Genomic DNA, 56850 nt, shown 5'->3' with positions numbered 1-56850 from the left:
GCGACCCGCCGCCGGGCGACCGGGCGGGCGCGGCAGCCCGCGACGACGCAGGGAATGCCGGCACCACTCCGACCGGCCGGGCCGGCAGGACGCGTGGCGGCGACCCCGCGTCGGTCAGCCGAGCCGGCGCAGCGGGATTCGGCGAGCCGGGCAGCGGCGCAACCGGGCCGGTCAGCCGGGCCGGCGGCGCGGGCAGCGACCGGCCGGGAAGCGCGGCCACCACCCCGACCGGGCGGGCCGGCGGCGCGGGAGGTGGCGGGGCGACCACCGCCGGCAGGCCGGGCGGCACGGCGGGCCCCAACCCACCGGGCGGGCGCGGCCCCGGCGGCCCGGGCGGACGCGGGCCCGGCGGACGCGGCCCACGCCGACCCGGTGGCCCCGGAGGCCCGGGCGGACCGGGTGGCCCCGGCGGTCCCGGAGGGCCGGGCGGCCCCGGTGGCTTCGGCGAGCGCGAGCGGCCCGACGACCCGCGACGCCCGCGCGTGATGCCGCTGGAGGACGACGTTCCGCGGACGCCGCGCAGCCGCCTCCTCGGCGCGGAGACCAGCCGCACCACCACCCAGACCGTGCTCTTCGCACTCGGCGGCCTCCTCCTGGCCGGGGCGGCGATCGTGCTCACGGTGGCGTTCACGAGCCTGCCTCCGTTCGGGCGGATGGCGCTGCTGACCCTCGTCACCGTCGCCGTGCTCGCACTGCCGGTCGCCCTCGCGCGACGCGGGCTGGTGGCCACCGCCGAGACGCTCGCCGCCGTCGCGCTGCTGCTCGTGCTGCTCGACGGGTACGTCGCCTGGTCGGAGAACCTCTTCGGCGGGGCGTTCATCCCGACGCCGGTGTACTTCGCCGTGGTGTGCCTGGTGACGGCCGCCGTCGCGGTGGGCTACGAGCTGGGCACGCATCTGCTCGCCCCGCGGTACACCACGCTGATCGTGCTCCAGCCGGTGATCCCGCTGCTGGCGTACCGCTGGATCGAGGGCCCGACCGGGTGGGCCATCGCGCTGACCGGCGTCGCCGCCATGGACCTCGCGCTCGCCGTCGCGCTCAACCGGGGCCGTTCCCTCTTCGGCGCCGTCGTGCTGCCGGGCGAACTGAGCGGGGCCCGGTTCCTGCGCGACGCCGCATGGGTGCTGTTCGCGGTGGCCTACGCGCTGGCCGGGGCGTTCGGGGTGGCGGCGCTGATCCGGGCGGAGAACGCCGGCGACGTGACCCGCGCCGCGACCGCCGTCGTGCTGACCGCCGCGCTCGGCATCGCCGGTGCCGTCCAGTCGCGGCGCACACCGGTCGCCGACGTCAGCGCCGGCCTGGCCGTCCTGGCGGTCGTGATCTCGGCGGCGCGCGTGGCCGCGGTGACCGTTCCCGGGTACACGCTGGTCTTCGCCGCCGGTGCGCTCGCGCTGGTCGCGATCGTGGTGCCGTTCCTGCCGGACCACGCGCGCCGCGGGCCGGCCTGGGCGGGCACCGCCGCCGCGGCCGTGACGGCGGTCTTCCTGCTCAACACCGCCGCGCCGGCCGCCGGGGCCCCGATCCGCGCCGCGGCTCCCTACTGGAAGACCAGCCTCGACACGTACACCCAGCGGGTGGCCGAGATGGCCGAGGGCGCCACCTGGCAGATCCCGGCCGCCGCGCTGCTGCTCACCTGCGCGGCCGCGCTGCTGTTCCCGTGGCAGTACCGGATCGAGGCGGTCGTCGGTGGCGCGGCGGTCACGGCGTTGACGGCACCCGCCGCGCTGCACCTCAACTGGATGCTCACGCCGGCCGTGGCGATGGTCGTGGCGATCGCGGCCGGGGCGGCGGCGCTGCACGTGGGCACCACGCGAACGGCGCAGCGGCAGGCTCATGACGTTCCCCCGGAAATAAGCATCGACCCGCTGGAGAGCGCGCAGATCCGGATCGACCCGACGCGAACGTCCACATCGGACAGAATCGCCCCGGTCGACGGGCCGGGACTCGGGTCGGCCGCACGCACGGCGGCGGTCTGCCTCGGCGCGGCGCTGCTGCTCGGCGTCTGGGCCGTCGCCGCCGGACTGACCCGCCCGGCCGCGACGACGCTCGCCCTGGCCGCCATCGCGGTCGCCGGCTTCGCACTCGCCTACGGCCCGCGGGCCGCGCGCACCGATCCGCGCGCCGAGATGGTCTCCCGCTGGGCGGCCGACGCCGCGGCCGGCGGGGCGGCGTTCGCGTTCCCGGGAGCGGTGGCGGCGTTCGTGGCCGCGACGGTGTACGGGCGCGACGAGGACTTCGGGGCCACGGCAGTGCTCGTGGCGACGTTCCTGGCGCTGGCCGCCGTGCTGGCGTACACGGCCCTGGTGCAGGTGGCCCGGCGGCGCAGCAGCCCGCCGATCCTCGCCGGCGCGACCGCGGCCGCTGTGCTCGTCGCCGTCGCCGCGCTGATCGTCGACGGCGCGCAGACGCTCGACATCGCCGTCGCGCTGCTGCTGCTCGGCAGCGCCATCCTGCTGTGGCTCGCGCCCACGATGGACGAGTGGTTCATCTTCGGGCAGCGGCTCGAGGGCCCCGACGTCGCCGCCGCCGCGGTCACCGTCGCCGGCATCGGCGCCCTGGCCCGCGCGGCCGCGCTCGCCCTGCCCGGCGCCGAACTCTTCGTCCTGGCCGCCCTCGTCCTGGCCACCGCCCTCGCCGCCCGGTCGCTGCCGGCCGGCTGGCGGCGCGGGCCGGTCGCCGGTGGCGCCGCCGTCGGCGCGATCTGCGCGGCCCTCGGCGGGTGGGCGGCCCTCGGCGCGGCGATCGGCGTCGTGCGCGCGGCCACGCCGATCTGGAACGCGCCGCTCGCCGCCGAGTGGGAACGCACCGCCTACGAGTACACGACGTGGGGCTGGCAGGCACCGGTCGCGCTGCTGGTGCTCGCCGCCGCGGCCGCGATCGGCATGCCGCGGCCGTTCGGGGACGACGCCGCCGCGGTGCTGCTCGGGCTCGCCGTCGTCGCGGCGCCGGTCAACTTCGGGCTCGACTGGTCGGCGGTGCTCGTCGTCGGGCTCTTCACCGTGATGTTCCTCGGCGGTGCGGCCGTCATCGCGACCGAGCCACGGACCGGGTTCGTCCGGGTCGGGGTCGCCGCGGCCGTCGGCGTCTACACCGTCATCGCCAGTCTGGTGAACTCCGGCGCCACGGCCGGCACGCTCATCGGACTCGTCACCGTCGGCGTGATGGTCGCGATGGCCGGCTGGCTGGTGGACCGTTCGCGCGCGGCGGCGCAGGACGAGGAGCACATCGACACCGGAGAACGCCTCCACCTGCCCCTCGTCGGCGGCGCCGCCGTCGGGGGTGCGGTCGCCGCGCTCTCCGGCGCCTGCGCGGCGTTCTCCGCGACGATCACGGCCCGCAACGACGTTCCCGTGACGGCCGCGCTCGCCGGTGCCGCGCTCGGGCTCGCCCTGGCCGGGGTGCTGTGCCGCCGGGCCGCGCCCATGTACCTGCCGTACATCTCCGCGGGTGTGGCCGGCTCGGCGACGTTCGCGGCGCTGACCTCGTTCGCCACCGACCTGCCCGCGGCCGTCTACGCGGCGGCGGCCGCGCTCTTCGGCGTTCTCGCGGAACTCGTCCGGGTCCGCAACGAGCCGGTCGTGGCCGGCTGGGCCCCGGCGACCGGCTGGCGCCCCGACCGGGTGCCCGGCCCGCCCGCACGGATCTGGCGGCCCACCCGCGTGCGCGGCGGATTCGCCAACGGGGTCGCCGCGACCAGCGGAATCGCGGCGGTGCTCGCGCTCGTCGTGCTCGCACCGGCGATCGCGGCCGCGCTGCTCGGCCCGTACCGGTGGATGAATCCCGACCGGGTCTGGACCGGCGACCCGACGACGTCAGCCGACATCGGCTGGTTCGAGGGCTGGGTCGGCGCGCCGACGGACGTGATCGCGGCCGCCGCGCTGACCCTCGCCGCGGCGCTGGCCGTCGTCGGCGTCGACGCCAGCCGGGAACGGATCGCCAACCGCGCCGTCGCCATCGTCACGCCCGGCTTCGCGATCACGCTGCTGATCGCGCCGTACGCGCTCGACGCGCCGTGGCCGGTCGCGAACACGGCCGCGCTCGCCGTGGCGGTGATCTCCGGCCTCGGGCTGGCCCTGACCCCACCGCCCTCGCCGGCCTCCGACGAGGGGCACCAGCTGAACATCGCCCGGCGGGTGATCTTCGTAATCGGGCTGGCCGCCGCCGGTGCCGGGTTCGCGGGCAGCCTCGCCACCCCGGGCACCACCGTCAGCACGCTCGCCGGCACCGTCTTCTTCGGGCTGATCGGCGCGATCAAGGGGCGCACCGCCACGTCACGGCTGTTCGCGTGGCAGTTCGTCGCCGGTTCGGCGATCGGGCTGGCCGTCGCGTCGGGGCTGGCGGCCGGGCTGCCCGGGCGGCAGACGTCGTTCCTGGTGCTGGTGGCCGCGACCGTGCTGATCGCGGCGGCCGCACTTCTTCCGCGGATCCGCCGCGGCGATCGGGAGCGCGAGGCGAGTCTCGCCAACGAACAGCAGCTCCTGGAGGTCGGCGGCTACCTCGGCCTGATCATGGCCGTCGGGCTGACCGTCGGCGCGCCGCAGTACACCGCGTCGGTGTGCCTGGCGATCGGCACGATCCTGGGCGTGATGGCGATCCGCCCCAACCGCGGCGAGAACTACCGCAGCACCCTGATCATCCTGGCGGCCGTGGCCGAGGTGGTGGCCATCTGGCTGCTGCTGCGCGGCGGCGAGGTCGGGGTGCCCGAGGCGTACACGCTGCCGTTCGCCGGATTGGCGCTGGTCATCGGGCTGGTGGAGATCCGTCGCCGGCCCGAACTGGGCAGTTGGCTCGCCTACGGGCCGGCGCTGGTGGCGGCGTTCGCCCCGACGCTGGTGATCGTACTGACGTCGGACGCCGACCCCGCGCGTCGCGTTCTCCTGATCGTGGCGGCCGTGCTGACCGTGGCGCTCGGCGCGATCCGCCAGCACAAGGCACCCGTCACGATCGGCGCCGTCGTCACCGCCGTGGCCGCCGCCCACGAACTCGTCCTCGTCGGCCGGCTGCTGCCCTGGTGGGTGCTGCTGGCGCTGTTCGCCGCGACGGGCGCGCTCCTGGTGGGCATCGCCGCCCGGTACGAACAGAGCGGCGTGATGCGTTTCCGGGGGGCCTACGGAAGGTTCCGCTAGAGCGTCTGCTGGAGCTTCTGATCCTTCTCGGCGACCAACGTCTTCAGGTCCTCCTGGAACGCCACCATCCGCTCCTGCAGCCCGGCGTCGGTGGCGGCGAGGATCCGCACGGCGAGCAGGCCCGCGTTGCGCGCACCGCCGACGGAGACCGTCGCGACCGGCACCCCGGCCGGCATCTGCACGATCGACAGCAGCGAGTCCATGCCGTCCAGGTATTTCAGCGGAACGGGCACCCCGATCACCGGCAGCGGGGTGGCCGACGCGACCATGCCCGGCAGGTGTGCGGCGCCACCGGCACCGGCGATGATCACCTTGAGCCGGCGGGCGGCGGCGCTCGCGGCGTACTCAAGCATCAGCTGCGGCGTGCGGTGCGCGGAGATCACCCGCACCTCATGCGCGACGCCGAACTCGCCCAGCGCCTCGGCGGCGGCCCGCATCGTCGGCCAGTCCGAGTCGCTACCCATGATCACGCCGACGTCGGTCATGATGCGTTTCCCTTCGGTGCTGATGCGCGACGGCCCCCGGATCTGCGCATGACGGTCACGCTTCGCGGCCCTCTGACAGCCAGCGGGCCGCGCGGGCCGCGCGGGCCCGGGTCTTCTCCAGGTCGTCACCGAGCGCGGTCACATGGCCGATCTTGCGCCCCGGCCGGACCTGCTTGCCGTACAGGTGCACCTTCACGCCCGGTTCGGCGGCGAACAGGTGGTGCAGGCGTTCGTCGATCGAGATGCCGCCGGGCTCTCCGCCGAGCACGTTGGCCATCACCACCACCGGGGCGGTGAGCGCGGTGTCGCCGAGCGGGTAGTCCAGGACGGCGCGCAGATGCTGCTCGAACTGCGACGTGCGCGATCCCTCGATGGTCCAGTGGCCGCTGTTGTGCGGGCGCATCGCCAGTTCGTTGACGAGCAGGCCGTCCGGCGTCTCGAACAGCTCCACCGCCAGCAGGCCCACCACGCCCAGCTCCGTCGCGAGGCGGATCGCGAGCTCCTGCGCGGCGGTCGCCCGTTCCTCCGAAAGGTGGGGCGCGGGCGCGAGGACCTCGACGCAGATCCCGTCCCGCTGCACCGTCTCGACCACCGGATACGCCGCCACCTGCCCGAACGGCGAGCGCGCCACGACGGCCGCCAGCTCGCGGACCAGGGTGACGCGCTCCTCCACGATCAGCTCGGTGTCGGGCAGGGGGTCGTCCGGGCCGACCATCCAGACCCCGCGGCCGTCGTATCCGCCGGTCACGGCCTTGACCACGACGGTCTTTCCCCGGGCGAACGCCTTCACGCCCGCGCCCCGCTCCACCGGAGCCCAGCGCGGGCACGGCACGCCCAGCTCGGTCAGCCGCTCCCGCATGGCCCGCTTGTTCTGCGCGAACAGCAGCGCGTCGGCCCCGGGCAGCACCGTGTGCCCGGCGTCGGCCAGCGCACGGATGTGCTCCCCCGGCACGTGTTCGTGGTCGAACGTCACCACGTCACACCCCGCCGCGAACTCCCGCAGCGCCGCCAGGTCCAGATGGGACCCGAGGCTGACGCCCGGCGCCACGAGAGCGGCGGAGTCGTCGGAACGTTCGGACAGCACGCGCAACGACTGTCCGAGCGCGATCGCCGCCTGATGCGTCATCCGGGCGAGCTGGCCGCCGCCCACCATGCCCACGACGGGCAACCCAGTACTCGCGTCCATAGCCCGGCCAGCGTAAGGCCTGGCATTTTTCTACAGTTCGGGGCCCTGCTTGCGCAGCTTGTCGACGGCCCCCATGGCGTCGCGCAACTCGCCGAGCCAGGTTTCGGCGTGCTGCCCGACCAGGTGCACGCACCACGCGAGCGCCTCGGAACGGGACTTCGCCACACCCGAGTCGACGAGCGTGTCGAGGATGAGGCGTTCCTCCTGGCGCAGCCGCGTCATCACCGGCGCCGAGTGCGTGGTGAACAGCTGCGTCGTGCCGCCGGCCGTCGCGCCCCAGGCGACCTTGCGCTGGTAGCGGTGTTCGAGCTGGCGGGCGATCTGGATCCGCTGCTCCCGGGTGGTCTCCCGGAACGCCGCGATCCGGCCCTGCTCGGCGGCGGCCCGGTCGGCGTCGCTCGCGTCGTCGGCGAGCTTCGGCACGCTCAGCTCACCCGTGATGATGATCTCGTCCCGGTCGATGCGCACGTCGGCCTGTCCGGTGTACCAGTCGGCCGGCAGCGCGCCCCGGATGAACGCCGGCGCGTCGCTGGTGTCCGGCACCTCCCCGCCGAAGCGGCCACGTCCCCGGCCGAACCCCGGGCCGCCGCCCCAACCCTCGCCGCGTCCCCGCGCGAATCCGTGCATCCGCATGACGCCCCTCTCGCGTTGCAATGATTACTTGATTACACCGTAGCGATGGTTGCAGGCATTGCCTACGCATGAGGCGTTCGCCCTGAGCGGAGCGCGCGTAGCATCGCGGTCACCATGGGCTCGGCAAAACGGGTACTCGCCGCGTCGGCCGTCGCCGGACAGCTGCTCGTGACCGTCGCGTGGATCATCGGCGGCGCCACCGAGGGCCGCGGCTACTCCCCCGTCGACCACAACCTCAGCGACCTCGCCGCCCGCACCGCCGCCCACCCCTGGCCGATGCTGATCACCCAAGGGCTGGCCGGCGCGACGGCGACGGCGTTCGCGCTACTGGTGCTGCGCCCCGCGCTGGGCGGACCGGCCCCCTGGCTGGTGGCGGCGAGCGCGCCGGCCCTGGACAACGTCAGCGACGCGTTCTTCCGGCTCGAGTGCCGGGTGGCGGACCCCGGCTGCACGAACGGCGCCGCCACGGCCTCGGCCTCCGGCGTGATCCACTACGCGGTCGGCGCGATCACGTTCGGGCTCACCATGGTGGCGGCGTTCGTGCTGGCGCGGCGGTACGGCGCCGTGGCGTTCGGGTTCGGGTGTGTGCTGGTGGTGGCGTTCGTGATCTACGCGGCGCTGACCGGCGAACCGGGGATGGGCCTGGCCCAGCGGGTCTTCGTCCTGCTCACCTCGGCCGGCCTGGTGCTGCTGGCGCTGCCGTTCACACGTCGGACGACGTAGCTACTCCGCGGCGCGCAACCGCCGCATCGGTTCGCCGGGCGTCGTGCGCACCACTTCCAGCAGCCGTTCCGTCGACACCGGCGGACAGAAGTGGAACCCCTGCCCCGCCGGGCAGGACAGCTTCTCCAGCACCCGCCGCTGCTCCGCCGTCTCGACCCCCTCGGCCGACACCTGGATCCCGAGTTCCCGGCCGAGTTCGACGGTGGTGCGCACGATCGCCAGCGCCTCCGGCGAGTCGACCATCCGGTTCACGAACGTCCGGTCGATCTTCAACACGTCGACCGGCACCCGGGTCAGGAACGTCAGCGCGGAGAACCCGGTCCCGAAGTCGTCCACGGCGATCTGGATCCCCTGGTCGCGCAGCGCGCGCAGCACGTCGTCGACGACGGCGTCCTCGCTCAGCACCACCGTCTCGGTGATCTCCAGGATGAGCCGGTAGGCGGGCAGGCCGTGCCGGGCGAGCATGCGCGCGATGTCGGCCGGCAGGTCGCGGTCGTGGAGGCTGCGCGGCGACAGGTTGACGCCCACGGCGAGCGGGGTCCCCTGCGCGGCGAGTTGCCCGCACACGTCCAGCGCCCGGTCGATGGTGTGCCGGGTGAACTGACCCAGGAGTTCGCTCTGCTCGACCACGCGCACGAAGTCGACGGGCTTGAGCGTCCCGCGCCGCGGATGGTTCCATCGGACAAACGCTTCGACACCGGTCGGACGGCCGCCCTTGAGCCTGACGAGCGGCTGCAGCAGCAGGTCGAACTGCCCCTCGCCGGCGAGCGCCTCGCGGAGTTCGGCCAGGAGGGCGAGCCGGTCGGTGCTGGCGTCGTCGCGGTCGGGGTCGTACCAGTCGACGCTGGAACCGCCGCGTTTTGCCTGGTACATCGCGATGTCGGCGCGGCGCAGCAGCTCGGTCATGTCGACGGCGCCGGCGGTCGCGGCGACGACGCCGATCGAGGCCTCGACGGAAAGCTGCACGCCGGCGACCGCGGTGGGCTGCGCGAGCTGGCCGGCGAGGTGCCGGGCGTGGGCCAGGGCGGCCGGGAGCGTGGCACCGGCGCCCGTCAGGAGAAGTGCGAACTCGTCGCCGCCGAGCCGGGCGATCAGTTCGTCCTGGACCCGGGCGGCGCTGAGGCGTTCGCCGACGGCCCGCAGGACGTCGTCGCCGGCGGCGTGCCCCAGGGTGGTGTTGACCTCTTTGAAGTGGTTGATGTCGAGCAGCAGCAACGCGACGGGCGCGGCGGCATCGAGCCCACCCAGCGCGGCCGCGCCCCGGGTAAGAAGAGCGGCCCGGTTGGCCAGCCCGGTCACGCCGTCGTACTCGGCGTCGAAGGTGCGGCGCTCGGAGAGTGCCCGCAGTTCGGCATGGGTGGCCGCGTCGTGCAGGACGGCCGCGAGGGCGTCGCCGTAGGCGGCCAGCATGAGCGCGCTGCGCTCGCCGACCTGGGTGCCTTCGTAGAGCCGCAGTTCGCCGACGGGCGCGCCGCCGACCAGGAGGGGTCGGATCGCGGCCGCCGCGCGGGCCGGCGTCACCGTCCCGTTGCGGCCGACCACCCCGTCCTTGTCGATGTCGAACGTCCTGAGCCCGCCCGGCAGCCCGTCGATGGCGATCTCGGCCCGTTCGGCGGCGAAGAGGGACTGCGCCCCGCGGAGCCCCGCGGCGGCGGCCTGCTCCTCGTCGAGGTGGTTGAGCTCGCGCGTGGTCTGCGCGAAGACCTGCCAGGTGCGGCGTTCGTCGTCGGTGCGCAGCCGGTACGAGTGGGTCAGGTGGAGCAGCCACAGCACCGGCGGCAGGGCCAGGAGCCAGTTGGCGTCGACGCTGAGGATGGCCAGCGCGGCGACGCCGATGACGACGTTGCCGACGGCGATGGGCGCCTTGCTCCACGCCAGTTCCCAGATGAGGGGTCGGAAACGCTGCACCCCGCGGGCCGAGAGCTGCGCGGCGACGAGGGTCAGCGAACAGCAGCAGTAGAGCAGTGCGGAGACGGTGAGAACGGCCGCCACCCGGGGCGTGAGCGCCGGGTGGCTGCGCAGCCCGAGGGAGACGGCGACGGTGGCGCCCACGCCGGCGGCGACGGTGAGTGCGGCGGTGTTGCTGAGCGCCTGGTAGACGGTGGTGCGCACGCGGAACGTCCCGATCGTGCGCAGCGCGGGGACGTACTTGTGCCCGGCGAACTGCGCGAGCCGCGCGGTCAGCACCCCGACCAGCACGACGAGGGGCAACAGTCCGGTCGGCAGGAAGAACAGTGCGATGACGACGGCCGCCTCGCCCCAGGCGAACCCGACCTCGCCGCGTCCGGTGCGGATGCGCACCTGGAGGATCTGCGCACAGAAGGTGATCAACATCACCGCGGCGACGGCGGCGAGGCTCGGGTGCACGTCGGGTGCGGGCGTGCCCGGCAGAACGCCGTCCAGGCGGCCGCCGGCGTGCAGCAGTCCGATCGCGACGACGCCGAGGGCGAGGACCCGCAGGCCGATCCGCCGGACCAGCGCCCCGGGCCCGCTCGCCCTGGTCGCACCGACGTTGGAGCCGTTGACGGGGACGGCGGTCATCCGGCACCAGGCAGCTGCACCGGCCCGCGTCCCTGCATGTTCACGCGCGCCACCACCTCACGTCGCGCGAAAGTCGTCCCCATCGAAGCCCCGTCCCTCGGGCGAGGCTAGAACATCGATGGATCGAGCGACAGAGGCCGAACCGAGAATCACGGCTCCGGTTCGCATTCAGACGGCCGGGCGGCCCGACATAACGGCACTATCGGTACGAGCCGCCCCGATGGCGTCAGGCAGATTCGGCAGTTTCAGACTGCCCCGCCGGACGATCATCGGTGCGACCGTCCGGATCAGGGAAGCTCTCCGGCAGACGCTTCAGCCGGGCGTTCATATTGCGGATGAGCAATACGGTGGCGATCGCCAGCAGCACGATGATCAACAGGCCGAGCGGCCCGGCGAGACTCCCGGACCGGGTGTCCCCGAAGTTGTTCTCAGCGAGCACCGTGAAAGCTTCCACGCCGTCCACCGTACGCCCGCTCAGGCGGAGACGCGCTCGCGCACCCCGGTGAACAGGTCGTCCTCCGGCGTCGTGGTGTCGACGATCGAGCGCACCAGCTCGTAGTCCTCGGTCGGCCAGACCTTGCGCTGCACCTCCAACGGGACCTGGAACCACGTCCCGTCCGGATCGATCTGGGTGGCGTGCGCGCGCAGGGCGTCGTCCCGGGTCTCGAACCAGGCGCCGCACTCGACCCGTGCGGTGACCCGGTGGGAGTTGTCGTGCTCCGGGTCCCACTTCTCGATCCACTCGCTGTACGGCGACTCCAGCCCCAGCCGCACCAGCTCCTCGTGCAGCGCGAGAACCCGCATCCGGGAGAAGCCCATGTGGTAGTAGAGCTTGAGCGGCTGCCAGACCGGCCCCGCCGCGGGGTAGCGGTCCGGATCGCCGGCCGCGTCGAACGCCGCCATGCTGATCTTGTGCGTCATCACGTGGTCGGGATGCGGGTACCCGCCGTTTTCGTCGTAGGTGAGCACGACGTGCGGCCGGAACTCCCGCATCGACTTCACCAGCCGCTCCGCGGCCACGTCGACGTCCTGGAGCGCGAAGCAGCCCTCCGGCAGCGGCGGCAGCGGGTCGCCCTCCGGATAGCCGGAGTCGACGAAGCCCAGCCACTCCTGGCGGACCCCGAGGATCTCCCGCGCCCGGTCCATCTCGGCGCGGCGGATCGTGGTGATGTTCTCCCAGATCTCCGGCCGGTCGAGCTTGGGGTTGAGCACGCTGCCCCGCTCCCCGCCGGTACAGGTCACCACCAGGACGTCCACGCCCTCCGAGACATACTTGGCCATCGTGGCCGCGCCCTTGCTCGACTCGTCGTCCGGGTGCGCGTGCACCGCCATCAACCGCAGCTGCTCAGCCACCGGTGGATCCCCCTCTGGAATTCCCTACTGCTCCACCTGATCCCCAACGCACGGGACCGGCCTATTGTTGCCGTCGGCACCGACAAGTTTCGAAAAGTGGTCAGAACCCATGACGCAGGTAACCCAGCCCACGTTCCCGCCGGGGCGCTACGGGCGGCGGCGGGAGCCGCGACGACCGCGCACCTGGCTGATGGTGCTGATGGCGGCGCTGACGGCCGTCGTGATGGGCGCCGTCGGGGTGCGGCTCTACGACGTCTTCGGCAACGAGGAGTTCACGCCGCTGCTGCTGTCCGAGCGCGAGCGGACCGACGACCACGTCACCATCCGGTTCGAGGTGCGCAGCCGGGACGGTTCCCGCCCGGCGATCTGTGTGGTCCGGGCCCGCGCCAAGGACGGGCTGGTCGTGGGCGTCGCCGACGTTCAGGTTCCGCCGGGGGAACGGGTGAAAGTCGACTACACGCTGTCGACATCGCAGCGCGCCTTCGTGGTGGACATCCCGAGCTGCCGCCGCGCTTGACGGCTGTCGGTGACGACGCGACTGCGGTTGGCTTTGGTACGGTGATTGGTCACGGCCTTTGCCCCAACGGCCGTCAGTCGTGCTCGCGGAGGAGATTTCACGTTGTCGAATGACACCTGGCTGTCCCAGGACGCATACGACCGTTTGCAGGCGGAGTTGGACCAGCACATCGCCAACCGCCCCGCTCTCGCCGCTGAGATCAACGCCCGGCGTGAGGAGGGCGACCTCAAGGAGAACGGCGGCTACCACGCCGCCCGCGAGGAGCAGGGCAAGGTGGAGGGGCGCATCCGCTACCTCAAGGAGCTGCTGCGCACCGCGAAGGTCGGCGAGGCGCCGAAGTCCGACAAGGTCGGCCCGGGCACGGTCGTCACGATCATGTTCGACGACGACGAGGACGACACGGACACGTTCCTGCTCGGGTCGCGCGAGATCTCGGCGACGACCGACCTCACCGTGTACAGCCCCGAGTCGGCGCTCGGCCAGGCGATCACTGGCACCAAGGCCGGCGACACCGTCACCTACACCACCCCGACCGGGGCCGAGATGAAGGTGACGGTCGTCAAGTTCGAGGCGTACGCCGGCTGAAAGGGTTCCCCGCTCAGCCCGTCGTCACCGTGTAACCCGCTTCCCGCAGCACGCCCACCAGCAGGTCGGCGTGCTGCGGGCCTTTGGTCTCGACCTTCAGCATCACCTCGACCTCGCCCAGGCGCAGCCGCGCGTCCTGGCGCTGGTGGGCGACGTCGACGACGTTCGCGCCGTACTCGGCGATCTGGCCGAGGAGCGTGGCGAGCTGGCCCGGCCGGTCCGCGCACCGCACCGTGAACTTCTGGTAGCGGCCGGCCACCACCAGCCCGTGTTCGATCACGCGCATGAGCAGCATCGGGTCGATGTTGCCGCCGGAGAGCACCGCCACCGCCGGGGCCGCGTCCGGGATCGCGCCCGCCAGCAGGGCCGCGACGCCCACCGAACCCGCCGGCTCGACCAGCAGCTTTCCCCGTTCCAACAGGAGCAGTAGCGCTCTTGAGATGTCCTCCTCGGTGACCGTCACGACCTGGTCGACCAGCTTGGACACGTGGGCGAACGTCAGGTCGCCCGGCGTGCCCACCGCGATCCCGTCGGCGATCGTGGCGAACCTGGGCAGCCGCACCGGACGCCCGGCGGCCAGCGACGGCGGGTACGCGGCCGCGTTGCCGGCCTGCACACCGATCACCCGCACCTCCGGCCGCAACGCCTTCACCACCACGGCGACGCCGGAGACCAGTCCCCCACCGCCGACCCCGGCGACGATCGTCCGCACGTCCGGCAGCTGCTCGAGGATCTCCAGCCCGACCGTGCCCTGCCCGGCGATCACGTCGGGATGGTCGAACGGGTGGATGAACACCGCACCCGTGCGCTCCGCGTGCTCACGGGCCGCCACCAGCGCCTCGTCCACGGTCGCGCCGACCAGCCGCACCGTCGCGCCGTACCCGCGGGTGGCCGCCACCTTCGGCAGCGCCGCACCGACCGGCATGAACACCGTCGCGTTGGTGTCCAGCAGACCGGCGGCCAGGGCGACGCCCTGCGCGTGATTGCCGGCGCTGGCGGCCACGACGCCGCGGGCGCGGTCGGCGGCCGGCAGCCGCGCGATCCGCACGTAGGCGCCGCGGACCTTGTAGGAGCCGGCCCGCTGCAGGTTCTCGCACTTCAGGTGGACCGGGCCGCCGACCTGCTGGGCCACCGGGCGGGAGGGCTCCAGCGGGGTCAGGCGCACCACGTCGCCGAGCAGCTCCCGCGCGGCCCGAACGTCATCGAGCCCGACCAGCCCGGTCATGCTTTCGCCGCTGCGCGTGGCCAGCCCGGTGCGTGCCGCCGCCAGGGCGCCGCCCGCTCCAACTGCGCGGCGACGGCGAGCAGCAGTTCCTCCGCACCGGGGGCACCCACCAGCTGCACCGACCCCGGCAGCCCGTCCGGCCGAACGCCCGCCGGAACGGCCATCGCGGGCAGGCCGGCGATGTTCCACGGCGCCTGGTACGGGGCGTAGTTGGCGGAGGCCATCATGTTGGCCGCCCACGAACGCCGCGACCAGTCCCGCGCGACCGGCGGCGGCCCGGCCAGCGACGGCGTGATCAGCACGTCGTAGCCGCCGTCGGTGAGCCAGTTGACGCTGCGTTCGCGCCAGTCCTGGCGGTCGCTCTCGCGCACCATGCCGCGCCGCCAGGCGTGCTCGCCGAGCGCGATGTGCCGGCGGGTGCGCGGCTGCAGCGCCCCGATGTCCAGCCCCGCGGCAAGAGCCTCGCGGTACACGCCGGCGAACCAGGTCGCCAGGCCGCGCGTCGCCAGCGGCACGGGGTAGACCGGATCGGCCTTCTTCGCGCTGTGCCCGAGCGCCACGAGGATCCGCACGGTGGCCGCAAGCGCCTCCCGCGCACCGGCGTCGGCGCGGGTGCCCGCCACCGGCGAACGCAGCGACACGGCGATCCGCAGCCGTCCCGGCTCGGGCAGCGGTGCGGGGGTGCGCCCGGCCAGCACCGCGAAGCCGAGCGCGGCGTCGGCGACGGTCGTGGCGAGGATGCCGTTCTCCACCAGCCCGAACCAGTCGGTGGCGCCCAGCTTGGCCGGCACGACGCCGCTGCCCGGCTTGATGCCGACCAGCCCGCAGCAGGCGGCCGGGATGCGCACCGAGCCCAGCCCGTCGTTGCCCTGTGCGATCGGCACGAGGCCGGCGGCCACGGCGGCGGCGGCCCCACCCGACGAACCGCCCGGCGTGCGGTCGGTCCGCCACGGGTTCCGCGTGATCACCTCCTCGTCGTCGGTGACCGCCCAGACCCCCATCTCGGGCATCCGCGACGTGCCGACGACGACGGCTCCGGCACCCCGCAGCCGGCGCACCACCTCGTGGTCGGCCTCGGCGACCGGACCCCGCGCGGCGAGCGAACCGTTCCAGGTCGGCAGCCCGGCCAGCGGCGTGTTCTCCTTGACCGCGATCGGCACCCCGGCCAGCGGCAGGTTGCGCAGCTGCGGAAGCTCGTCGACGGTCTCCGCCTCGGCGGCCGCCGCGGCCGCCCGCACCTCGCGGAACGCGCCGATGATCCGGTCGTAGGAACGGATCTGGTCGAGGTGGTCGGCGGCCACCTTCACCGCCGAGGTGTCGCCGCGGCGGACGGCGTTGGCGATCTCGCCCGCCGTGCGCCCCACCCAGGCCGAGTTGAGCATTGTGTGCGTCCCCTCTAGCCCAGCGCGCGCTCGAGGTCGGCCAGCAGGTCGTCGACCGTCTCGATGCCGACCGAGAGCCTGATCAGGTCGGCGGTGACCTCCAGCGGCGAGTTGGCCACGCTGGCGTGCGTCATCCGGCCCGGGTGCTCGATCAGGGACTCGATCCCGCCCAGGCTCTCCGCCAGGATGAACAGCTCGGCGCGGTTGCAGATCGCCTCGGCCTCCGCGGGGCCGCCGGCCGCCGTGAAGCTGACCATGCCGCCGAAGCGGCGCATCTGCTTCGCCGCCACCTCGTGCCCCGGGTGCGTGTCCAGGCCCGGGTAGTAGACCCTCCCGACCTTGGGGTGGTGGCTGAGGTAGTCGGCCACCCGCTCCGCGTTGTCGCAGTGCCTGTCCATGCGAACGCCCAGAGTCTTGATGCCGCGCGAGGTCAGCCAGGCGTCGAAGGGTCCGTTGATCGACCCCATGGCGTTCTGGTGGAACCGCAGGTCGGCCTCGATCGCGTCGTCGGAGAGCACCAGCGCGCCGCCCACCACGTCGGAGTGCCCACCGAGGTACTTGGTCGTGGAGTGCACGACCACGTCGGCCCCGAGCGCCAGCGGCTGCTGCAGGTACGGCGACGCGAACGTGTTGTCGACCACCAGCAGCGCCTCATGGTCGCGGGCGACCTGCGCGATCGACGCGATGTCGGTGATGCCGAGCAGCGGATTGGTCGGCGTCTCCACCCAGATCATCCGGGTCGACGGCCGGACCGCGGCCCGAACCGCGTCCGTGTGGGTCGTGTGCACCGGCGTGAACTCCACGCCCCACCGCGCCGCGACCCGTGCGAACAGCCGGTAGGTCCCGCCGTAGGCGTCGTCCGGGATGATCACGTGGTCGCCCGGCTTCAGCGCGGCGCGCAGCAGCGTGTCCTCGGCCGCCAGCCCGCTCGCGAACGCCAGCCCGTGCCGCCCGCCCTCCAGCGCCGCCAACTGCGTCTGCAGCGCGTCGCGCGTCGGGTTGGCCGAACGCGAGTACTCGTAGCCCAGACGCGGCGAACCCACGGCGTCCTGCGCATAGGTGCTGGTCTGGTAGATCGGTGGGATCACCGCACCGGTGCGCGGATCCGGATCCTGTCCGGCGTGGATCGCGATCGTGTCGAAGCCGTGGCTGCTCATCCCCTGAAGGCTAGCCGTGGTTAGGGTGACACGGATGGCGGCCTGTCTGTTCTGTTCGATCGTCTCGGGTGACGCCGAGGGCTTCCACGTCGCGTCGACCGACGAGGCGATGGCGTTCCTCGACATCCGGCCCGTGTTCAAGGGACACGTGCTGGTGGTGCCGCGCGAGCACCACGTGGTGCTGGGTGATCTTCCGTCGGCCCTGCTGGCGCCCTACTTCGGCTTCGTGCGGCGGCTGGCCGTGGCGGTCGAGGCCGGGCTCGGTGCCGGCGGCACGTTCGTGGCCATGAACAACAAGGTGTCGCAGTCGGTGGCGCACCTGCACACCCACGTGGTCCCCCGGACGAAGGGCGACGGGCTGCGCGGGTTCTTCTGGCCGCGTACGAAATACGACTCGGACGAGGAGGCGCGCGACTTCGCCGCCAAGATCGCTACCGCCTTGTAAGGGCGGGCATGTATGCCGCTGACGCATTGTTGAGCGAGGTACACAGCCCATAAGGAGTGCCCGTGTTTCTGCGGTACAAGAAGCTCGACCTGCCCACCGCCGACCAGGCCCTTGACGGGCGCGACACCGAGATCGCCGTTCCGGACCGGCACCCCGTCCTCGGCACGCCGCTGCGTGGCCCCTGGGCGGAGCACCTGGAGACCGCCGTGTTCGGGATGGGCTGCTTCTGGGGTGCCGAACGCCTCTTCTGGCGGCTCGACGGCGTGTACTCCACCGCCGCCGGCTACGCGGGCGGGTACACGAAGAACCCGACGTACGAGGAGGTCTGCTCCGGCCACACGGGGCACGCCGAGGTCGTGCTGGTGGTGTTCGACCCGGCGAAGGTGAGCTACGACCAGCTGCTGAAGGTGTTCTGGGAGAACCACGACCCGACGCAGGGCATGCGCCAGGGCAACGACGTGGGCACCCAGTACCGTTCGACGATCTACACGACCACGGATGAGCAGAAGGCCCGGGCGTTGGAGTCGCGGGAGCTGTTCAACCAGGTGACGAACTCCGCCGGCCTCGGCGACATCACGACGGAGATCGCCGAGGCGGGGCCGTTCTACTACGCCGAGGAGCACCACCAGCAGTACCTGCACCACAACCCCGGCGGCTACTGCAACCACGGCCCGAACGGCATGAGCTGCCCCATCGGCGTCGCCAAGCTCGACTGACCGACCTGCCCGCCCCGCTGGCGACCGGCTGAGTCAGCGGGGCAGGGCGGGGCCGCCCCAGGCGGAACCGGCCAGGGTGGCGTGCACCGCCCCCTCGGCCACCGCCAGGTCCGGCTGCTCCACCACGACCGGCGCCACCCCGAACGTCCGATGCACCGCCTGCCCCACGACCGGCATCCGGCAGGCCCCGCCGACCAGGAAGATGGCCGCCAGGTGCCGGGGCGTGAGCGCCGCCGCTCCCAACACCGCGGCGCTGCTCTGCAGCGTGCGTTCGACGATGGGTGCGGCGGCCTGCTCCAGTTCGCTGCGGTGCAGCGGCAGGTCCTGCTCGACGACGGGCACGTGCAGGGGCGCCGTCGGGGCGCGGGAGAGCATCTCCTTTGCGGCCCGCACGTCCTGCCAGAACGTCCACCGCGCGCGCCGGTCGGCGGCGTTGTCGGCGCCCATGAGGCGCAGCCAGGGTTCGGAGGCGTGCAGGCGGGCGCCGATGCTGTCGACGATGGCGGCGTCGACGTCCAGCCCGCCGACGTCGGCGCGGCAGTCGAACGCCAGCACCTCGAAGCCGGCGCGCCCGAGGCGCAGGAGCGTGGCGTCGAACGTGCCGCCGCCGAAGTCGTAGACCAGCACCGTGGCGCCGGGCAGGAGCCGGGCGCGCACGCCGTAGACGAGATAGGCGGCGGCTGCCACCGGTTCCGGGATAAGGGTCGGAACGGGCAGCGCGGCCCGGCGCAGGGCCGACTGGAGCGCCGCCCGGCGGGGGCCGTCCCAGAACGCCGGATGCGTGACGACCACGCGGTCCGGCGGCCGGGCCAGGATGCGGCGGGCCTCGTCGGCGACGCGGGTCAGCACGGCGCCCATCAGCTCGTCGACGGCGACGTCGCGCTCGCCGAGCCGGATGCCGCTGGCGCCGACCCACTGCTTGAGGTGCGGTTCGACGGCGGCGGGGCGGGTGCGGCCGCTGTGGATGGCGTCGCTGCCGACCAGAACGGTGCCGTCGGCGCCCACCGCGACAGTGGAGCTGAGCAGGGGCGATCCGTCGAAGAGCAGCGGGCGTACCCGGCCGTCCGCGAAGTGCAGTACGGCCACCGTGGTGGCCGTACCGAAGTCGACGGCCAGCATCGTCGCACCGGTGCTCACGATCGCAGTGTATGAACAGCGCGCCGGGCACCTTGCCGGGACATGTATAGGGCGGGCGAGAGAAGCGCGATCGCGATCTTTGCGGGGGAACCGGTCATCGCACTCTCTCGCCCGCCCTGGGGTCCCGTCCGGCCCTCTTGCGAGGGGCGCCTGGCCGGAGGCGCCGGGTCGGCGGAGGCATGCCGGGCCCAGTTCCGGACGGGATTACGGTGGTCGGCGGTGTTGGCGGGCACCGCCTGCCACCACGGGAATGTCTCGGTGTTCGGTGTTCCTAACGGGTCAATACGCGCCCTGGTTGCCACTCGAACGGTGCGTTCCGGCACGGTGCCGGCCGGCCCGCGGGGCGGGCACGGTGCGCAGGTCGTGGCGGGCCGTCCAGGACTCGTTCCAGGGGCGGCGGGATGCCGCCGCGGCGCGTTCGGCACAGCGGCGGGGCACGCACGGCCAGGACCGTCCGCACTCCACGCACAGCCCGGTGGCGTCCGGTGCGGTGTGTCGCGACAGCAGTTCCTGTGCGTCACGCCAAAGCATCGGATCGATCACATCCGCCGGTTCGGAGCGCTGGTCGACACTGGCCATGATCCCTCCTCCGCTCGACCTGCAACTTGCTGCGAGACCAAGGTATGCGCTCCGCCACCCCCCACCACCGGACTAACTGTGCGACCGCGATTGTGCCCTTTAGGCGGCCCACGGAGGCGTGCCGATGGGGGTACCGTCCGCCGTCATGGCGGTGAATCCGGCGGTGATCGCCACCACCAGTTCGGCCGGCTCGGAGCCGGGGTTCGCGACGGCGATGGGGTCGCCGGCGCGGATGATCGCGACGTCACCGGCCCCGAGCTCCGGCTGGTCGGGGCCGAAGCGCACCCGCCCGGAGAGCACGGTGAAGACCTCGTCCCGGTCGACGGTGTGGTGTGTGTCGGTGATGTGGCCGGCGTCGACCGTGAGCCGCCACACGCAGAGCTGGTCGGAGCCGCGCGACGGGGCGGCGCCGCCGGCGAAGTTCACTCCCGGGAGCGCGAACCGAGGTGCCTCGGCCGCGCGAATCACTGTTGTCATGGCAACAAGCTAAACATGGTTTCGTAAAAAGTAAATGGAGTTTCCTATGGCTCTGGTGTCCGACGTGCATCTCGCTCGCCTGCTGCTGCGCGCCATCCGCGCGGTTCAGGCGACCTACATCGACCGCTTACAGCAGCGCGGCCATCCGGGCGTGCGGACCGGACACATCCCGGTCTTCGCCGGGCTCGACCCCGGCGGCACGCGCATCACGGACCTCGCCGCCCGCGCCGGCATCACCCGCCAGATGATGGGGCGCCTGGTCCGTGAGCTGGTCGACCTCGGCTATCTCAGCGCCGAGTCCGACCCCAAGGACCAGCGGGCCGTGATCGTCTCCATGACCGACCGTGGGCGGGCGTTCGGGCACGAGGCAGGACAGATCATGGGGGAACTGGAGGACGAGTACGGAGATCTCCTCGAGGACCCCGGCCTGCGGACCCTGAAACACGGCCTCGCCACGATCATCGACCGCGCCGCGGCGCCCTCCGCGGCTTCGCCCTCGGCATAACCCACATCGGCATCGACCGCCGCCGGGGCGGTGTTGACCCCGGCATGGAACCCGACGTCACCGCGGGAGCAGCGCCGGCCGAGGACACAGTGCCTGCCGAAGACAGCGTGGCCCTCGACGCCTACTCCCGGGCCGTCACCTCGGTGGCGGCCGCCCTCCTACCCAGCGTCGCCAGTCTCAGCGTCCGGACCCGCCGCGGCGACGGCGCCGGCTCGGCCGTCGTCTTCACGCCCGACGGCCTCACCCTGACCAGCGCGCACGTCGTCGAGGGCGCCTCCGACGGGCTGGCCGAGTTCACCTCCGGCGAACAGAGCCGGTTCGACGTGGTGGGCGCGGACCCGCTCGCGGACCTGGCCGTCCTGCGGCTGCGTGAGCCGCGGGCCGTTCCGGCGACCCTCGGTGACGCCGACGGGCTGCGCATCGGCCAGCTCGTCATCGCCGTCGGCAACCCGCTGGGCCTCGCCGGTTCGGTCACGGCCGGCGTGGTCAGCGCGGTCGGGCGTTCGCTGCCGGTGCGCAGCGGCCGGCACGTGCGTTCGATCGACGACGTGATCCAGACCGACGCCGCGCTCAACCCCGGCAACTCCGGCGGGGCGCTCGCCGACTCGGCCGGGCGGGTCGTCGGCATCAACACGGCGGTGGCCGGCTTCGGCGTCGGGCTGGCCGTCCCGATCAACGCCACGACCCGCCGGATCATCTCCGAGCTCATCGCCACCGGCCGGGTCGAACGCGCCTGGCTCGGCCTCGCCGGCACGCCCGCACCGCTACCGCCGCACCTGGTGGAACGGCTCGGGCAGCGGCGCGGGCTGCGCCTGGTCGAGGTCGTTGCCGGCGCACCGGCGGCGCAGGCCGGCCTCTTCGTCGGCGACATCGTGCTGTCGGCGGGCGGCAAAGCCGTGCAGGGCGTTCAGGACGTGCAGCGGCTGATGCTCGGCTCGAACATCGGCACCCGCCTGCCCATCACGGCCCTGCGCCGGGGCGCCCTGGTGGACGTGGTGGCGATACCCGCCCGCCTGGATTAGGACCTAGCGGCCCAGGTGCGCCAGCAGGTCCTGGCGGGTGAGAACCCCGGCCGGCTTGCCGTCGACCAGGACCAGCGCGGCGTCGGACTTCTCCAGCAGCGCCCGCGCCTCGCTCACCGGCTGGCCGCCGCCGATCATCGGCAGCGCGTCGGCCATGTGGCGTTCGACCCGGTCGTGCAGCTGCGCGTTGCCGGTGAAGAGCGCGTCGAGCAGGTCGCGTTCGGCGATCGAACCGGCCACCTCACCGGTCACCACCGGCGGCTCCGCCTTGAGCACCGGCAGCTGGCTCACGCCGTACTCGCGCATGTAGTCGATCGCGTCGCGGACCGTCTCGTTGGGGTGCACGTGGACCAGTTCCGGCATCCGGTCGGCCTTGCCCGCGAGCACCTCGGCGACGGTGGCCTCGGCCTCGGAACCGGTGCTCAGGAAGCCGTAGCGGCCCATCCACTCGTCGTTGAAGATCTTCGACAGGTAGCCGCGCCCGCCGTCCGGCAGCAGCACCACGACCACGGCGTCCGGGCCGGCGGCCGCCGCCACGCGCAGCGCCGCGACCGCCGCCATCCCGCACGAGCCGCCGACCAGCAGCCCCTCCTCGCGGGCCAGCCGCCGGGTCATGGCGAACGACTCCTTGTCGGAGACCTCCACGATCTCGTCCGCGATCGACTTGTCGTACGTCGTCGGCCAGAAGTCCTCACCGACGCCCTCGACCAGGTAGGGCCGCCCGGTGCCGCCCGAGTAGACCGAACCCTCCGGGTCGGCGCCGATGATCCGCACCTTCCCGCCGGAGACCTCCTTGAGGTAACGGCCGATGCCGGAGATCGTCCCGCCGGTGCCCACACCCGCGACGAAGTGCGTGATCCGCCCCTCCGTCTGCTCCCACAGCTCCGGTCCGGTCTCCTCGTAGTGCGAACGCGGGTTGGCCGGGTTGGCGTACTGGTCCGGCTTCCAGGCGCCGGGGATCTCCCGGGCCAGCCGGTCCGAGACGTTGTAGTACGAGCGCGGGTCCTCCGGCGCGACGGCCGTCGGACACACGACGACCTCGGCGCCGTAGGCGCGCAGCACGTTCTGCTTGTCCTCGGAGACCTTGTCCGGGCAGACGAACACGCACCGGTACCCGCGCAGCTGCGCCACCAGCGCCAGCCCGACGCCGGTGTTGCCGCTGGTCGGCTCGACGATCGTGCCACCGGGCTTGAGCAGGCCGGACTTCTCGGCGTCCTCGACCATGCGCAGCGCGATGCGGTCCTTCACGCTGCCACCGGGATTGAAGTACTCGACCTTTGCCAGCACGGTCGAAGAGAGCCCGGCGGTCACGTTGCGGAGCCGGACGAGAGGCGTGTTGCCGATCAACTCGACGACGTTGTCGTAGTAGCGCACGCAGCAAGTATGCAAGTGGTGAAACCCGGTTCGTGGGCGACGTGTGTTAATCCACGACAGCCGGCGGGGAGGCGAGCGTGGATGATCCTGATTTCGACGAGTTCTACCGGGGAACGTGGCACCGGCTCACCACGTTTTTGTACGCGCTCGGCGGGGACCTGGCGGAGGCCCAGGACCTGGCCCAGGAGGCATACGCCCGGGCCTGGCAGCGGTGGTCGGCCGTGAGCGGCTACGGGGACCCGGAGGCGTGGCTGCGCACGGTCGCGTACCGGCTGTACGTCAACCGCTGGCGCAAGCTGCGCAACGGCGTCAAGGCGTACCGGCGGCACGGCGTCGCCGACGCGGTGGCACCCCCGTCCGAGAACACGGTGGCCCTCACGAACGCCCTGCGCACCCTGCCGGCGAAGCAGCGCCACGTGATCGTGCTGCACCACCTGTTCGACCTGTCCGTGGTGGAGGTCGCCGAGCAGACCGGCATTCCCGTCAACACCGTGAAGACGCTGCTCGTTCGCGGCCGGCGCACGCTCGCCGAGAAGCTCGGCACCGAGATCAAGGAGGGAACCCGTGCCTGATGATCTGTTCGCGGCCCTCTACGGGGACACCGCTTCGCTCCCCGCCCCCGGCGTGAACGACGTACGCACCCGCGCCCGCCGCAACACGCGCAACCGCCGGATGGCCGTCACCGGGGCGACCTTCGCGGTCCTGATCATGGTGGCGGGCGGCGTGGCCTTCGCCGGCCGCGGCACCGGCCCCGAACCGCCACCCCCGCTGAGCAGCGCCGACGCGTCTCCATCGCCCAGCGGTCCACCGAGCCCCGCGCCCTCGGCGGGAAGCCCCTCGACCGGCGCACCCTCGTCCCCGAACTCGTCCCCCAGCCGCCCACCGCTGACCAAGATCTCCGCCGGCATGCTGATCCAGACGCAGGACCTCGCCGATTCCTACAATCGGGTCACCGACAATTCCGACGGGCAGAGCGGCGACTGGAACCTTGCGTACTTCCTCGGCTGGTGCCCGGATGCAGCGACCTTCGGCAGCCTCCCCGACGCGAGCGACAAGTGGCACCGCGCGATTCGACCCGACGAGCCCGCGGAGCCGGTCGCCGGAACGTCGCTGATCCAGCGGATGGAGCTCTTCGACACCGACGCCGAGGCGCGGGCCGGTATGGACTGGTACCAGCGGGCCGTCAACAAGTGCCGCAGCTACGAGGCTCCGTACAGCCCGCCGTCACAGATGCGGGTCGATCCCGTGCAGATCTCGGCCGGGGACCGGGCGTTCCTGGTGACGGTCAGCTCCGTCAACGGCCAGGACATGTACGCCCTGGTGCAGGTCGGGCGGCTCTGGACCGAGTTCCTGGTGCCGCACAGGCTGGCCAGGCCGACCGAGTTGATGAGTCAGGCGGAGGCGACCCGGCTGGCACAGAAGGCGGCGGAACGGATGCGCAACGCCCAGCGCTGAGCGCGCTCAGCTGCGCACGAAGGTCCCGGGAATGACCTGTTCCCGGGCCTTCTCCCAGGCCAGGAAGCGTTCGGTCTCGTCCAGCAGGGCGCCGGCGAACCACGCGGCCACGGCGGCGTCGTCGACCAGCCCGATCAGCAGCAGCGCGCCCTCGGGCACGAGGTCGATCGGGGAGACGATGTAGGCCGCCGACACGGCCATCATCGCCAGCCGCGACCCGCCGTCGTACTGGCCGCGCAGGGTCGCCCGGACCATCCGGGGCAGCGCCCCCAGCCGCCGGCCCAGGCCCGGGGTCCCCGGCTTGAACGCCCGCAGCAGAGCCTTCCACGCGGTACGGCGGCGCAGTTCCGTCGTCATTCCGTCCACCCCATCCCTCAACTGCCTGTCATGGTGAGGTACCCGCGCCAGCCACACTTGACGCATGGATCTCTGATCACCACGCAGGCGCTCCGGCGCCGCGATTGGCTAGCGTGGGAGAGGCAAGATCGGATCTGGAGGGGGGCGGAATGCGGCTCGGCGTGGCACGACGGGTGGCCCTGACGGCTGCCTACGGCGGGCTCGGGGTGACGGCGGCCGGCGCGCTGGCCACCGGGGTCCTGATCGGGCAGGCGATGATCGCCCGCCGGATCATTCCGCCCGCCGACAAGATCCCCCCACGCTGCGACGGCCTCTACGGCGGCTTCCACGACGGCGAACCGCTGCGCATGGCGATCGTCGGCGACTCGTCGGCGGCCGGGTACGGGGTGGAGTCGCCCCGGCACACGCTCGGCGCCCTGCTCGCGACCGGCCTCTCCGAGCAGCTGCACCGGCCGGTGGAGCTGCACTGCGTGGCCATCGTCGGTTCGGAGTCGCGCCATCTGGAGCCCCAGATCGACCGCGCGCTCGAGCGCCCGCCGCAGCTCGCCGTGATCCTCATCGGCGCCAACGACGTCACCCACCGGCAGGGCGTTCCGGCGGCGGTGCGGGCGCTCGCGACGGCCGTGCGCCGGCTGCGCGAGGCGGGCGCCGAGGTGGTCGTGGGCACCTGTCCCGACCTGGGCTCGGTGCAGCCCATCCAGCCGCCGCTGCGCTGGCTGGCGCGGCGCTGGAGCCGGCAGCTCGCGGCCGCGCAGACCGTGGCCGTCGTGGCCTCCGGCGGGCGCACCGTGTCGCTGGGCGACCTGCTCGGGCCGGCGTTCGCGGCCGAACCGGACCGGATGTTCAGCTCCGATCGGTTCCATCCGTCGATCGACGGGTACATCGCCGCCTCGGCCGCGCTGCTGCCGACCGCCGTCGCGGCGCTGACCGAGCCGGTGATGCCGTCCGCGCCGGCGCACGCCGACGAGGGCGTTCGGACGCTGCCGCAGGCCGCCGCGGACGCGGTGAGCCGGTCCGGGACGGAGGTGAGCCCTGTGCCGGGAGTGGGTGGGCGTCGGGGCAGGTGGGCGCAGCTGCGCCATCGAGCGTGGCGTTATGTGGGCCGACCGGCGGACCCGACACACGTACCCTTGCCCCAGGAGGGTGGGTCATGACGGACAACGGAGAGCGTTCCGGGCGGAGTGGTGTGCTCCGGCGGGCCGGTCGCGCCGCCGCGGTCACCGCGCTGGCCGGCGCTGTCGGCGGGGCGGCCCTGCTCGCCGCGGAGACCATTGCCGCGCGCGGGCGCCGTTACGCCAAACCTGACATGAAGCTGGCCATGCGTTCGACGGTCGGCCAGGCCAAGGCGGTGCCGTTACGGCTGGTGCTGCTCGGCGACTCCACCGGGCTCGGCGTCGGCGTCGAACGGGTCTCCGACACGGTCGGCGGTCAGCTCGCGGCGCTGCTCGCCGACGGGCCGGGCGGGCGCCGGGTCGAGCTGTCCAGCGTGGCCGTCGCCGGTTCGCACTCGGCCGACCTGGCCATCCAGGTGGCGCGGGCGCTGGTCGGCAAGCGACCGGACGTCGCGGTGATCCTGATCGGCGCCAACGACGCCAGCCGCCTGGCTCGGCCCTCCGACGCTGCGGGGCATCTCGCGGCGGCGGTGCGGCGGCTGCGCGGGGCCGGCGCGGCGGTGATCGTGGGCACCTGCCCGGACCTCGGTGCGGCGCGGGCGTTCGCGCCGCCGCTGCGGCAACTGGTCGGCTGGCACGGTCGCCGGCTGGCGCAGGCGCAGGCCGAGGCCGTCCGCGAGGCCGGGGGCGTGCCGGTGGACCTCGCCGACCGGGCCGGTCCGGTGTTCCGCGCCGATCCGGGCACGCTCTGCCACGACGGGTTCCATCCGTCGGCCGACGGTTACCGGGTGTGGGCGCACGCGCTGCTGCCGGCGGTCGTCAACGCCGCCTCGCGCACCCCCTTCTAACTCCATTACGCGCGAGTAACATGACGGCATGCCGGAAGCTGTCATCGTCGCCACCTCCCGTTCCCCGATCGGTCGCGCGCACAAGGGTTCGCTGAAGGACGTCCGTCCCGACGACCTGGCCGCCACCGTCGTCAAGGCCGCCCTCGACAAGGTGCCGCAGCTCGATCCCGCCGACGTCGAGGACCTCTACCTGGGCTGCGGGCTGCCCGGGGGCGAGCAGGGCTTCAACATGGCCCGCGTCGTCGCCACCCTGCTCGGCCACGACCACCTGCCCGGTGCCACCACGACCCGCTACTGCGCCTCGTCGCTGCAGACCACCCGGATGGCGTTCCACGCGATCAAGGCGGGCGAGGGCGACGTCTTCGTGTCGGCCGGCGTCGAGTGCGTCTCCCGCTACGCGCGGGGCAACTCCGACGGCCTGCCGCCCGAGGCACAGGAGAAGGTCGGCGGCGGCTGGCAGAACCCGACGTTCGCCGCGGCGGGTGCCCGCACCCAGCAGTACGCGCAGGGCGGCGCCGACACCTGGACCGACCCGCGCACCGAGGGCGCGCTGCCGGACATCTACATCGCGATGGGCCAGACCGCCGAGCACCTGGCCCGGATCAAGGGCGTGACCCGCGAGGACATGGACGAGTTCGGCGTCCGCTCGCAGAACCTCGCCGAGGAGGCCATCAAGAACGGCTTCTGGGAGCGCGAGATCACTCCGGTCACGCTGCCCGACGGCACCGTGGTCAGCACGGACGACGGCCCGCGGCCGGGTGTGACGATCGAGGGGGTGGCCGGGCTCAAGCCGGTGTTCCGCCCCGACGGGCTGGTCACGGCCGGCAACTGCTGCCCGCTGAACGACGGCGCGGCCGCAGTGGTGATCATGAGCGACACGAAGGCGAAGGCGCTCGGCATCACGCCGCTGGCCCGGATCGTGTCGACCGGGGTCACCGGCCTCTCGCCGGAGATCATGGGGCTCGGCCCGGTGGGCGCGACCGAGCAGGCGCTGAAGCGGGCGAAGATGTCCATCGCCGACGTCGACCTGGTGGAGATCAACGAGGCGTTCGCCGCGCAGGTGATCCCGTCGGCCCGGGACCTCGGCATCCCGACGGAGAAGCTCAACGTCAACGGTGGGGCGATCGCGGTGGGGCACCCGTTCGGGATGACCGGCGCACGTATCACCGGCACCCTGCTCAACTCGCTGGCCTGGCACGACAAGTCGATCGGGCTGGAGACGATGTGCGTCGGCGGCGGCCAGGGCATGGCCATGATCGTCGAGCGCCTGAGCTGAGGCCAGGGCCTGTCTCGTGGATCACGTCGAGCCGAGGCGAGGCTCGGGGGTCGGCTGGGTGTGCGCCGGGCGCGCCCGGATACCGGTGTCGTATCCGGGTGTGACCGGCGTGCGGCCAGACGGCGTCTGAGTCCGCCGCAGGCCGGCGTGACACACGAGACAGGACCTAGAGGGCCTGTCCGGTCTCGTGGACCAGTCGGGCGGCGGCCGTGACGTCGCCGCCCGCTGCCGCCAGGTCCGCGGCGAGCACCCGCACCATGTCGGCCAGTGTGGGGTCGTGCTCCGGTCGGGGCACGGCCCGGTGCGGCTGCCCCTCCGCGTCGGCCGACCGGTCGGCCAGCGCCTGCGTGAGGGCGTGTACCAGGTCGGCGCGGCTGCCGTCGCCGGACGCACCGGACGCCGCCCATCGGGACGGCGTCCAGTGTCCGATCCGGTCGACGAGCCGGCGTACCTCTCGGGCCAACTCGTCCTCGGTCATCGTGCTCCCGTTCGGTCGGTCCAGGTCACCTGCGCAGGTAGCTCAGCATGCGCAGGACCTGCCAGTACAGGAAGATCAGCCCGACCAGCAGGCCGAACGCGCAGTACCAGGAGTACTTCTCCGGCAGTCCCGCGCGCACGCTCTGCTCGACCTGGTCGAAGTCGAGGATGAAGGTCAGCGCGCCGATCAGGATACCGGCGGCGGCGAACACGATCGCCAGGCCGCTGACCGGGCCGTCGACCCCGTCGGTCAGCCCGATGTCCCAGCCCGCCAGGTACGCCACGAAGTTGATCAGGCTCAGCACCACGAAGGCGATCAACGCGCCGATCACGAACTTGCGGAACCGCGGCGTGGCCCGGATCGCACCGACCTTGTACAGCCCCGCCATCACGAAGAAGATCACGAACGTGCCGGCGACGGCCTGCATCACGATGCCGCCGAAGCGGGCCTCGTAGAAGCGGCTGACCACGCCGAGCAGGACGCCCTCGATCACCGCGTACGCGGCGATCACCACCGGATTGGTGACCCGGGCGAACGTGATGACCAGGCCGAGCACCAGCCCGGCGAGGACCGAGCCGATCATCGCGAGGAACTCGACCCCGCTGCCGCGCGGGATGAGGATCCACGACAGCGCGCCGGCGATGCCGGTGAGCGCCAGCAGCATGATCGTCCGGACGACGACGTCGTCCAGGGTCATCACCCGGCCGGGTGCCTGCTGCTGGTACTGCGGAACCTGGTCGTACTGCTGACCGTATTGATTCTGGAAAGGATTCTGTCCGGGCGGGGCCCACTGCCCCTGGGAACCGCCACCGCGCTCGCGGGCTGCCGCGTCGCCGAGGCGGTTGAGCACCGGGTTGGAACTCTGCACGTTCCGCCTCCCCATGGAGAACAGCTGGTACTTGACCTACTGCTCATTCCCGCGGGGACGGGGTGGGAAACTGATGTGCCCGGGGCGGGACTCGAACCCGCACGCCTCTCGGCAGCCGCTTTTAAGGCGGCCGTGTCTGCCTTTCCACCACCCGGGCAGGGGTGTGTCCTCGGCATCGTCGCAAAAAGCGGCGATCACCGTATCGGGTGGCCGGTTGGAGCCGTACCGGCCGACCGGACGGCAGTAGGGTCGGGCACGTGACGAGCGCGACTCCCCCGGACGACCGGGAGGAAACGGCGGAGATCCCGTCCCAGCGGCGCCAGTCGGCCACCGCAAAGATCGTCGCACTCATCGGAACCGACCGCCCGTCGAGGATCATCGGACCGGCCCTTCCTCCGCCGCAGAAGCCGTCCGAGGAGGCGTCGGCACCGGCGCCGCTGGTACGGCCGGCGCTGGTCGACACCGCGGCGGGTGCGGCGTTCTGCCTGGTGGCGCTGCTGATCACCAAGGGGCTGTGGGCCGGTCCGCGGACCCACGCGCTGGCGGCCGGCGCCGACGACCAGATCCTCGCCGAGTGGTTCCTCTCGTACGGCGCACGGGTGTATTCCGGCGACTTCTCCCTGGTCACGGAGCGGCTCAATGCCCCCGACGGGGTGAACCTGCTGAGCAACGCCTCGGTCATCCTGCTCGGCGTCCTGCTGGGGCCGGTGACGCTGGCGTTCGGGGCGGCGGTCAGCTTCGCCGTGGCGACCGCGGGCAACCTGGCCGCCACGGCGATCGGCTGGTACCTGCTCTTCGCCCGCACCTGGGGGCGGCACCGGGCGGCCGCGGCGTTCGGGGCGGCGCTCGCCGGGTTCGCGCCCGGGATGATCGCGCAGTCGTACGGGCACCCGCACATCACGGCGCAGTGGCTGGTGCCGGCGATGGTGTGGTGCGTCGTGCGGATCTGCCAGACGTCCGACCGGCGGCAACTGCTGCTGACGGCGGCGCTGCTCGGGTTCCTGGTCACGCTCCAGTTCCACCTCGGGCCGGAGGTGCTCTACCTGACGGCCGTGGGCGGGACGCTGTTCCTGGTGGTGTTCTGGCTCGCCGACCGGGCCGCTTTGCGGGAACGGCTGCCGGACATCGGACAGGGCTTCGCGTTCGCGGGCGGGATCACGGCGCTGCTGCTGGCGTACCCGCTGTGGGTGATGTTCGGCGGGCCGCAGGCGGTGCACGGCGGGCCGTACCCGAGCTACCGGTACAGCCTCGACGCCGCCGCACTCGTCGAGATCTCCCCCGTGTCGCTCGCCGGCGACGCCGCCGCGGCCGCCTACTCCCCCGACGTCGCCGAGCTGAACGGCTACTTCGGGGTGCCACTGCTGCTGGTGATCCTCGGCGCCACGCTGTGGCTGCTGCGGCGGCCGGTGGTGATCGCGGCGTCCACGGCCGGCGCGGGGCTGCTGGTGCTCGCGCTCGGCCCACGACTCGTTCTCGACGGCGAACAGACCGACGTCCCGCTGCCGTACGCGCTGGTCGACGGCCTGCCCGTGATCTCCGCGGCGCTGCCCGGACGGCTGGCGCTCGCGGCGGTGCCGATGTTCGCGGCGCTCGTCACGCTCGCGGTCGACCAGGCGCTGCGCGTGCAGGCCGGGTGGACGCGGCTGGTGGTGCCGTTCGCGGTGGCGTGCGCGTTGGCGCCGATCGCGCCGGTGCCCATGCGGACCGTCGAACGGCCGCCGGTGCCGCGCTACTTCACCCAGGGCTGGTGGCGCGGCTGCGCGGGCAGCGGCGGGGGCGTGCTGGTGCCGGTGCCGCTGCCGGAGCCGCGCCGGCCGGAGAGCATGCGCTGGGCGACGGCCGCCGGGACCGGCTTCGCGCTCCCGCAGGGATCCTTCATCGGGCCCTACGGGCCGGGCGGCGAGGCCTCGCTCGGCACGTTCCCCCGGCCGACGTCGCAGCTGCTCGCGCGCGTCGCGGAGACCGGTGAGGTCCCGGTCGTCGGCGACACCGAGCGGTCCGCGGCGATCGCCGACGCCCTCTACTGGAACGCCCGCTGCTTCGTCCTCGCCGACCGCCCGCACCGGGAGCCGCTGCGCACCACGATGAACGCGCTCTTCGGTCCCGGGCAGTCGATCGCCGACGTCGACGTCTGGCCGGTGTAGCAGCGCGCGGCTGCCGCCGGACGCGGGCCCCACGGCGAGGGCGGTGCGACGCGGCGCCCGCGCCGCGTGTCAGCCGGCTCGCATGACGCGCGGGAGGAGCGACTTCCGCCGCGGATCCGACGTGGCCGGACCGGTCGCACCCCGTTCTCCGGCCGACGTGCCCGTAGCGGCCAGCGGTTCGGTGAAGGGTTGCGGCCCGTCGGCGCAGACCTTGCCCTTGGGCGGCAGCTTGCCGGTCAGCAGGTAGCGATCGACAGCCGTGGTCACGCACTGCCCGGTGCCGTAGGCGGCGTGGCTCCACTGGTTGGTGGAGAGCAGGCCGGAGTTCGGCAGCCGCCGGCTCGCCGCCACGACCCCGTCGAAATTCGTCAGCGGGTCGAACTTCGAGCCCACGAAGAGCACCGGAGCGGCGGTCCTGCGGTCGAACGGGCCGGTGTAGGCGTCCGCGTCGCGCACGGTCCAGGTGCTGCGGGCGCAGTGCGGCTCGTTCCAGGCCCAGAGCAGTCCGAAGTGCGGGGCCGTCCGCTCCGCGCGCTTGGCCGAGGCGGCGTACGCTTCGGCGTCCTTCAGGTGCAGAGCGTCGGTGCAGAGTACCGAACTGAAGGCGTCGAACCCGTGGTCGTACTCGACTTCCGCGCCCTCGTCACCCGCGGCGGTCTCAGCGGACTCGAGTCGCCGGAGGAGCGCCTCGGCCGAACCGCCGGCGACCGCCGTCTCGACATCGGCCACCAGGCTGGTGGTGTCGGAGACGTCCTCGGCGAGAAGTGCGTCGATGATCATGTTGATGAATTCCGCGTACGTGAACGTGCGGGTTCCGTTCTTGCCGGCGAGTTCGAGCGGTCCGGCCCGCAACCGGTTCGCGGTCGTGTCGAACCTCTTCGCCGGGTTCCGGGCCGCCAACGCGCAGTGCGTCCCGCCGACCTGGGCGCAACGCGTGAGGAGTTCGGACAGCGAGCGGTGGGTGGCCTCACCCGCACGCAGCCGCTCCCGGAGGCTCTGGTCGGTGTTGCTGCCCACCCAGGCCTGCGGATCGAGAACTCCTTCGAGAGCCATGATCCTGAATCGTTCCGGGAACATGTTGGCGTAGAACTGCCCCAGCACGCTGCCGTAGCTGCGGCCCAGATAGTTCAGCTTCGGGTCACCGACCGCGCGGCGCAGCACCTCCATGTCGCGGGCCACCTCAGCCGTCGACATGGCGCCGGCGAGCGGCTTGCCGGTGGTCGAACACGCTTTCCCGTACGCCTTCGCGCCCTGCACGGTGGCCTTCTCCTCCACGGGTCCGACCGGGAAGACGGTCGCCAGGAGACCGTCGAGCACTTCGGCCTGCTGCTCGGCCGAGGGGAAACACTGGACCTTCGTGCTCGCGCCGACGCCGCGCGGGTCGAAACCGACGATGTCGAAGCGGTCACGCACCTCGGCGCTCAGGGACTCGGACATCTCCAACGCGAAATCGGTGGCCGGCAGGCTGGGGCCGCCAGGATTGACGAAGAGGCTGCCGATCCGGCGCTTCTGGTCCTTGGCCTTGACCCGCAGGACCGCGACATCCACGGTCGCGGCGCGTGGCTGGTCGTAGTCGAGCGGCAGCGCCACGGTCGCACATTCGGCGGACTCCCTGCACGGCTTCCACCGCAACACCGGCGTGGGCACGGAATCGACCCGGGCCTTTTCCACCCCGCTCGTTCGGTCGGCGCGGGCAGCCGTCTCCGCGTTCGCCACGGGAATCACCGCCAGCACTGCCGCGAATACGACACCGATTGCCGCAGCAGGGAGTAAGGTCTGCCACTTCTTTCTCTTCGATGAAGCCATTCGGTCGCCCTCTCTCGATATGGCGCGGTGATCTCGCACCACGTCGGATCAGGTCATCCCCGGTTCTCGCGGACGATCGCCTGCCGTGACAGAAGGTGACACACAGCGTTCGGTGCGTCCGTGTCCGCGATCGTCGTCAGTATCTGCATTCTCGGCGAACCCAGTGTCGGTCCGGGCCAGGAGCAGGGCCGTTGCACGGTCGATTCGCGGCGTTCTGAGCTGGATGTTTGACGTGACCGCCGGAGGCGAACGATCAATGGTGCGGGTGTGAACTGATCGGTGATCATGATGATTCCTACGCAAATATGGCGTCGACAAGGAACACCGTCAAGTCCCGGACCGAGGCAGAGCCGATCACATTGCGTAGTTTCAGGGATGCCGGTCGGCCGGGCACAGCCCGCAAACCTTTTCGCATCATTACGTTTGCGGCCATGAGCAGCCGGGCCTGTCGGCGGTGGGGACTCCGGCAGCTTAAGTCGCCCTTTTGACGTGCAATCCCGGTGTGCGCGAACCCGGACCGGATAGCGCGAGCTTTGAGCGCGGCCGAACGGGTGTGAACTCACTGAGCTCAAGTAAAAACAACAGCACTGGGCTCACACACGTCCCAGTGAACTCACACCCGTACGGCGTCAAGGCGCTCGGGCGGGCGGTGATGTAGCGGCTGGACGCGGACCCGGCAAGCGGAGCGGTCGATCACGCCGAAGGCGGAGCGACCCGGAGCGGGCTCGGCGGGAGCGACGGTCCGCACCACGGCGGACCGTCGCAATGAGGCAGTTAGATTTTCAGCTCTTCCCGGGGCTCGGCGGGAATCGACGGCGTGACCTCGGTGAAGGGGTCGTGCGGGCGGTGCAGGCCACCGAGCGACACCACCTCGCGCCGCAGGAACAGCGCCAGCGTCCAGTCCACCACCACGCGCACCTTGCGGTTGAAGCTCGGGATCCGGCTCATGTGGTACGTGCGGTGCATCAGCCAGGCGAGGATGCCGGTCAGCTTGATCCCGTACACCTGCGCGACGCCCTTGTGCAGGCCCAGGCTGGCGACCGAACCGACGTGCTTGTGCGCGTAATCCTTGCCCCGGCGACCGCGAATGGTGGCCACGATGTTGTCGGCCATCCGGGCCGCCTGCCGGACGGCGTGCTGCGCGCTCGGCGAGCAGAGCGCACCCGGCGTCTCCGACGTGAGGTCCGGCACCGCCGAGCAGTCGCCCGCGCTCCACGCGCCCTCGACGATCGCGCCGTCCGGGCCGACGATGTGCAGCTGCGCGTCGCAGGTGAGCCGGCCGCGTTCGTCCCGGGGCAGGTCGGTCTGGTTGAGCATCGGGCTCGGCTTCACGCCGGCGGTCCACACGATCGTGTCCGCCTTGAACTCGTCGCCGTCGGACAGCCGCACCAGACCGTCCACACAGGACTCCAGGCGGGTATCGAGACGGATGTCCATGTTCCGCTTGAGCAGCACCTGGACCGTGTAGGCCCCCATGTCGGGGTCGACCTCGGGCAGGACCCGGCGGGTCGCCTCGACCAGCACCCAGCGCATGTCCGAGTGCTTCAGCTCCGGGTAGTAGCGCAGCGCGTCGTGCGCCATGTCCTCCATCTCGGCCAGCGCCTCGATGCCGGCATAGCCGCCACCCACGAAGACGAACGTGAGGGCGTTGCGGCGCACGTCCGGGTCCGTCGTGGCCGCTGCCACGTCGAGCCGCTCGAGAACGTGGTTACGCAGGTAGATGGCCTCGCCGATGGTCTTGAAGCCGACGGCGTGCTCGCGCAGGCCCGGGATCGGCAGGGTCCGGGACACGCTGCCCGGCACCACGACGATGTGGTCGTACGGCACCTCGCGCGCCGGCCCGACGATCGGCTGCACGGTCGCCACCTTGCGGGCGTGCTCGATCCTCGTGACCTCGCCGGCGAGAACGTTCGCCTTCTTCAACTCGCGACGGAGCGGCACGACGGAGTGCCGCGGGGAGATGTTGCCCGCCGATGCCTCCGGCAGGAACGGCTGGTACGTCATGTGCGGCTGCGGATCGACAACCGTCACCTCGGCCTCGTGAGACTTGATCTTCTTGGTCAGGCGAAGTGCGGCGTACAGGCCGACGTGCCCGGCTCCGACCACGAGAATGCGTTGCTTGCTCACGGGGCCATGTTCACGGCGGTGGGAGGCGTGATCGCGACCACGTCCCACGAATGTCATGGGCGTCTCAGTAAGTTTGAACCCATGACGCGGCTCAGCAAGGGGCAGAACATCCCGCTCATGGCGCGCACCGTCCGGGCGGTGATCGGCTTCGAGAGCGGCGCGGGCGTGCCGGACGTGGACGTTTCCGCGCTTTTGCTGGGCGAGAACCACCGCGTGCGCAGCGACGACGACTTCGTCTTCTACAACCAGCCGGCCCACGACAGCGGTGCGGTGAAGCTCACGACCGCGGACACCGTGATAGTCGACACGCGCGCCGTGCCCGACGACGTACAGCGGGTGATGATCGGCGGCTCCGCCGACGGGGGGCCGTTCAGCGCGGTGCCGGGGTTGCACCTGCGCATCCTCGACGACAGCAACGGCGCCGAACTCGCGCGGTTCGACATCACCGACGCCACCACGGAGACGGCGTTCCTCTTCGGCGAGGTGTACCGGCGCGGCGACCAGTGGAAGCTGCGGGCGGTCGGGCAGGGGTTCGACAACGGGCTGCACGGGCTGGCCACCACGCACGGCGTCGGGGTCGAGGAGGACGAGACCCCGCCGGCACCGGTCACCGCGCCCGCCTCCCCGGCCACCGGTACGGCCCCGCCGCAGACCGCCCTCGCGCCGGACGAGATCCCCGACCTGGGCGAACTGCCGCCGCCTCCGGTGCCGGGCGCGCCGCTGGCGCCGCCGCCGGTGGACCTCGACGGCGACGACGAGGAGGAGTGGGAGCCGCCGGGCGACTGGGACCCGGCGGGCGGTGCGGCCATCTGGGACGTGCCGCAGAGCGGGGGTGGGGCGGGGCCGAGTTTCACGATGCCGTCCGACGGGCCGTCGGGGTCCTCGCCGTTGGCGCCGCCCTCCTCCTCGCCGCCTTCCTCATCGACGTCTTCCTCCTCTGCCTCCTCCTCGCGGCCCGGTCCCGTCTCCGGGTCGGCGTCGGTCACCGGGTCCGCTTCCGTTTCCGGGTCGGCGTCGGTCGGTGGGGGGCGGCATGCGCGGCGTGAGGCGGAGCCTGCGTCCGGGTCGGCGTCCGCGTCTTCGTCGGCGGGCGGTGGGTTTACGTTGCCCTCGGGGGCGGGTGGGCCTTCCGCGGGCGGCGGGGCCTCCCCGGCCTCGGCGGGCGGCGGATCATCGGCGGCCTCCGGACCGTCGGGGTCCTCAGGGGTCTCGGGCCCGGCGGGGGCATCAGCTCCGGCGGGGGCGTCGGGGGCGGCTGGCGGGCCTAGTCCGAGTTACACGTTGCCGTCGGTCACGCCGCATCCGTACTACAACCCGCAGGAGCCGGACTTCCCCGCGAGCGCGCCGCCGGCGAGCGGGCCGCCGGCCAGTTCGCCGCCGTACAGTGCGCCGCCCGCCAGCGGACCGCCGATGTCGGCACCGGTGTCGGCCGCGCCCATGTCCACCCCGCCGGCCCCGCCGATGGCGCCCTACATGCCGCCGCCCGGGCCGCAGCCCCAGCAGGGTGCGCCGTACCAGCCCGGGCCGCACCAGCAGCAACGCCCGCCGCACCTGCCGCCCACCCGCACCATGCCCGTGCAGAACCCGGCCGGCGGCTATCCGCCCGCCCCGAATCCCACGCGGGCCATGCCCACCCAGACGCACCACATCCCGGTGCCGATCCATCCGGCCAAGCAGCAACAGCTCGCCCGGATGGAACAGCGTGCCGCCCAGGCCCCGCACCTGCTCGCACTCTCCCGCCGGGCGGCCGTCGGGCTGGACAAGCGCGGCCTCGGCGGCCAACCCGCACGGGTCGCGCTCTGCCTCGACATCTCCGCGTCGATGAGCGGGCTCTACCGTTCCGGGAAGGTGCAGGGGGTGGCCGAACGGGTTCTCGCCCTCGCGCTGCGCATCGCCGACTCCGAGCAGGTCGACGTCTTCCTGTACGGCGCGAACGCCTACCCGGCCGGCCAGCTCGGCCTGCACAACGCCGGGATGTTCCTGTCCCAGGCGCTGCGCCAGCACCCGCTGGAGGGCGGCACGATGTACGGCTCCGCGATGCGGCTCGTGCGCCGGCACTTCTTCGGGTTCGAGGGGCCGCGGCAGCAGCCGTTCGGGGCGCCGCAGCCGGTGTACGTGATGTTCCTGACCGACGGGGCCACCTACGACCAGAGCGTGGCCGTCGACCAGCTGCGCCACAGCGGGTTCGAGCCGGTGTTCTGGCAGTTCATGGCCATCGGGGACACGCCGCGTGCGGTCGACGCGCGGGGGCGGCAGCGGGCGTTCCACGCGCAGGGCCAGCGCAGCGACTTCTCGTTCCTGGAGAACCTGGACAGCCTCTCCGGGCGGTTCATCGACAACTCCGCCTTCTTCGCCGTCAACGACCCGGCGAACCTGCCCGACGACCTGCTCTACGACCTGATGCTGACCGAATGGCCGCGCTGGCTCGGCCGGGCCCGGCAGGCCGGTCTTCTTCCGCCGAGGTAGGCGCACAGCGAAGGGGCGGACCGTGACCGGTCCGCCCCTTCGCTTCCTACCCCCCAGTGCGCAGCTTCCGCGGGCTCAGATGGCCCAGTCGTTCGTCTTCCACGCGCCCGCCGCCCAGAACCGGCCCGACCAGCTGCCGGCGGCCCAGTAGCGCCCGGCCCAGTAGCGGCCGTCCCAGTCGGACTCCGAGTACCACGGGTTGCTCGACCAGCTCTTGCCCGGCCACACGCCCGAGGCCCAGGTGCGGGACGCCCACGAGGTACCGGTCCAGCCGTCGCCTGCCATCCGGCGGCCCATCCAGACGCCGCCGACCCAGGACTTCTGCGTCGCGCTCTTGGCCGCCCACTCCTTGCTGCTGAGCGGGCCGAAGAGGTCGCGTTCGCCCTTGAGCTCCACGCCGTTGTCGGTCAGGTGGCTGCTGCCGCGGGACTTCTCGATCGAACCGGTGCCGGTGCCCCACTGGTTCCACCACTGCGTGTGGGCGAAGAAGCTGGGCTCGTAGAACGCCTTGCCGAGGTTGAGCTCCCGGACGCCGACGTTGTAGATGTTGCCGCCGCGCAGCCGGTCACCAGAGTCCTTGAGAACGTCCTTCACCTGGTCCGGCGTGAGGTTCGGGCGCTTCTGCAGCAGCAGCGCCACGGCACCGGCCGTGACGGCGGTCGCCTGCGAGGTGCCGCTGCCGCGGAAGAGGCGTTCGCCCACGCGGGCCGTCGGGTACTTGGTGTCGATGTACGACCCCGGGTTACGCAGCGACACGATGGACTCGCCCGGTGCGACCAGGTCCACCTTGCGGCCCAGCCCCCAGCTCGAGAACGTCGACACGTCGTCGTCCTTGCGGGTGCTGGTGCCGTCGTTGGAGACCGAGCCGACCGTGAGCACGTACGGGTCAGCGGCCGGGTTGGTCAGCTTCCGGGTCTTCGAACCCTGGTTGCCGGCCGCCACGACGACGACGATGCCGTTCTTCCACGCCTGCTCGACGGCGTAGGTCAGCGGGTCCACCCGCGCGTCCTGGCTGCTGTCGGTGCCGTACGCCAGGGTGATCACGCGGATCGGGTTGGCCGGGTCGTCGTTCTTGTGGGCGACGACCCAGTCGACCGCGGCCATCACCTGGGTGACGTCGACCGCGCCGTTGGAGCTGGCGACCTTCAGCGAGGTCAGCTTCGCCTTCGGGGCGATGCCGACGTACCCGGCCTCCGGGTCGTTGCCGACGATGATGCCGGCGAGGTGCGTGCCGTGGCCGTAGCCGTCCAGGTAGCGCAGGTTGGGCACCTGCGACTCGACGGAGAGGTCCGGGCCGTTGACGATCTGGTCCGCCGGCAGGCCGGGCACCGGCACGACGCCGGTGTCGATCAGCGCCACGCCGACGCCGCGGCCGTCGATGCCCTTGGCCGGGGCTTCGGCGGCGTTGATCGCCGCGAGCACCTGCGACACGGGCGTCGTCGTCGGCCCGACGCTCCACTGCGGAGCGGGCTCGGTCGGCTTGGCCGTGGCCGGGTTGGCCATGGCGACCGCGCCGCCGCCGATGGTGAGGGCCAGCGCCGTCATGGTCCAGCGCTTCAGCCAGGACCGGGTGGTCTGGGGGGAGTTAGACACCGGACCTCCTTCCGTGGGGATCTCTCCGGTGCGGTGAGACCACGGTTGCCGATCCGAAACCCCGTGTCACCGGGCTGCAACCCCAAAAACCGCTTCGGAGCCCGCGTCCGCCGCACCGCCTGACATCAGGCGGCGGAGTTCGGAAAAACTTCCGGCCAGTCCCCTCAAGTGCCGCCCGGCCGTGCCGAACAGACCTCTCCTAGCGCCGTCGCACGGCGTACGCCACGACCCCCACGACGGCCACCGTCAGGGCCAGGCCGACGAGCGTGGCGGCGAAGTAGGTGTGCGGCTCGGTCCGGTTCAACAGGAAAAGGCCGCCGGCGGAGAGCACGGTCGCGACGACCACCGTGCCCAGCGACCGCAGCAGCCAGCGCAGCACCACGACGGGCGGCACCACCGCGTCGTACGGCAGCACCGCCGCGAGCGCCGCGGTGCTGTGCACCAGATACAGCGCGGCGGCGAGCGCGAACAGCCGGGTCAGGCTGGCGTTGGCGTCGTAGAGCGTGGTGGCGGCCAGCCAGGCCAGCGTGGTCAGGATGTAGAACCCGCTGACGAACCCGGTCCGCGGCCACAGCGTCGGCAGCAGCGCGATCAGCATCAACGCCAGCACCGGCGCACCCGCGAGGGCCTGCGGCGGATAGGCGAGCGCCTGCGCGATCAGCCCGAACAGGAAGATCGCGCCGCGCACCACCAGGGGCCAGCCGGTGGCGCGGGAGACCATCCGCTTGGCGCGGTCCACCCGGTCCGAGGCGCCCTTGCGGATCAGCACCAGCTCCGGCCGGACGGTGCCCTCCCGCTCGCCCGCCGGCTCCGCCTTCGCGGCGCTCATCTGTTGCCCGCGCAAACGGCGAGCCGACGCCAGATGGCGCGACCTTCCCTCGTCACTCCGGTCGCTCCGCTCCCTGCGCTCCTCAGTCCAGGCCGCACCGCGCCGACCCGCCGCGCGCTCATCGGGCGCCCGCCCGCGGGCCCGAGGCGAGCCGCGCGGCGTCCCGCAGCACCTGGTCCAGGCTGCCCGCGCCGGCCCACGTCACTACCGGAACGCCGTGCTCGCCGAGCTGGCCCAGCAGGTTCTGCCGCTCCAGGCCCCACAGCCGGTACGCCGACTCCATCCACGGCGTCGCCGGCAACGGCACCTTCAGGCTGCCCAGCGTGTCCAGCGCGATGACGATCCGGCCGGAACGCACCAGCCGCGCCAGCATCTCCGCCGTGCGCGGGTCGACCAGCGGCGTCAGCACGATCACCAGCGCGTGACTCGGGATCAGGTGCAGGTCGAACATGCCGATGCCGACCTCCTGCGCGGACTCGTTCGCCTTGATGTCGAGCAGCCACTGCAGGATCGTCAGGTACTGCCGCCGGCCGCTGCCCGAACGCAGGCGGCGCGCGCGGAAGCCGTACTCCAGCATCCCCACCCGGTCGCCCTGGCTCAGGTAGTGCTCGGCGATGCCGGCCGCGGCGCGCACCGTCGTGTCGAACACCGACGCGGCACCGCCCACCCCGCCGGAGCGCCCCGCCTCGTGCAGCACGTCGAGCAGCAGCACGACCTCGGCGTCCCGGTCGCTGAGCGTCGCCGCGACGTGCAGTTCGCGGGCACGCAGGGAGACCCGCCAGTCGATGCGCCGCAGCCGGTCGCCGGGGCCGAACATGCGCACACCGGCCAGTTCGCCGCCCTCGCCGGGTCGCCGTGAGCGGTGGATGCCGACCAGCCCGGCCGCCCGCGGCATCGCCTCGTCGGCCGCGAACGGGTCAGTGGCCGGATAGCCGTCCAGCAGCAGCGGAGCGGTCCGCACCGGCGCGCTGACCAGCAGCCCGTGGCAGGCGACGGCATGCGCGGTCACCGGCCCGACGGCGTGCCGGCCCCAGCGGCGCAGCGAGCCCTCCAGGTCGACGTCGACGAGTTCGCCCGGCTGGGTGCGGCTCACGTAGGGCCGGTCCCCGTGCCGAACCCGCACCCAGCGGCCGGTGCTCAGGCGCAGCAGCATCAGGTCGTAGCCGACCCGGTCCGGGTTGCCGGAGCCGAGGCGCACGCTCAGGGGCGTTCCCTCGATGGCTACCGGGTCGTCGATCGCGACCTCGACCAGCGGTGCCTCGGTGGGACGGCGGGCCAGGGCCAGTCCGGCGCCCACGGCGAGCGGGACCGCCAGGATGACCAGGTCGATCCGGCCGAAGAGCGCCGCGAGGATCAGCAGGACGCCGGTGAGCAGCACGGTCCGGCCCATCGCCTTGGTGGGCACCCAGGTCCGGTCCGGCGTCTCGCTCATGAGTGATCCGCTCCCCGCGCAAGCGCGGGCCGGCGCCCGGTGGCGCCGTCTTCCCTCGTCACTCCGGTCGCTGCGCTCATGAGTAGCGGGGCAGGGCGCCGCTGACCGGGGCGGGCGTCGAGTTGAGGACCTCGGCGACCACCGTCGCCGGTTCGACCCGTCGCAGCCACATCTCCGGGCGCAGCGTGATCCGGTGCGCCAACGCCGGGATCGCCACCGCCTTCACGTCCTCCGGCACCACGAAGTCCCGGCCGTCCAGCGCCGCCCAGGCCCGGGACAGCAGCAGCAGCGCGAGCGAACCACGCGGCGACGCCCCGACCAGCACCTGCGGGTGTGCCCGGGTGCCGGCCGCCAGCGCCACGATGTACTGGCCGATCGAGTCCTCGACGACCACGTCCTCCAGCGCCGCCTGCAACGCCAGCAGCGTCGGCCCGTCGACGACCGGCCGCAGCTCCGACTCCTCCCGACGGCGGGCCATCCGGCGGCGCAGCACCTCCCACTCCTCGTCCGGTTCGGGATAACCGAACGAAACCTTGAGCAGGAACCGGTCGAGCTGCGCCTCCGGCAGGGGGTACGTTCCCTCGTACTCGATCGGATTGGCCGTGGCGAGCACGTGGAACGGCGGTTCGAGCTGGTAGGTGGTGCCCTCGACGGAGACCTGCTTCTCCTGCATGGCCTCCAGCAGCGCCGCCTGGGTCTTCGGCGGCGTGCGGTTGATCTCGTCGGCCAGCAGCAGGTTGGTGAAGATCGGACCGGCGCGGAAGGTGAAGTCGTGGCTGCGCTGGTCGTACAGGAAGGAGCCGGTCACGTCGGCGGGCAGCAGGTCCGGGGTGAACTGCAGGCGCCGGAAGCCGATCCCCAGCGCCTGCGCGAACGAGCGCGCGGTCAGCGTCTTGCCCAGCCCCGGCAGGTCCTCCAGGAGCACGTTGCCGCCGGCGAGGATGCCGGCGAGCACCAGTTCGAGCGGGCCCCGCTTACCGACAACGACGGTGCCCACCGCGTCGAGCACCTGCTGTCCGAGTGCCCCCACGTCGCGAGGGTTCATCTTTTAGATCTTCTCCATCTCGGCAACGAGTGCCGCCAGTTCGGCGGGTTTGGGGCCGCGCTTTACCCGTTCGGTCAGAAACGTCCACAGTGGATCGCCAAGTATCGCGCGCGCCTTCTCCGGCTGTTCGGCGACGCTGACGCCGTGTTTCTGGCGCAGGCGTTCGGCGACGAGCTCACCGAGCCGGGGACGGACCGCGGAGGCGAACCGGACGTGGTCGCGTTCGGTCCAGGCGAAGCGCTGCTCCCACCGGCGCACCGCCCGCAGCACGCCGTCGATCTGCACGGCCGGCTCGTCCGACTCCACGACCCCCCACGCCGAACTGCGCAGCGTGTCCGCCTGCCGGTCGGGGATGTCGAGGCTCTTGATGACCCGGCGCAGCAGCATGATCGCCCAGATGCCGGCCGTCAGGATCACCACCGGCAGTACCAGCGTGAAGACGCGCATCACCGCGTACAGGGCACCGGCGATGACGGCCGCGGTCACCAGGTCCGTGAGGACGCCCGGCACGGTGCGCCGGCGCGGGCGGGCCGGGGCCACCTCCTCGTTGTCGACGAAGAGCTGGTCGAGGCTGACCTTCTCGACCGGTGCCCGGCTCACAGCGGCCCGCTCAGCGTCCGGGGCGCGCCCACGGCGCCGCCTTCCCTCGTCGCTCCGGTCGCTCCGCTCCCTACACTCCTCAGTCCAGGCGACACCGCGCGCCCCTCCCGCTCGCTCACTGGGCACTCGCCGAGACGGCCGGGCCGGTCAGTTCGGCGCGCAGCTGGCGCAGGGCCGAGATCGCCGTCTGGCGCATCCGGTCGTCGACCGGGCCGATGCTGTACCGCGCCTGCCGGTACACCCACGCGAACCGGTCCAGCACGTCGCGGCTCACCGCCTGGGTGGACAGCAGCCGGATCACGTAGTCGCCCGGCGCGTCGGAGGGCTCGCGTGGCGTTCCGGCCTCGGAGGCGGCCTGCTCCATGCGCACCCAGCAGGCGATGACGGCGGCGCGGGCGTCGGAGTCGCCGTCGGCCAGCGCCGCGAGGCCCGCGTCGACGGCCGCGGCCACCTCGGCGTGCACGGCCGGTGGCGGCGGCGCCCCCGGCTCGACCCGGATCGGCCGGCCCTTCGCCTGGATCGTGTCGCGCAGCACGAACCACAGCAGGTAGCCGAGCAGCAGCGCGGTGACGAGCGCGCAGGCGACCCCGAGCACGCCGTTGACCCAGCCGGGGATCTCGATCTGAATGGTCTGCGGCTCGGGTGCGGCGCTCGGCGGGGTGAGGAAGCTCGGCTCCGCGCCCGGGCTGACGGCCGGCGGCGGCTGGCTCTGCTCCGTGCCCGGCAGGTCCCGCACGTCGAACTGGGGCTCGCTGTAGGCGGCCGCGAACAGTGCCGCCGCGAGCAGGGCCGCGACGGCCAGCAACGGAAGCCAGCGGCGCACTATCGCGGATCCTCCGTCAACTGTCGGCGGCGAGATCAATCGCCCGGGACAATACTTCGTCAAGCATCGCGGGCGTGAGGCGGCCGGTAAAGGTGTTCTGCTGACTCACGTGGTAACAACCCAGCAGGGTCGGCACCTCTGACCCACCCGTCCAGTGTGCCCCGTGACCGAACGCGGGGCGTGGACTGACCCGCACTCCGTACACGTGGCGCAGCGCCGGCCAGAACGCGTTCCACGCGAAGCCGCCCAGCGCGACGACGACCCGCAGCGTCGGGCGGATCAGCTCCAGCTCGCGGTGCAGCCAGGGTGCGCACGTGTCGCGTTCCCCCGGAGTGGGTTTGTTGTCCGGCGGCGCGCAGCGCACGGCGGCGAAGATGCGCGTGTCGGTCAGGGTGAGACCGTCGTCGCGGCTGACGCTCGTGGGCTGGTTGGCGAGCCCGGCCCGGTGCAGCGCGGCGAAGAGCACGTCGCCGGAGCGGTCGCCGGTGAAGATCCGGCCGGTCCGGTTGCCGCCGTGCGCGGCCGGCGCCAGCCCGAGGATGCCGATGCGGGCGTCGCCCGGACCGAACCCCGGGACCGGTCGGCCCCAGTAGGTCCAGTCGCGAAACGACGCCCGCTTCGTGACGGCGACGTCCTCGCGCCACTCGACGAGCCGCGGGCAGGCGAAGCAGTCGGCGACGGCTGCGTCCAGCGCGGGCAGGTCGGGCAGCTGTGGTGCGGTGTCAGGCGAGGCGGGAACGGAAGAACTCCAGGGTGCGGGCCCAGGCCACGCGGCTGGCGTCGCCGTCGAAGACCTCGGGCCGGTCGTCGTTGAAGAAGGCGTGTCGGGTGCCGGGGTAGTCGTGGATCTGGACCTTCCCGCCGGATTCCTCGATGGAACGCTTCGCCTGCTGAATGCCGGGCGCCGACGAGGTGCCGTCCTCCTCGGAGCAGTGGATCAGCGCGGCCTTGCCGGCGTAGTTGCTCCACTGTGGACCCATCCGCTCCCACGGCACCGCCGGGTAGAAGCCGGCCGTGGCGACGATCCGTTCGGAGAACGTCGCCGACCACAGCGCGAGGCTGCCGCCCATGCAGAACCCGACGGAGCCGACCTGACCGTGGACCGCGTCGAGGCCGGTGAGGTACTCGGCGGCGCCGGCGATGTCCTTCGCCGCCTGGTCCATCGCGAGGCCCATCATCAGCTTGCCCGCCGCGTCGGGCTCGGAGGTGTGGTGGCCGTGGTAAAGATCCGGTGCCAGCGCGGCGAACCCGGCCTCGGCGAACCGGTCCGCCAGCTCCCGGATGTGCGGGACGAGGCCCCACCACTCCTGGATCACGACGACTGCCGCACCGTTGGCCCCGGAGGCCGGTAACGACAGGTATCCCTCGCTGGTTCCTCCGTTGCTGGCGTAGCTGACGATGTCGCCCATCCGGCCACTCCTCTGTCAGTCGACGATGGCTGCCAACGGTGCGGATAGGTAACCATGCTGACCGTACTGAGCGGTAGGGATACACGGCGTGGCATTGACCCCTGAGCCTGTCTCGTGGGTCACGTCGAGCCGCGGCATCTGATTCCGCCGCAGGCCGGCGTGGTCCACGTGACAGGCCCAAGTTTTTCGGGAGAACGCCACGCCGTCGCGCCGGCGTGCTACGCCCTACTGCGCCTTGAGGCAGAGGACGGTCCCCTTCTTGCCCTCCGGGCCGATCCAGAACACCGTGTCGGCGTCCTTGTAGGCGGCGCACACGTTGTTGTCGGTCTCCGCCTCCGACTGCGTCTTGCCGGACACCTTGCCGGCGACGACGTAGGTGGCGGCGCTGTCGCCGCAGTCGACCAGTTCGAGGTCGGCCGCCTTGAACTTGTCCGACGTGCCGTCGGCGACCTCGCCCTTGAGGCAGTCCCCCTGCTTGGCGTCGGCCAGCGCGTCCCCGCCCAGGAGCCGCGGCACGACCACGACGCCGCCGATGCAGCACAGCAGCAGCAGCGCGCCGACGACCGCCACGACGATCTTCACCTTGTTGCCCCGGCCCGCGGGCGGGGTCATCGGCGGCAGCGGCGCACCCGGCGCGGCCCCGAACGGCTGCTGCGCGTTGGGGTCGTACCCGGGCTGGAAGCCGGGCTGCTGGAACCCGGGCTGCGCGTTGGGGTCGTAGCCGGGCTGGAACCCGGGCTGCTGGTACCCCGGCTGTGCGTTGGGGTCGTAGCCCGGCTGCGCGTTGGGGTCGTACCCGCCCGGCGGCGGGAAGCTCGCGCCCTGCGGCGGGAACGGCCCACCGGACGGCGGCACCGGCCCACCGGACGTGGGCGGCGGGAAGCCACCCCCGGAGGACGGCGGCGGCGGAAAGCCTCCGGCGGCGCCCGGGGGCGGATATGCTCCGCCCGACGTGGGCGCCGGGGGCGGGAAAGGACCGCCGGGCGGGTAGCCCTCGCCGGGCGGCGTGGAATTCTGGTCAGACAAGGGGCCCTCCGGGGCTTTTCATGTAGATCAGTGCTCACGGTATCGGTCGTGGGTCGATCGCGTTGCACCCACTCCAACATCCCGCTTCAGGTGGCCTGGACCACGACGGTTACCGTGACGCCGTGGCCGAACTGCTGAACCGCCTCGCCGCGCATCCCGGCCTGTACCGCGGGCGCGGCGACGGCCTGGAAAGCGGCCCGTTCATGGCCCGGATCCAGGTGACCCCGGTGGTGCGGGGCCGGGCCGTGGTGCTCGACTACGAATCGTTCAGCGACTCCAAGGGGCTGCAGCACGTCGAGCACACGGTGCTCGCGGCCGGGGAGAGCGGACGGCTGGAGCTGCACGTCACCTGCCTGGAACTGCCGGGCGTGGTGCGTTTCCTGGAGTCGCGGCCGGGCGTGTTCAACTCGTACGACGGGCCGCTGAAGGCGCGGATCCTGATGACGGTGCCGTCGGACGGGGAGCTCACCTACGGCTGGTGGTGGTCGCGCGACGACTCCGAGCCGCGCGAGCAGTCCCGGGCCGAGGTCCGCCGCACGGGCTGAGTCCGCAGATCTGGCTGTTTCCCTAGATCGCGTCAGGCGGCCAGGCGCACGGGCACGTCCGGCTCGCGGTCGACCGGTCGTGGCAGCGCCTCCAGCGGCCGCGCCACGAGGGACGGCGGCGGCGAGATAGGCAGGGCGGCGGCCCCGGCCCCGAGCGGGCGTGGCGAGCGCCGGCGCTGCGACGCGCCCGAGCTACCGCCCCGGCCCGGGTAGACGAAGCGGCCGTTGATCGGATCCGGCACGGCGTCGAGCGCCGCGGTCACGACCGGCAGCGCGCGGAACCGCTCCCACGCCCCGTCCGAGCGGAACCCGACCTCCAGGACGATCCCGAACGGGGTCACCGTCCAGGTCCAGTCGTAGGCGCCGTTGGTCAGCAGCGCCTCCTGCAACTCCTCGCCGTGCGCCCGGCGCCACTGGCTCGCCGGGAACCGACCGTCGCACACCTCGATCGACCACCATTGCAGCTCCATGGCAATCGACGGTACGCCCGCCGGTTACGAAGTGGCTGTGCCAACGTCGACGGCGCTGTAGGCGATGCCGTCGAGGATGTCGTGCTCGCTCGCGATGACCGCGTCGGCGCCGGTGCGTTCCATGATCACGCGCAGGATCAGCGCGCCCGCGCCGATCACGTCGGCCCGCCCCGGGTGCATCACCGGGTGTTCGAGCCGCCGCGCGACGCTCGCCCCGAGCAGGTCCGCCGTCACCTTCGCCACGTCCGCCGCGGAGATCCGCGCCTGATGGATCCGGTCGGGCTCGTACGACTCCAGGCCGAGGGCGAGCGCGGCGACCGTCGTCACCGATCCCGCGAGCCCGATGAGGGAACGCCCACCGCCGCGCCCCACCGCGTCGAGCGCACGGTCGACGGTGGCCGCGACGTCGGCCTCCGCCGCGGCGATCTGCGCGGACGTGGGCGGGTCGCCGTGCAGGTGGCGTTCGGTCATGCGCACGCAGCCGATGTCCACGCTGACGGCCCGCTCGACACCGCTGTCCCCGACGACGAACTCCGTCGAGCCGCCGCCGATGTCGACCACCAGGTACGGCCCGGGCGTCTCCAGCCCACGCACCGCCCCGGTGAACGACAGCCGCGCCTCCTCGTCTCCGGTGATCACCTCGGGGGCCACGCCGAGCGTGCGCGTGACCATGCTCCGGAAGTCGTCGGCGTTCTCGGCGTCGCGGGATGCGCTGGTGGCGACCATGCGGACCCGCTCGGCACCGAGGGCGCGCAGTTCCTCCGTGTAGCGGGCGAGCGCGACGCGGACCCGTTCGATCGCGGCGGGAGCGAGCCGGCCGGTCCGGTCGACGCCCTCGCCGAGGCGCACCAGTTCCAACCGGCGGGTCAGATCCGTCAGGCGGCCGGACCCGTCGACATCCGCCACGAGCAGCCGGATGGAGTTGGTCCCGCAGTCGATCGCCGCTACCCGTGTCATGCGCCGAACCCTACAGATGTCGCCGTTCGCTACAGATGCAGCAGCATGCGGATGTTGCCGAGCGTGTTGGGCTTGACCCGTTCGAGGTCGAGGAACTCCGCTACGCCCTCGTCGTAGGAGCGCAGCAGTTCCTCGTAGACCTCGTGCGTCACCGGCGTCCCGTCGATCACCTTGAACCCGAACGACGCGAAGAACCCGGTCTGGAACGTGAGGCAGAACACGCGCTTGACGGCCAGTTCGCGGGCGGTGACGAGCAGCTCGGCGACGATGCGGTGGCCGATCTTCTGGCCCCGGCAGTCCGGGTCGACCGCGACGGTGCGCACCTCCGCGAGGTCCTCCCACATGACGTGCAGCGCGCCGCAGCCGACGACCGCGCCGTCGGAGGCCCGTTCGGCGACCCAGAACTCCTGCACGTCCTCGTACAGCTTCACCGTCGCCTTGGACAGCATCTGGCGGGGCTGGGAGTACAGGTCGACGAGGCGGCGGATGCCCCTGACGTCGGTGGTGCGGGCGCGCCGGATGATGACATCCACCCGGTGACTGTAGACGCTCAGAAGCGAACCACAGTCACACGCACGGTCCGTCCTTCCACCACTCCCCGACCGCTTCCAGGGTCTCGTCCCCGAAGGGGTTGACCCCCTCGCCGACCGCCAGGCGGTGTCCCAGGTGGACGTGCAGGCACTTCACGCGCCCCGGCATGCCGCCCGCGGAGACGCCGTCGATCTCCGGCACCTCGGCGACGGCGGCGCGCCGGGCCAGGTAGTCCTCGTGCGCCGCGCGGTACCGGGCCGCCAGTTCGGGATCGTCGGCCAGCCGCGCCGCCATGTCCTTCATCAGCCCCGCCGACTCCAGCCGGCTGCACTCCGCCGTGGCGCGCGGGCAGGTCAGGTAGAACAGCGTGGGGAACGGCGTCCCGTCCGGCAGCCGCGGTGTGGTCTCCACCACGTCCGGCTTTCCGCACGGGCAGCGGTGCGCCACGTAGCGGGTGCCGCGCGGCGTGCGCCCCAGCTGGGCGGCGACCGCGTCGAGGTCGTCCGGCGTCGCGGGCTCCCGCACAGCAGGCCCGGGATCCTTGTCGCTCATGCCGCCGGCCCGCTGCGCTCACCGGCGCCACGAGACGCGATCGCACAGTGCCCCATGGTGAGCTCCCGCAAGCGTCCGCTCACGTCTGGGGCGTCCCCTGCGGCCGGTCCGCCGCGCGCACGCTCGACCAGAGCTTGCCGTACCAGGGGTCCTGCGGCACGGCTCCGGTCGGCGCCTTCTCCTGCTGGTCCCCGGCCGTCGCCGGATCCGGCAGCGGCACGTACGGCTTCTCCCCCGGGAGGATGTAGTGCAGCTTCTTGCGCGCCTGCGCCTTGATGAACTCGGGGTCGTCCCACTTCGCCCGTTCCTCCGCCAGAGCCTCGATACGACGGCGCTGCGCGGCCTGCTGCTGCTCGAGCCCGGCGATCTCCGCCTGCTGGGACAGGTACACGCGGACCGGATAGGCGTACGCGAGCAGCAGCCCGACGAGCACCATGCCGAGCACCGCGGCCCGGCCGGTCAGCTTCCTCGGCTGCGGCGCGCGGGTCCGCTGCGTGGCGCCGGTGCCGCCACCGCGCCGCGCGGCGGTCGGACGCGACGCACCCGTCGGGCGGGAACCCGGCGACGGCCGCGCCGCCACACCACCGACGCCGCCGGCGCGGGTGAACGCGCCGTGTCCGCCGCCGGGAAAGGCACCGCCGGTGGAGCCGCCGCGCGGGAACCCGCGGCCGGAGGCCCCACCGGTCGGACGGCCGGTACGCGAAGCACCGGACCGGGCACCGCGCGGAGCGCGACCACCCGGTCCGGCGCCGCCGGTGCCCGGTCGATTAGCCATGGTTACGCGGAACGGTACCGCGGGAAGGCCCCGCGACCCGCGTACCGCGCCACGTCGCCCAGCTCTTCCTCGATGCGCAGGAGCTGGTTGTACTTCGCCACCCGGTCCGAACGGGCCGGCGCACCGGTCTTGATCTGGCCGGTACCCGTCGCGACGGCCAGGTCGGCGATCGTGGTGTCCTCGGTCTCCCCCGAACGGTGGCTCATCATGCAGCGCAGGCCGTTGCGGTGGGCCAGGTCGACGGCGTCCAGCGTCTCCGTCAGCGAGCCGATCTGGTTGACCTTGACCAGCAGGGCGTTGGCGGCCTGCTCGGCGATGCCCCGGCTCAGCCGCTCCGGGTTGGTGACGAACAGGTCGTCGCCCACGATCTGGATGCGGCTGCCGAGCGCGGCGGTCATGCCGCTCCACGCCGCCCAGTCGTCCTCGGCCAGCGGGTCCTCGATCGAGACGATCGGGTACGAGTCCACCAGGCCCGTGTAGTAGGCGATCATCTCGTCGCCCGACTTCTTGACGCCCTCGAACGTGTAGGCGCCGTCCGCGTAGAACTCGGTGGCCGCGACGTCCAGCGCGAGCACGATGTCGCCGCCGAGGCTGTAACCGGCCTTCTCCACGGCCTCGGCGATGAGGTCGAGCGCGGCACGGTTGCTGTCCAGGCTGGGTGCGAACCCGCCCTCGTCGCCCAGCCCCGTCGCCAGGCCCTTCTTCTTCAGCACGCTCTTCAGCGCGTGGTACACCTCGGCACCCGAACGCAGCGCGTCCCGGAACGTGGGAGCACCGATCGGCGCCACCATGAACTCCTGAACGTCCACATTGGAGTCGGCGTGCGCGCCGCCGTTGAGGATGTTCATCATCGGGACGGGCAGCAGGTGCGCGTTGGGGCCGCCGACGTAGCGGAACAGCGGCAGGCCGGCGGACTCGGCGGCCGCCTTGGCCACCGCCAGTGAAACGCCCAGAATCGCGTTGGCACCGAGGGTCGACTTGTCGGGCGTGCCGTCCAGGTCGAGCATCGCCTGGTCGACGGCGCGCTGGTCGCTCGCCTCGTAGCCCAGGATCTCCTCGGCGATTCGTTCGGAAATGTTGGACACGGCCTTCTCGACGCCCTTGCCGAGGTAGCGCTTCGCGTCGCCGTCACGCAGTTCGAGTGCCTCGAACGCCCCCGTGGAGGCGCCGGAGGGCACGGCCGCGCGAGCGGTGCTGCCGTCATCGAGCCCGATCTCGACCTCGACCGTCGGGTTGCCGCGCGAGTCGAGAATCTCGCGGGCGACGATTGCTTCGATGGTGGCCACGATGGCTCACTCCCTGTTCACATCTGTGGACAATCCCCGGGTACGCCAATCGTGCAGCCTAGTCGCGTTCCCGACGGGGACGTCGGGCAGGTCAGATATGGGCGGAACCAATTTGCGGCGGCACCCGTTCTGGGTAGAAGCTATGCGCCATGCTTTGGTCCCGATCGCGACTGTCCGTAGTGCTTGCTGTCGCACTGTCGGTACCGATGCTGGTCGGATGTGCCCCCTCGGAGGAGTCCGGCCTGTTCAACGACCTTGCGGCGCAGCTCGACGAGGCGGGCGAGCTGACGTTCACCGCCGAGTACCGGCTCGCCGGCGGGGCGTCGGCCCTCCTGGCCCAGGCACAGGAGCCTAAGCGGGCTGTCTACCAGTTCCCCGGCGGAAAACTGGTGACGACGGACGAGGCGACGACCGACTGCCGGACCGCGACGGACGCCACCCGCTGCACGCTGACGGCGCCGCCGACCAACCCGACCGACCCGGTCCTGGAGCTGGTCGCCGGCGCGGAGCGCTCCCCCAACCCCGGCCCGATCCCCTCCGCGAGCGGGGGCCTCGTGGCGCCGAGCGCGGCGCTGCGGCTGGTGAGCCAGGCCGCGCTCGACGGCGGCACGGTGACCCGCCACGAGACGACGATCGCCGGCAAGGCGGCCACCTGCGTGGGGGTGCACGGCTCGGCCGGGCTGACCGTGTGCATCACCAAGGAGGGGGTGCTGGGGCGGTTCACCGGCACGGTCAACGGCAACGCCGTCCAGCTGGAGCTGGAGCGCTACAGCGACTCCGCCGACCCGAGCCTCTTCGCCACCCCGGCCGGCGCCACCGTCGAGGACAAGCGCCCCAGATAGTTGATCCGGCCGCCGGAGGCGAGCGCGACTGCACGCGGGCGCGGCAGCGTAGCCCCGCAGGGGCCAGCGGTGCAGCCCGGGAGGCAGCGGTCACGCCCCCGACGGGCCCGTGAAATGAAGCTCTTGATCTAGATGTTGAGCAGCGCGCGGAGATGGCGCGGGGGCGGCGATCCGTGCGAGAGCATCGCGTCGTGCCAGTCCCGCAGCGGCGTGTTCGCCGGGCGCGCCCTGGCGATGGCCGCGACCTCCAGGTATCCGACGAAGTAGGTCGACAGCTGGGTCGAGGTGAGCAGCGCGCGGCGCCACTTGCCGACCGCCTCGCCCTCCTCCTGGAACCCGCTGCCGCGCATCAGCGCCAGCGCCTCCTGCTCCGACATGTCCGCGCAGTGCACCAACTGGTCGATGATGGCGTTGATGGTCATGCGCAGCTGCATCTTCAGCTGCTGCAGCTTCACCGCCCGGCCGCCGTAGCCGTGCTCGACCATCAGCTCCTCGGCGTAGACGGCCCAGCCCTCGACGAACGGCCCGGACCGCGAGACGGCGCGCACCTTCCGCGCCCCCTTCGCCCGCCGGGCGTGCGCGAGCTGCAGGAAGTGCCCCGGCATCGCCTCGTGCACTGTCAGGTTGCGGATCATGTGGTCGTTGTACTCGCGGTAGAACGAGTCGACCCGCTCGGCCGGCCAGTCCGCGGGCGTCGGTGAGATGCAGTAGAACGTCGGCAGGTCCCCGCTCTCCAGCAGCCCCGGCGGGTCGCAGTACGCCACGGCGATCCCGCGCGCGAACTCCGGCATCTCCAGGATCTCGCACGGATCGTCCACAAGGGACACCAGCTCGAACTGGTCCACGAACGCCGTCGCCTCGGCCATCGCCTGCCGCGCACGCTCCACAATGGACGTGTTGTCCGGGCGGTCCCGCGCGGAGCGTTGAAGCGCTTCGCGCACGGCGTCGTCGGTGGCCGGAGCGCCGGTCATCGCGGCGGCCGTCTCGCGGATCTCCTCGCTGATGCGTTCCAGGTTTTCGCCGGCGGACTTGATGATCTGCGCGGCGGTCAGCTCGGTGTCGAGCGTGTGCCACAGCCGCGCCTCCCACAGCCGTCGGCCGAGCCGCGGGTCGCGCCCCTCGCCCTGCTGCGCGCGCAGCCACGCCACGAACTCGTCGATCGCGGCGGCCGCCGTCTCCTGCGCGGGATTGACCGTCGCACGGAGGCCGGGCTCCTCTCGCAGCAGCGCGTCGGCCTCACCGCGGATGAGCGAATGCAGACCCGTGAACTGACCGATCGCCGTCTCCAGGTGGATGCGCGGCACGTCGCGCAGCACGGCGCGGGCGGTGGCCAGCGTGTCGGGCAAGGCGGTCAACCGCGCGGCGAGTGCGGTCAGCCGCTCCTCGACCGGCGCGAACGGCCGGCTCAGCAGCGGGTGCAGCAGCCCGCCGGGGTTGTGCGCCATCGGGTTCCACTCGTGCTCGCGCACCTCGGTCAGCTCGAACAGCGTGCGTTCGACCCGGGCCAGCAGCACCGTGCAGTCGACCGCTTCCTCCGGCGTCAGCGCGTCGGTGTCCACCTGGGACAGTGCGTCGGCGGCGTCGCGCAGCAGCGCCACGTGCCGGGCGACACCGTCGGGTGACAGGTCGGGCAGCCGGTCGTCGTAGCGGTGGTCGCCGGCGGTCTGGGCGAGGACGGGGCTTTCCGCGAGCATCGCGTCGACGATCCGCTCGGCCACGGTGCTGAACTGTTGCCGCATAAGGGAACCGTACTGCCACGGGCGTCCCATGGTCACGGTCGCCGGACAAGTTTCCCCACGGTCGCTACGGCGGCGGTGAGTTCGTCGGGGCGGTGGGTGGCGTATCCGAGCACCAGGCCGGGCGCTCCGGGGGCGTGCCGCAGCGTGCTGAGCGCGATCGGGCCGAGCCCGGCCTCGTGCGCGCGGTGCGCGAGGGCGACGTCGTCCACGTCGGGCGGGAGTTCGACGACGAGGTGCAGGCCGGCCGCGACGCCGTCGATGCGCGCGTGCGGGAGGTGGGTCCGCAGCGCGGCCACGACCGCGTCGCGCCGCTGACGGTACAGGCGCCGCACCCGCCGCAGGTGCCGGTCGTACCCGCCGTTCTCCAGCAGGTGAGCGAACGCGAGATGCTCCAGCGTGGGGCCGCCGTGGTCGGCGATCGCCTTGGCGGCGTGCACCCTGGCGCGCCACGCGGGCGGCACGACGAGCCAGCCGATCCGCAGCCCCGGCGCGAGCGCCTTGCTGGCCGAACCGATCAGCGCCACGGCGTCCGGCGCGAGCCCCTGCATGCAGCCCACGGGCTGCCGGTCGTAGCGGAACTCCGCGTCGTAGTCGTCCTCGATGACCAGCCCACCGGTGCGCCGCGCCCACGCCACGAACGCCGCCCGCCGCCGCGGCGCCAGCACCACCCCGGTCGGGAACTGGTGCGCGGGCGTGAGGAAGACTTTCGTGGCGGCTCCGATCGACGCGGGATCCGCGCCCTCACCGTCCACTGTCAACGGTCGTACCCGCAGGCCGTGCGCGACGATCTGGTCCCGGATGGCCGCGCTGCCCGGGTCCTCCACGCCGATCGGGCCTGTCGTCAAACCGGCCAGCAGCGACATCGCCTGTGCCGCACCCGTGGTCACCACGACGTCGTCCGCCGTGCACCGGGCCGCGCGCACCCGCCCGAGATAATCCGCCAGGGCCTCCCGCAGCCGCGGCGTCCCGGCGGGGTCGCCGTAGTCGAGGTCCGCGTGTCGGGCGTTGTCGAGCGCCGCACCGTACGCGCGCTTCCAATCACTCCGGGGGAACGACTTCAGGTCCGGCACCCCCGGTCGCAGCGCCCGGGCTTCCGGGGCGGGCGTTTCGGCGGGGGTGCGCGGCGGTGCCGCGAGCGCGTTCTCGGCGACGACCGTGCCCGCCCCGCGGCGCGCCACGAAGCGGCCCTCGGCGACGAGCTGTTCGTACGCCCCGACGACGACGCCCCGCGAGAGTCCGAGGTCGGCGGCGAGGTCCCGGGTCGCCGGCAGGCGCGTGCCGGGCGCGAGGCGGCCGTCGGCCACGGCGTCGCGCAGGGCGGCGGTGAGCCCGCGCCCGGTGCGCTCGGCGAGGTTCAGCAACGCCTCCAATTGGTCCTCCTTTTCTTACCGAGCTTGGCTCTCTTTCAGGAACCAATTCCTTCCTAGCGTAGGGGCATGAAGTCCCACTCCGGCGCTCTGTACTGCGCCGCCGGCATGACGATCCTGGGCGCCTCGGTGCCGGTGAGCCGGTTGCTGCTCGACTATCCCGTGCTCACCGGCCAGTGCGGCCGCTACGCCCTCGCCGCGCTCGTGTTCGCGGTGATCCTGCGGGTGCGCGGAACACCCCGCTCCCCTCTCTCCTCCAGCGACTGGCTGCGGCTGCTGCTGCTCACGGCGAGCGGGCTGGTGGCGTTCAACGTGCTGCTGCTGACCGCCCTGCGCCACGCCGACCCGGCCGTCGTCGGAACGGTCGTCGGCGGCACGCCGCTGGTGCTGTCGTTCGCGGGGCCGCTCGCGCAGCGCCGCCTGCCGGCCGCCCGGGTGGTCGTCGCCGCCGTGATCGTCATCTGCGGCGGGCTCATGGTGCACGGCGCCGGCCACGCGGACCGGATCGGAGTACTCGCGAGCCTGGGCACACTCGTGTGCGAGGTGCTCTTCTCGGTGCTGGCGCTGCCGCTGCTGCCCCGGCTCGGGCCGCTGCGCGTCTCGGCGCTGACCTGCGCGCTCGCCGTGCCACTGCTGCTCGTCGCCGCCATCGTCACCGGCGAGAGCGCGCGGCTGCGCCTCCCGACCGGAACGGAGGCCCTGGGCTACGGCTACGTCGGCGGGATGCTGACGGTGGTGGCGTTCGTCTGGTGGTACACCGGGCTGCGCCGCCTCGGGCCGGAACGGGCCGGCCTCTTCGTCGGCCTGCTCCCGCCGGTGTCGCTGCTCACGGCGGCCCTGATCGACGCCCGCCCGCCCGGCGCGGTGGCTCTCGCCGGCGTCCTCGTCGTAGCCGCCGGCCTGGCGTTCGGCCTCTCGTCGGGA

53 protein-coding genes and 1 tRNA gene (2 of these 54 only partly in view) are annotated in these 56850 nt (G+C 72.5%); 18 read left to right on the top strand and 36 right to left on the bottom strand.

The annotated features are described in order from the left end of the window. Nucleotides 1-5126 carry the 3' portion of a zinc ribbon domain-containing protein gene (locus Val02_RS08710; protein WP_203898388.1) on the top strand. It extends 622 nt beyond the left edge of the window, so only the last 5126 of its 5748 coding nucleotides appear in the window; the start codon falls outside the window, past its left edge; the stop codon is at nucleotides 5124-5126. Here Val02_RS08710 and purE read toward each other — a convergent pair. The 3 genes from purE to abmR are packed head-to-tail and all read right to left on the bottom strand — an operon-like array spanning nucleotide 5123 to nucleotide 7430. Beyond that, entirely contained in the window at nucleotides 5123-5611 is a 489-nt protein-coding gene (gene purE / locus Val02_RS08705; protein ID WP_203898387.1) for a 5-(carboxyamino)imidazole ribonucleotide mutase, read from the bottom strand. The two genes, Val02_RS08710 and purE, sit on opposite strands and share 4 nt — an antisense overlap. A gap of 55 nt (nucleotides 5612-5666) precedes the next feature. Next, nucleotides 5667-6797, bottom strand: a complete 1131-nt coding sequence (locus Val02_RS08700) for a 5-(carboxyamino)imidazole ribonucleotide synthase (protein WP_203898386.1) — start codon at nucleotides 6795-6797, stop codon at nucleotides 5667-5669. Between the two features lie 30 nt (nucleotides 6798-6827). Next, nucleotides 6828-7430, bottom strand: a complete 603-nt coding sequence (gene abmR / locus Val02_RS08695) for an ATP-binding transcription factor AbmR (RefSeq protein ID WP_239152572.1) — start codon at nucleotides 7428-7430, stop codon at nucleotides 6828-6830. Between the two features lie 114 nt (nucleotides 7431-7544). Here abmR and Val02_RS08690 point away from each other — a divergent pair, with 114 nt between their 5' ends. Further along, on the top strand, nucleotides 7545-8153 hold the full coding sequence (locus Val02_RS08690) for a DUF998 domain-containing protein (RefSeq protein ID WP_203898385.1): 609 nt from the start codon (nucleotides 7545-7547) through the stop codon (nucleotides 8151-8153). Here the strand turns inward: Val02_RS08690 and Val02_RS08685 are convergent, their stop codons facing one another. From Val02_RS08685 to mca, 3 genes are all read right to left on the bottom strand, one after another. Then, on the bottom strand, nucleotides 8154-10694 hold the full coding sequence (locus tag Val02_RS08685; protein ID WP_203898384.1) for a putative bifunctional diguanylate cyclase/phosphodiesterase: 2541 nt from the start codon (nucleotides 10692-10694) through the stop codon (nucleotides 8154-8156). It abuts the gene before it with no gap. 226 nt (nucleotides 10695-10920) lie between these two features. Beyond that, nucleotides 10921-11148 carry a hypothetical protein gene (locus tag Val02_RS08680; RefSeq protein ID WP_203898435.1) on the bottom strand — a complete coding sequence of 76 codons (228 nt, stop codon included), beginning with the start codon at nucleotides 11146-11148 and terminating at the stop codon, nucleotides 10921-10923. Between the two features lie 20 nt (nucleotides 11149-11168). Beyond that, nucleotides 11169-12047, bottom strand: a complete 879-nt coding sequence (mca, locus tag Val02_RS08675) for a mycothiol conjugate amidase Mca (protein WP_203898383.1) — start codon at nucleotides 12045-12047, stop codon at nucleotides 11169-11171. Nucleotides 12048-12156: 109 nt separating this feature from the next. Here mca and Val02_RS08670 point away from each other — a divergent pair, with 109 nt between their 5' ends. Beyond that, a complete protein-coding gene (locus Val02_RS08670) occupies nucleotides 12157-12564 on the top strand; it encodes a DUF4307 domain-containing protein (protein ID WP_203898382.1) in 408 nt (135 codons plus the stop codon). Nucleotides 12565-12666: 102 nt separating this feature from the next. Continuing rightward, nucleotides 12667-13149 carry a transcription elongation factor GreA gene (gene greA / locus Val02_RS08665; RefSeq protein ID WP_203898381.1) on the top strand — a complete coding sequence of 161 codons (483 nt, stop codon included), beginning with the start codon at nucleotides 12667-12669 and terminating at the stop codon, nucleotides 13147-13149. Between the two features lie 13 nt (nucleotides 13150-13162). Here the strand turns inward: greA and ilvA are convergent, their stop codons facing one another. Genes ilvA through Val02_RS08650 form a run of 3 tightly spaced genes read right to left on the bottom strand, consistent with a single transcriptional unit; the run spans nucleotide 13163 to nucleotide 16913 of the window. Further along, nucleotides 13163-14374, bottom strand: a complete 1212-nt coding sequence (gene ilvA / locus Val02_RS08660) for a threonine ammonia-lyase (RefSeq protein WP_203898380.1) — start codon at nucleotides 14372-14374, stop codon at nucleotides 13163-13165. Continuing rightward, the gene (locus Val02_RS08655) at nucleotides 14371-15756 is read right to left on the bottom strand and encodes an amidase (RefSeq protein ID WP_203898379.1); all 1386 of its coding nucleotides are present in this window, start codon (nucleotides 15754-15756) and stop codon (nucleotides 14371-14373) included. The genes ilvA and Val02_RS08655 overlap by 4 nt, the downstream gene beginning before the upstream one ends. Before the next feature lie 14 nt (nucleotides 15757-15770). Next, a complete protein-coding gene (locus Val02_RS08650; protein WP_203898378.1) occupies nucleotides 15771-16913 on the bottom strand; it encodes a cystathionine gamma-synthase in 1143 nt (380 codons plus the stop codon). A gap of 34 nt (nucleotides 16914-16947) precedes the next feature. Between Val02_RS08650 and Val02_RS08645 the strand changes: the two genes are divergently transcribed. Both Val02_RS08645 and msrA read left to right on the top strand, forming a co-directional pair. Beyond that, nucleotides 16948-17358 carry an HIT family protein gene (locus tag Val02_RS08645; RefSeq protein ID WP_203898377.1) on the top strand — a complete coding sequence of 137 codons (411 nt, stop codon included), beginning with the start codon at nucleotides 16948-16950 and terminating at the stop codon, nucleotides 17356-17358. A 62-nt stretch (nucleotides 17359-17420) separates the two neighbouring features. Beyond that, complete coding sequence (gene msrA, locus Val02_RS08640; RefSeq protein WP_203898376.1) at nucleotides 17421-18074, top strand: peptide-methionine (S)-S-oxide reductase MsrA; 654 nt, start codon at nucleotides 17421-17423, stop codon at nucleotides 18072-18074. Between the two features lie 33 nt (nucleotides 18075-18107). Here the strand turns inward: msrA and Val02_RS08635 are convergent, their stop codons facing one another. The 3 genes from Val02_RS08635 to Val02_RS08625 form a co-directional block, all read right to left on the bottom strand. Continuing rightward, nucleotides 18108-19211 carry an Hsp70 family protein gene (locus tag Val02_RS08635; RefSeq protein ID WP_203898375.1) on the bottom strand — a complete coding sequence of 368 codons (1104 nt, stop codon included), beginning with the start codon at nucleotides 19209-19211 and terminating at the stop codon, nucleotides 18108-18110. 279 nt (nucleotides 19212-19490) lie between these two features. Continuing rightward, nucleotides 19491-19790 (bottom strand): hypothetical protein, encoded by a 300-nt coding sequence (locus Val02_RS08630; RefSeq protein WP_203898374.1) that lies wholly within the window; start codon nucleotides 19788-19790, stop codon nucleotides 19491-19493. A gap of 99 nt (nucleotides 19791-19889) precedes the next feature. Next, nucleotides 19890-20267: a cupin domain-containing protein gene (locus Val02_RS08625; RefSeq protein WP_203898373.1), complete on the bottom strand. Its 378-nt coding sequence runs from the start codon at nucleotides 20265-20267 to the stop codon at nucleotides 19890-19892. Nucleotides 20268-20313: 46 nt separating this feature from the next. Here Val02_RS08625 and Val02_RS08620 point away from each other — a divergent pair, with 46 nt between their 5' ends. Further along, nucleotides 20314-20772: a MarR family winged helix-turn-helix transcriptional regulator gene (locus Val02_RS08620; protein WP_203898372.1), complete on the top strand. Its 459-nt coding sequence runs from the start codon at nucleotides 20314-20316 to the stop codon at nucleotides 20770-20772. Between the two features lie 89 nt (nucleotides 20773-20861). Then, nucleotides 20862-21794 carry a S1C family serine protease gene (locus Val02_RS08615; RefSeq protein WP_239152570.1) on the top strand — a complete coding sequence of 311 codons (933 nt, stop codon included), beginning with the start codon at nucleotides 20862-20864 and terminating at the stop codon, nucleotides 21792-21794. Between the two features lie 3 nt (nucleotides 21795-21797). Here the strand turns inward: Val02_RS08615 and Val02_RS08610 are convergent, their stop codons facing one another. Further along, nucleotides 21798-23168 carry a cystathionine beta-synthase gene (locus Val02_RS08610; RefSeq protein ID WP_203898370.1) on the bottom strand — a complete coding sequence of 457 codons (1371 nt, stop codon included), beginning with the start codon at nucleotides 23166-23168 and terminating at the stop codon, nucleotides 21798-21800. A gap of 77 nt (nucleotides 23169-23245) precedes the next feature. Between Val02_RS08610 and Val02_RS08605 the strand changes: the two genes are divergently transcribed. Beyond that, nucleotides 23246-23740: a SigE family RNA polymerase sigma factor gene (locus tag Val02_RS08605; protein WP_203898369.1), complete on the top strand. Its 495-nt coding sequence runs from the start codon at nucleotides 23246-23248 to the stop codon at nucleotides 23738-23740. Further along, nucleotides 23733-24623 (top strand): hypothetical protein, encoded by an 891-nt coding sequence (locus Val02_RS08600; protein ID WP_203898368.1) that lies wholly within the window; start codon nucleotides 23733-23735, stop codon nucleotides 24621-24623. The genes Val02_RS08605 and Val02_RS08600 overlap by 8 nt, the downstream gene beginning before the upstream one ends. A 6-nt stretch (nucleotides 24624-24629) precedes the next feature. Here Val02_RS08600 and Val02_RS08595 read toward each other — a convergent pair whose 3' ends face one another. Next, nucleotides 24630-24980 (bottom strand): YkvA family protein, encoded by a 351-nt coding sequence (locus Val02_RS08595; RefSeq protein ID WP_203898367.1) that lies wholly within the window; start codon nucleotides 24978-24980, stop codon nucleotides 24630-24632. 149 nt (nucleotides 24981-25129) lie between these two features. On the opposite strand from Val02_RS08595, the gene Val02_RS08590 reads away from it, so the two are divergent. Genes Val02_RS08590 through Val02_RS08580 form a run of 3 tightly spaced genes read left to right on the top strand, consistent with a single transcriptional unit; the run spans nucleotide 25130 to nucleotide 28216 of the window. Continuing rightward, nucleotides 25130-26134, top strand: coding sequence for an SGNH/GDSL hydrolase family protein (locus Val02_RS08590; RefSeq protein ID WP_203898366.1), 1005 nt, complete (start codon nucleotides 25130-25132; stop codon nucleotides 26132-26134). Beyond that, nucleotides 26131-26940 (top strand): SGNH/GDSL hydrolase family protein, encoded by an 810-nt coding sequence (locus tag Val02_RS08585; protein ID WP_203898365.1) that lies wholly within the window; start codon nucleotides 26131-26133, stop codon nucleotides 26938-26940. The genes Val02_RS08590 and Val02_RS08585 overlap by 4 nt, the downstream gene beginning before the upstream one ends. Before the next feature lie 28 nt (nucleotides 26941-26968). Further along, complete coding sequence (locus Val02_RS08580; protein ID WP_203898364.1) at nucleotides 26969-28216, top strand: acetyl-CoA C-acetyltransferase; 1248 nt, start codon at nucleotides 26969-26971, stop codon at nucleotides 28214-28216. Nucleotides 28217-28382: 166 nt separating this feature from the next. Here Val02_RS08580 and Val02_RS08575 read toward each other — a convergent pair whose 3' ends face one another. From Val02_RS08575 to Val02_RS08565, 3 genes are all read right to left on the bottom strand, one after another. Then, nucleotides 28383-28694 carry a hypothetical protein gene (locus Val02_RS08575; protein ID WP_203898363.1) on the bottom strand — a complete coding sequence of 104 codons (312 nt, stop codon included), beginning with the start codon at nucleotides 28692-28694 and terminating at the stop codon, nucleotides 28383-28385. A 25-nt stretch (nucleotides 28695-28719) separates the two neighbouring features. Then, nucleotides 28720-29562, bottom strand: a complete 843-nt coding sequence (locus tag Val02_RS08570; RefSeq protein ID WP_203898362.1) for a Bax inhibitor-1/YccA family protein — start codon at nucleotides 29560-29562, stop codon at nucleotides 28720-28722. Nucleotides 29563-29638: 76 nt separating this feature from the next. Continuing rightward, nucleotides 29639-29719 (bottom strand) — tRNA-Leu (locus tag Val02_RS08565). 100 nt (nucleotides 29720-29819) lie between these two features. Here Val02_RS08565 and Val02_RS08560 point away from each other — a divergent pair. Continuing rightward, a complete protein-coding gene (locus Val02_RS08560; protein ID WP_203898361.1) occupies nucleotides 29820-31706 on the top strand; it encodes a DUF6311 domain-containing protein in 1887 nt (628 codons plus the stop codon). A gap of 69 nt (nucleotides 31707-31775) precedes the next feature. Here the strand turns inward: Val02_RS08560 and Val02_RS08555 are convergent, their stop codons facing one another. Both Val02_RS08555 and Val02_RS08550 read right to left on the bottom strand, forming a co-directional pair. Then, entirely contained in the window at nucleotides 31776-33296 is a 1521-nt protein-coding gene (locus tag Val02_RS08555) for an alpha/beta fold hydrolase (protein ID WP_203898360.1), read from the bottom strand. 990 nt (nucleotides 33297-34286) lie between these two features. Beyond that, nucleotides 34287-35639: an NAD(P)/FAD-dependent oxidoreductase gene (locus Val02_RS08550; RefSeq protein ID WP_203898359.1), complete on the bottom strand. Its 1353-nt coding sequence runs from the start codon at nucleotides 35637-35639 to the stop codon at nucleotides 34287-34289. 81 nt (nucleotides 35640-35720) lie between these two features. On the opposite strand from Val02_RS08550, the gene Val02_RS08545 reads away from it, so the two are divergent. Further along, entirely contained in the window at nucleotides 35721-38105 is a 2385-nt protein-coding gene (locus Val02_RS08545) for a VWA domain-containing protein (protein WP_203898358.1), read from the top strand. Nucleotides 38106-38180: 75 nt separating this feature from the next. On the opposite strand, the gene Val02_RS08540 is transcribed toward Val02_RS08545, so the two are convergent. The 9 genes from Val02_RS08540 to Val02_RS08500 all read right to left on the bottom strand — a co-directional run bounded on the left by Val02_RS08540 (nucleotide 38181) and on the right by Val02_RS08500 (nucleotide 46691). Continuing rightward, nucleotides 38181-39698, bottom strand: coding sequence for a S8 family serine peptidase (locus Val02_RS08540; protein ID WP_203898357.1), 1518 nt, complete (start codon nucleotides 39696-39698; stop codon nucleotides 38181-38183). Nucleotides 39699-39897: 199 nt separating this feature from the next. Next, entirely contained in the window at nucleotides 39898-40527 is a 630-nt protein-coding gene (locus Val02_RS08535; RefSeq protein WP_203898356.1) for a hypothetical protein, read from the bottom strand. Between the two features lie 118 nt (nucleotides 40528-40645). After that, nucleotides 40646-41959, bottom strand: a complete 1314-nt coding sequence (locus tag Val02_RS08530; RefSeq protein WP_203898355.1) for a DUF58 domain-containing protein — start codon at nucleotides 41957-41959, stop codon at nucleotides 40646-40648. Nucleotides 41960-42035: 76 nt separating this feature from the next. Continuing rightward, on the bottom strand, nucleotides 42036-43004 hold the full coding sequence (locus Val02_RS08525) for an AAA family ATPase (protein ID WP_203898354.1): 969 nt from the start codon (nucleotides 43002-43004) through the stop codon (nucleotides 42036-42038). 3 nt (nucleotides 43005-43007) lie between these two features. Continuing rightward, nucleotides 43008-43604, bottom strand: coding sequence for a hypothetical protein (locus Val02_RS08520; protein ID WP_203898353.1), 597 nt, complete (start codon nucleotides 43602-43604; stop codon nucleotides 43008-43010). 115 nt (nucleotides 43605-43719) lie between these two features. Next, nucleotides 43720-44427 (bottom strand): DUF4129 domain-containing protein, encoded by a 708-nt coding sequence (locus Val02_RS08515; protein WP_203898352.1) that lies wholly within the window; start codon nucleotides 44425-44427, stop codon nucleotides 43720-43722. 16 nt (nucleotides 44428-44443) lie between these two features. Beyond that, on the bottom strand, nucleotides 44444-45136 hold the full coding sequence (locus Val02_RS08510) for a uracil-DNA glycosylase (protein WP_203898433.1): 693 nt from the start codon (nucleotides 45134-45136) through the stop codon (nucleotides 44444-44446). 13 nt (nucleotides 45137-45149) lie between these two features. Continuing rightward, complete coding sequence (locus tag Val02_RS08505; RefSeq protein WP_203898351.1) at nucleotides 45150-45836, bottom strand: dienelactone hydrolase family protein; 687 nt, start codon at nucleotides 45834-45836, stop codon at nucleotides 45150-45152. A 225-nt stretch (nucleotides 45837-46061) separates the two neighbouring features. Then, entirely contained in the window at nucleotides 46062-46691 is a 630-nt protein-coding gene (locus Val02_RS08500; RefSeq protein WP_203898350.1) for an LppU/SCO3897 family protein, read from the bottom strand. 293 nt (nucleotides 46692-46984) lie between these two features. On the opposite strand from Val02_RS08500, the gene Val02_RS08495 reads away from it, so the two are divergent. Further along, nucleotides 46985-47407 (top strand): hypothetical protein, encoded by a 423-nt coding sequence (locus Val02_RS08495; RefSeq protein WP_203898349.1) that lies wholly within the window; start codon nucleotides 46985-46987, stop codon nucleotides 47405-47407. Nucleotides 47408-47439: 32 nt separating this feature from the next. Here the strand turns inward: Val02_RS08495 and Val02_RS08490 are convergent, their stop codons facing one another. From Val02_RS08490 to eno, 6 genes are all read right to left on the bottom strand, one after another. Then, nucleotides 47440-47877 carry a hypothetical protein gene (locus tag Val02_RS08490; RefSeq protein ID WP_239152568.1) on the bottom strand — a complete coding sequence of 146 codons (438 nt, stop codon included), beginning with the start codon at nucleotides 47875-47877 and terminating at the stop codon, nucleotides 47440-47442. A 24-nt stretch (nucleotides 47878-47901) separates the two neighbouring features. Beyond that, on the bottom strand, nucleotides 47902-48834 hold the full coding sequence (locus tag Val02_RS08485; protein ID WP_203898348.1) for a Ppx/GppA phosphatase family protein: 933 nt from the start codon (nucleotides 48832-48834) through the stop codon (nucleotides 47902-47904). A 29-nt stretch (nucleotides 48835-48863) separates the two neighbouring features. Then, a complete protein-coding gene (locus Val02_RS08480) occupies nucleotides 48864-49367 on the bottom strand; it encodes an amino-acid N-acetyltransferase (RefSeq protein ID WP_203898347.1) in 504 nt (167 codons plus the stop codon). 34 nt (nucleotides 49368-49401) lie between these two features. Then, entirely contained in the window at nucleotides 49402-49917 is a 516-nt protein-coding gene (locus Val02_RS08475; RefSeq protein ID WP_203898346.1) for a DUF501 domain-containing protein, read from the bottom strand. Nucleotides 49918-49996: 79 nt separating this feature from the next. After that, nucleotides 49997-50692 (bottom strand): FtsB family cell division protein, encoded by a 696-nt coding sequence (locus tag Val02_RS08470; protein ID WP_203898345.1) that lies wholly within the window; start codon nucleotides 50690-50692, stop codon nucleotides 49997-49999. Nucleotides 50693-50694: 2 nt separating this feature from the next. After that, on the bottom strand, nucleotides 50695-51978 hold the full coding sequence (gene eno / locus Val02_RS08465; RefSeq protein WP_203898344.1) for a phosphopyruvate hydratase: 1284 nt from the start codon (nucleotides 51976-51978) through the stop codon (nucleotides 50695-50697). Nucleotides 51979-52184: 206 nt separating this feature from the next. Between eno and Val02_RS08460 the strand changes: the two genes are divergently transcribed. Continuing rightward, nucleotides 52185-52820 (top strand): hypothetical protein, encoded by a 636-nt coding sequence (locus Val02_RS08460; protein ID WP_203898343.1) that lies wholly within the window; start codon nucleotides 52185-52187, stop codon nucleotides 52818-52820. A gap of 128 nt (nucleotides 52821-52948) precedes the next feature. Here Val02_RS08460 and Val02_RS08455 read toward each other — a convergent pair whose 3' ends face one another. Together Val02_RS08455 and pdxR are read right to left on the bottom strand one after the other, a co-directional pair. Then, on the bottom strand, nucleotides 52949-54559 hold the full coding sequence (locus Val02_RS08455) for a DUF885 domain-containing protein (RefSeq protein ID WP_203898342.1): 1611 nt from the start codon (nucleotides 54557-54559) through the stop codon (nucleotides 52949-52951). Nucleotides 54560-54591: 32 nt separating this feature from the next. Further along, nucleotides 54592-55929, bottom strand: coding sequence for a MocR-like pyridoxine biosynthesis transcription factor PdxR (gene pdxR, locus Val02_RS08450; RefSeq protein ID WP_203898341.1), 1338 nt, complete (start codon nucleotides 55927-55929; stop codon nucleotides 54592-54594). Nucleotides 55930-55995: 66 nt separating this feature from the next. Here pdxR and Val02_RS08445 point away from each other — a divergent pair, with 66 nt between their 5' ends. Beyond that, nucleotides 55996-56850, top strand: the 5' portion of a protein-coding gene (locus Val02_RS08445) for a DMT family transporter (protein WP_203898340.1). It continues 51 nt past the right edge of the window; the window shows 855 of its 906 coding nt (coding positions 1-855); the start codon lies at nucleotides 55996-55998; the stop codon falls past the right edge of the window.

It is taken from the genome of Virgisporangium aliadipatigenens, assembly GCF_016863615.1.
GTDB classification, from domain to species: domain Bacteria; phylum Actinomycetota; class Actinomycetes; order Mycobacteriales; family Micromonosporaceae; genus Virgisporangium; species Virgisporangium aliadipatigenens.
The sequence above is the reverse complement of the archived record's forward strand: the minus strand, read 5'-3'. Positions and strand labels throughout refer to the sequence as shown.

Coding starts and splice junctions, on each gene's coding strand:
- Val02_RS08455 (WP_203898342.1), bottom strand. CDS start 54,559: ATGCGGCAACAGTTCAGCACCGTGGCCGAGCGGATCGTCGACGCGATG.
- Val02_RS08505 (WP_203898351.1), bottom strand. CDS start 45,836: ATGGGCGACATCGTCAGCTACGCCAGCAACGGAGGAACCAGCGAGGGA.
- Val02_RS08490 (WP_239152568.1), bottom strand. CDS start 47,877: ATGGAGCTGCAATGGTGGTCGATCGAGGTGTGCGACGGTCGGTTCCCG.
- Val02_RS08525 (WP_203898354.1), bottom strand. CDS start 43,004: ATGAACCCTCGCGACGTGGGGGCACTCGGACAGCAGGTGCTCGACGCG.
- Val02_RS08620 (WP_203898372.1), top strand. CDS start 20,314: ATGGCTCTGGTGTCCGACGTGCATCTCGCTCGCCTGCTGCTGCGCGCC.
- Val02_RS08645 (WP_203898377.1), top strand. CDS start 16,948: ATGGCGGCCTGTCTGTTCTGTTCGATCGTCTCGGGTGACGCCGAGGGC.
- Val02_RS08545 (WP_203898358.1), top strand. CDS start 35,721: ATGACGCGGCTCAGCAAGGGGCAGAACATCCCGCTCATGGCGCGCACC.
- Val02_RS08630 (WP_203898374.1), bottom strand. CDS start 19,790: ATGGCCAGTGTCGACCAGCGCTCCGAACCGGCGGATGTGATCGATCCG.
- Val02_RS08625 (WP_203898373.1), bottom strand. CDS start 20,267: ATGACAACAGTGATTCGCGCGGCCGAGGCACCTCGGTTCGCGCTCCCG.
- Val02_RS08700 (WP_203898386.1), bottom strand. CDS start 6,797: ATGGACGCGAGTACTGGGTTGCCCGTCGTGGGCATGGTGGGCGGCGGC.
- Val02_RS08590 (WP_203898366.1), top strand. CDS start 25,130: ATGCGGCTCGGCGTGGCACGACGGGTGGCCCTGACGGCTGCCTACGGC.
- Val02_RS08575 (WP_203898363.1), bottom strand. CDS start 28,694: ATGACCGAGGACGAGTTGGCCCGAGAGGTACGCCGGCTCGTCGACCGG.
- Val02_RS08690 (WP_203898385.1), top strand. CDS start 7,545: ATGGGCTCGGCAAAACGGGTACTCGCCGCGTCGGCCGTCGCCGGACAG.
- Val02_RS08580 (WP_203898364.1), top strand. CDS start 26,969: ATGCCGGAAGCTGTCATCGTCGCCACCTCCCGTTCCCCGATCGGTCGC.
- Val02_RS08475 (WP_203898346.1), bottom strand. CDS start 49,917: ATGAGCGACAAGGATCCCGGGCCTGCTGTGCGGGAGCCCGCGACGCCG.
- Val02_RS08685 (WP_203898384.1), bottom strand. CDS start 10,694: ATGACCGCCGTCCCCGTCAACGGCTCCAACGTCGGTGCGACCAGGGCG.
- Val02_RS08655 (WP_203898379.1), bottom strand. CDS start 15,756: ATGCTCAACTCGGCCTGGGTGGGGCGCACGGCGGGCGAGATCGCCAAC.
- Val02_RS08470 (WP_203898345.1), bottom strand. CDS start 50,692: ATGGCTAATCGACCGGGCACCGGCGGCGCCGGACCGGGTGGTCGCGCT.
- ilvA (WP_203898380.1), bottom strand. CDS start 14,374: ATGACCGGGCTGGTCGGGCTCGATGACGTTCGGGCCGCGCGGGAGCTG.
- purE (WP_203898387.1), bottom strand. CDS start 5,611: ATGACCGACGTCGGCGTGATCATGGGTAGCGACTCGGACTGGCCGACG.
- Val02_RS08535 (WP_203898356.1), bottom strand. CDS start 40,527: ATGAGCGCCGCGAAGGCGGAGCCGGCGGGCGAGCGGGAGGGCACCGTC.
- Val02_RS08585 (WP_203898365.1), top strand. CDS start 26,131: ATGACGGACAACGGAGAGCGTTCCGGGCGGAGTGGTGTGCTCCGGCGG.
- Val02_RS08460 (WP_203898343.1), top strand. CDS start 52,185: ATGCTGGTCGGATGTGCCCCCTCGGAGGAGTCCGGCCTGTTCAACGAC.
- Val02_RS08650 (WP_203898378.1), bottom strand. CDS start 16,913: ATGAGCAGCCACGGCTTCGACACGATCGCGATCCACGCCGGACAGGAT.
- Val02_RS08530 (WP_203898355.1), bottom strand. CDS start 41,959: ATGAGCGAGACGCCGGACCGGACCTGGGTGCCCACCAAGGCGATGGGC.
- Val02_RS08670 (WP_203898382.1), top strand. CDS start 12,157: ATGACGCAGGTAACCCAGCCCACGTTCCCGCCGGGGCGCTACGGGCGG.
- abmR (WP_239152572.1), bottom strand. CDS start 7,430: ATGCGGATGCACGGATTCGCGCGGGGACGCGGCGAGGGTTGGGGCGGC.
- Val02_RS08595 (WP_203898367.1), bottom strand. CDS start 24,980: ATGACGACGGAACTGCGCCGCCGTACCGCGTGGAAGGCTCTGCTGCGG.
- Val02_RS08485 (WP_203898348.1), bottom strand. CDS start 48,834: ATGACACGGGTAGCGGCGATCGACTGCGGGACCAACTCCATCCGGCTG.